Origin of the sequence: Pseudogracilibacillus auburnensis (assembly GCF_003201975.1) — a bacterium.
Lineage (GTDB): Bacteria > Bacillota > Bacilli > Bacillales > Amphibacillaceae > Pseudogracilibacillus > Pseudogracilibacillus auburnensis.
Genome location: NZ_QJJQ01000004.1, coordinates 57,672 through 115,342, shown reverse-complemented (window position 1 = coordinate 115,342; position 57,671 = coordinate 57,672). Strand labels below are relative to the sequence as shown.

The window sequence follows — 57,671 nt, the reverse complement described above, 5'->3', positions numbered from 1 at the left end:
AAGTCGATTTATTTTCATGTTTAGGAATTCCTTGATATCTTTTCCAACGTCTTAGTTGTGAATCGACCCGCGCTTTTAATTCTGCTAAACTAAATGGTTTCGCCACATAATCATCTGCCCCAATGTCTAATCCTTCGACTTTATCCTCATCTTTTTTTCGTGCACTGATGATAATCAGTGGAACATCACTATTCCAACGTATATTTTTACAAAGTGTAAATCCGTCCATTTCGGGAAGCATTAGGTCAACTAATACAAGATCATACTGTCCTTCTTGGAAGTCTTCCCAACCTTCGAGTCCTGTCGTTGCCCAAGTAACTTTATAACCTTCATGAACGAACATATCGCGGACGACGCGAGCAATTTCTGGGTCATCTTCCACAAGTAGTAAGCGCGTTTGCATGATTCATTCCTCCTGTATTCCTACTATAACATAAGCAGGCCTGATCAAATTTAATTTTACAAATACTTTATTTTTAGAATTAGAGACTTTAATGAGGGTGACTAATACTTTCGTGGCAACGGTTTATGATTATGATAGTCCATAAGCTGTAAGTTCAGATCATAAGTAGAACACTCTATAAACAGATCATATGATATGAGTTCACAAGTATAGTATAATGTAGAAAATTGCACCATGTTAATCCCAAAAAATAGAAAACAAAAATATATATTTCAAATGAAAAAGGAGTTGTTTTCATGGAATCGATGACATTGTTTAAATATTCACGTACATCATCTCTAATTTTACTTTCTAAATTAGATGAAAGCTTATGGGATATTCAACCCGAACATTGGCCAAATAATATTCGTTGGCTTGCAGGTCACGTGTATGCCGAAGCGGAAGGATTTATGCATGATGCCGACCATGATTATGAGATAACTCGACCTGATTGGATGCCACTTTTTCTGGATGGATCCCGCCCGTCTGAATGGGAAGGGGATGTGCCTTCAAAAGAGGAAATACTTGAAGCATTACGAGAACAAGAAGGGAGAATTGAAACCTTCTTTTCTGAAAAACTTCATCATAAAGCTTCAAAGGTTCGCGATCTTAATGGGATGAAGCTTGAAACGGTAGACTCCGCTTTACAATTTATTACATGGCATGAAGGCATTCATTTAGGAGATATTAAATCGTTACGACTGGCAACGAAATGAAGAATCCCCCTTCTCTACTTTTAGGGGGATTTTGAGGTTTGAAAAATACTACATATCGAAATTTACTACATATCGATGGATTTCCGTGTTATAAAATGCTTCTGAATATTCAACAAGCTTTTCATTTAAATCAAAAGAAAATCTAAAACGTTGTAATAATGGTCTTTGGTCAATTGATAGCTTTTCTGCAATTTTTTCATCTGGGATACCTACACCAAATTCATCTTTAAATCGATGAAACCTTACTCCTTGTTGATACATAATCTCATATAACGAATTTTGTAAATATTCTGGGTCGCTTGGTAATGAAATATGTTGCGGAATATAATGCTTAAAATGGATATAAGGTTTTTGATTAAATTTATAAAGACGTTCTATACAATAGCATTTTGAATGGAAATGAGATTCTAAAACATGATGTGTTTTAGAATCTACAACAAATAAATCAATAAATTCTTTACTAAGATCATGTCCTTCTTCCAATAAGTATTCGGAAAAACGTTGCCCTTTTGATAATTTAGAAATAGCATTATTATCAAGCACTGTTGTACCTATCCCACTACGTTTTTCTACATAACCTTGTTGAGATAATTGTTCTACTGCTTTACGAACTGTAATGATACTTACACCAAATTCTTCTTTTAACTCTGGTTCTGAAGGAATCAGTGTATTTTTAGGGTATTGTCCACTAATTATTCGCTCTTTTAATATTTCTTCTAATTGTAAATAAAGTGGCCCTTTTTTTAGAGTCAATTTCATATTCTATCTACCTTTCTATATTTGCTCTATTTTCCTTATTTAATAGAGACCACACTTCTTTAGTAGAACAAATTGGAACATCACCGTAAGTAGTATGTGCAAGAACGCCAGACGCAGTAGCAAACTCAATAGTATCATTAACAGAAAAATGATTCATTATACCATGAATAATACCACTTGCAAATCCATCTCCAGCACCTATGCGATCAAGTATATGATGATGATAACTTCGGGAATAAATAAAAGATGAAGGGGAACATGAATACATAAACCCTTGGATGACCTGTGCTCCTTCTGCTTTATTCTCCCTAATTGTACCTGCAATCGTTTCAATTTGATATTTTTCAGCAACTTTCGGCAATAAACTTTCAAGTTGCTTTTTTTGTTCTTTTTCCGTCGTTTCTATTTCTAACAAATATAGTGCATCTTTTTCTGTCATAAAACATATATCTGTCCATTGTAACATCTCTTCATAGTACTGCTTTGCAAATTCCTTCTGATGTTCCCATAACTTTGGGCGATAATTACAATCAAAAATTATTGTTATTCCTAATTGTTTTGCTCGTTTGGCAATTTGTAGGGCAATACTTCTTATTTGCTCTGATATCGCTAATGTTATCCCACAAAAATGAATCACTTTTGTATCTTTAAAAACTGTTTCCAAATTATAATCTGTCATGGCAGAAGTACAAAAGCTGCTTTCCTTCCTGTTTGAATAGGTAACTTGAGTAGGTCTTACACTAAACCCTTTCTCAAGAAAATACATTCCTAAATACTCCCCACCTTGAATAATATCTTCTGTTGAAATTCCTAACGATCTTATATAGGAAATTGCTGCATGACCAAGGCTATTGTAAGGTAATTTTGTAATAAGTGATGTTTGGTGCCCATATTTACTTAATGCACTTAACACATTAACCCCTGTTCCTGAATAGGAAACATTTAATGTATGCGATTGTTCCAATTTTAAGCTATTTGGAACTTCTAATCTCATCATCACTTCCCCAAATGCTTTTATTTTTTTATCCATCTTATTTCCCTACTTTTTTCATCATGTCATATAATTTTTTTACATCTTCTATATCTGTTTTTCCTGTAGAAGGATTAATTATAGAAGAGTAAACGTGTGGAATAACTCGGTTAACTCCTGCCTCTAATGCTATCGTTACAATTTCCTCAAAGTTTTGTAAATTTATACTGCCTGTAGGTTCTAAAGGAAAGTTTTCTTTTGCACAAATGCTTGCAACTCTTTTATAGGCTTCCTTTGTTTTTAGGCCTTTCATAGGAAAAAATTTAACAGAATTTCCACCCATTTCACGAATAAAAGTAATGGCAGATGTAAGGTGCACATTTACTGGTGGTCTTGTGGAAGATAATGGGCCTGTCGCAATATTAACATAACCTAGTTCATTTGTAGGGTTAACGAGACAATTAATAATTGCTGATTCGTTTTTCACACTTGCTCTAGTATATCCTATCGCAGAAAACACTTGATTTACATGTTCTACTTCCAATGATTTACATATGTGTGCAACCATTTCCCATTGATTTGGGTCTCCTGATCCTAATCCGACAGAAATTGCTCCATCTACTTCCTTTTTGTATTTGGCCATTTCATAAACTGCTTGATCTACTGTTTTATAGTCTGAAGACAATAAACCAATTAATACGTGTCCTTCTGTAACCTCATAAATTTCTCTTGCATTATTAATATCTTTTGCCAATACATTTAAACATATCTTATTATTATAGAAACGAGAATGCAACATTTTTTTTAACCACCTAGTATTTGTTTTATACTATATATGATCATTTCAACATCTTGATGAGATAATGATCGCGGATCAATTTCAAAGTATCCAACATTTAAGAAGTAATTACGCGTATAAATAGCTGTATCTCCTTCTTGCAATATCTTTGTTAACTTTTGTGCATGATATTTTGTTTTCTTTTCATCAACATGAATTTGCGCACGAAAGATATTACGTCCTGATTCATCTTGATGAATCTTGACTTGAAGACCTGAAATTTTTTCTAACTCAAAAAAATGATCTAACAAAGTTATTTGCTGTTGTTTAGACAATTGTTCATGCTTATATATTTCTAGTGCTTTTAACAACCCAAAAATTCCTTCTTTGCCTATTTTCATTGCCCTTCCAATTCCTTGATAATGCTGTTGTACATACTTTATATATTGCCTGTCCCCTGCGATAATTCCTGATGTAGGTCCTTCTATCGCCTTTGATCCACTTATAATTAGTAAATTAGCCAAATTAGTATATTTATAAAATGTTTCTTCTGCAGCAATATCAAGAATAAGCGGTAGTTGTTTCTCCTGTGCTAGTTTGCTTACCTCCTGTAATGAAGGCATATTTTTTTGAACACAATGGTGTGACTGGATAAAAATAATTCCCACTGTCTGCTCTGTGACCGCTAGTTCTAATTGCTGTAATGTACAACCATTTGCATAACCTACTTCTTTTACATATCCCCCACCTAGATGGATCATTGTACTAACTGGGGCTCCATAATCGATCATATGTCCTTTCATGATAATTATTTCTTTATGTATGGGATCTGAATGTAAATGTTCTACTAAATAAGCATCATCTTTAGTCACCAATCCAGCAACAGCAAGTGCAATAGCTGAGGATGCTGAATTGGTAACGAGAGCTGATTCTGTATTTAAATATTGAGCAACAATTTTTCCCGATTCTTTATACAGTTCATCCATTTCGTAATAGTGTTGTGCGCCTTCTCTCATCGCTTCTATTACATCATTTGAAAATGTTGAAACTCCTAAAATACTCATCTTACCACTTGCATTAATTACTCGTTTTAACTTCATCTGATTTACATTCATAATAGTTTCCACCTATCATTACCGCATGAGGTTTAATCTGATTTTTAACGACTAGCTCATTTCCAAAAGAATCTTTCAACATCTTTTCTTGCTTTTCAATTGAAAAAAATGTTAAATCTGCAACAGCCCCTTTTTGAATCACTCCAATCTCATGATTATTCATTATCTTTGCCGGGATAGTTGTCACTGAATCTATCACTTTTTCTAATGAATACCCTAAGCTCAAAAATTTGGATAAAGTTGTCGCCATATTATAAACTGGTCCATTTATTCGATTCTTTTCATAAATATCTGTACTAATACTATGAAAAGGTATATTTTTTTCTCGCGCTTTTATAGCGATTGGATAAGAAAAGCTCGAAGTCCCATGACCAATATCAAGATAAACTCCACGTTCAATTGCCGCACGTAAGGCATTGTTCGTTTCCTTATCACTAAAAATATGATTATTTGGTTTTTCGTTAAAGCAATGGGTAATAATATCACCTCTATCTAAATATTGAATGATATCTAACAATTTTGGAGGTGAACTACCGATATGAACCATTAAAGGTTTATTACATCTTTTTGAAAATTGTTTTGCAATTTCTAATGCCTTAGTATCGTTATTCCCTATTACACTTGCACTCATTCTTACTTTTAGACCTATAATCATTTCAGGGTATTTTTCAATCGCTTTTTCAATTGCCTCAAGAGAAAGCAGTGACAAATCTTCTAACTCATTTCTTATCTTTAAACCTACAGAAGATACATTTATAAATGAAAAAACACGTGTTTTACTTTTTTGTGACACTTCATTAAATTCATCGATATCATTTGCACCACAACTTCCAGCATCAACCACTGTCGTTACACCTGTTTTATAGCCAATCTCATCTGGATGAGCACAATATGGTTCAAATTTAGGAAATGAATGGGTATGTAAATCAATCCAACCGGGAGAAACGTAAACATCTTCTGGTAATGAGATAACCTTTCCTTCACCAAAATATTGATTGGTTACTTCGATTACTTTGCTATCTTTTACTACAATGTTGACTTTACTTCCCGTCGTTAACATTGCATTTTCTATAATCTGTATCATGCCCCATGCTCCTTTAGTACCGCTATGTCGTATTATGTATTTTTTAAACTTCATTCATTTCATACTTATCAAACGTTTTTGAAGCACCCCACATGATAAAATATGCTGACATACTACCACCAAAAAAGAACAAGATTGCTGGTATAGTCATAAATGTGATATATAATATTGTTAGAAGTCCAATCATCATAAACAGTGTTAAAATTGGATGGACAATACCAATGATGAATGGCCATTTCAAATAATCCGTTAACTTTAAATTAAAATGAACAAAAATCGGAAAGAAATAGGTTAGGGCAATAGTATATAAAATAAAAATCGTAATCACTCCAAAGCTAACAATAAAATAAAGTAAACTCTCTTGTAATCGTAATATTTGGAATTCTATTATTAAGAAGTATCCAAATAAAAAAAACATCATCCCTAAACCATTTGCTTTCAAAAATTCTTTCCGATAAGAATCCCAAAACGTCTTAAAAATTGCACTATCTTCTTCACCTAACACCCATTTTCTAACTACTGCAAACATTGCTGCCGTTGCAGGCATGAATCCAAAAATGATGAGACCTACTAAAGTAAAAAATACCCAAAGTATATTTAAGTAAGCTAACCTCATTGTCCAAATACAAAATGTATAGTATCCAGCAATAAACCCATGCATCACATTTCCTCCTGATCTTCGTCAAAAATTATTCTTTAACCGAACCAATTAATACTCCTTTTACAAAAAAGCGTTGTAAAAATGGATAAACGATTAATAGCGGTAAAGCTGACACGATGATCACAGCATATTTTACAAGTGAAGCTGTTTTGACCTGATCGGCGAATGATTGAGCCGATCCAGCAGCAGATGCCGCACTATCTGCACTTACCTCATTTACAATCAGTATTTGCCGTAGAATTAGTTGCAATGGAAATAATTTCTCATCCGAGAGATAAATGAGTGCATTAAAATACTGATTCCATAAGGCAACAGCATGAAACAATGCCATTACTGCAATAATCGGTAAAGATAATGGAAGGACTATTTTTATAAATAAATAAAAATCACTAGCCCCGTCAATTTTAGATGCTTCAACTAGCTGATCGGGAATTGTTTGCTGAAAAAAAGACCTTGCAACCAATATAGACCAAGCTCCTATAACACCTGGAATAACAATTGCCCACATTGTATTGACCATTCCTAATCCCTTCACAACTAGATAAGTAGGGATTAATCCCCCATTAAAAAGCATTGTAAATAATACAAACCATAAAAAGAACTGTTTAGCGATTAACTCTTTCCTTGATAACGCATATGCACAAGGTAATAAAATAAATAAATGAATACACGTACCAATTAATGTATATACGATTGTGTTCCGATAACCAACCCAGATTGCTTTATTTTTAAACACACGTATAAAACCATCAAAGGTAATATCAACAGGCCATAACCACATTTTTCCTGTGTTTACAGCATGCGGATCACTGATGGATGCACTTATAACAAATATAAGCGGATAAATAATAATCAACGTGATCATCAATACAAATATAAAGTTAATTCTTTCAAAAGCTTGATCAGACAAACTAAAATTTCGCATTCATTCTCCTCCTTACCATAAACTATTCTCACTTACCTTTCTGGCAATTTGGTTAACGGTAATGAGTAAAACAATATTGATTGCTGATTCAAATAATCCAATTGCTGCAGCAAAACTATATCGTCCTTCTAATAGTCCTGTTTCATAAACAAATGTTTGAATAATGTCTGATGTTTCAGAGTTCAGTGTATTTTGCATTAACAAAACCTTCTCAAAGCCGATTTGCATAAAATTACCCATATTTAAGATAAATAAAATAATAATGGTCGGCATGATGCTTGGTAGATTTATACGTAATACTCTCTGTAACCTCGTTGCTCCATCTACTTTGGCAGCTTCGTGTAATTCCGGATTAACACCTGCAAGTGCTGCCAAATAAATAATGGTGCTCCAACCTAATGTTTGCCATTGACCTGACCATACGTATATATGTCTGAACCAGTCTGGGCTAGTCAAAAATGAGATCGATTCAAATCCCAAACCTCGTATTGCGTGGTTAACCAATCCAGTCACAGGGTCTAAAAATGCAACTAACATTCCTACAACAACTACTACAGATATAAAATGAGGTGCATAAGTTAGCGTTTGTGACCATTTTTTAAATGCTCCAGCCCTTAGCTCATTTAAAGATAAAGCAAAAATAATTGGTAGTGGAAATAATAATAAACCATAAGCATTTAAAATGATTGTATTTTTTAATAAACGCCAAAAATAATAAGAATTAAAAAAGCGATCAAAATGTTCAAATCCTACCCACGGACTGCCCGAAATTCCCAAGTTAGCAAAATAATCTTTAAATGCAATTTGAACACCATACATCGGAATGTAATGGAAAATAAAAAAGTATGTTAAAGCAGGTAAAAGGAATACATATAATTGCCAATTTCTTAACAGACTCTTTTTTATTGCATAAGTTCGGCTTTTTTTATTTAGACTTTTTTTCTCTTGTTGCAATTCCATTCGATTGCACGCCTCCTCTTACACTACTACTCAATTAAAAGATTTCTCTATTTAAATAAATAAACTAGTATCTACACTCAAAACATGATGAGTTCATGCGTAAAAGTAAACTAAAATTCGTAAAAAAAGGGGGAGGGGGATCCCCCTTTGTTCCGTCATCAATTTTCTTGATATCTTTCGAATGCTCCTTGATAAACTCCTAGCAACTCATCTAAACCACCCATTTGTTCAATTGTTTCAACATAGTTGTCCCACTCGGAAAGGTCAACATCTCCACTAATAAACTTATCTCGCATTTCTTCCACATACTTGTCTACATCCGCACCAGTGGATTCTAACACCTTATTTTCATCTTCCGTAAATGTAAATCTCGGCCAAATTTCTTCTGGTACAAATGCTTCAATTTTTTCTGCTGCTTCCATCGATTGTGGTGCAGTTTCTCCACCTTGGAAGAAATCAGCTTTAATAATCCCACTTATTGAACCTAACCAAGTTAACTGTTTTGCTAAAGCTTGTTCAAATGTCATATCTCCTTCTGGATTTAAGATATGATCCATATAGACACTTTCTCCGTCTTTTTCCTCATAGGATTCCCCTTCTACACCCATATAATAAAGTTTTGCGCCTTCATCACTATAAAAATAATCCATCCAACGTACAGCTGCTTCCGGGTTTTCATTTTCACTTGTAATAACAAAACTAGAAGTTTCCCAGATAGAAGAAGAAAGCTTATTATAATCTTTAAATCCTTCTGGCCCTTCCAAAGCAGCTACACTATTATATTGCGAGCCAACTTCTTCACCAAAAAGTTCAATCGGATCATAGAAAATCATGCTTGCATATAAGTTATCCGCTGCATTGGCTAAAAACTGCCCCCATTCAATCGAAAAGATATTTTGCTCAATTAAACTTTCGTCATATAACATGTGGATAAATTCTAATAATTGTTTATATTCGTCCGTAGTTGCATAGAATCGAACTTTACTAGGGTCGGCCGGATCCAAATCGATATTCGTATTCGACGGACCATGATTCATCACACCAAACGAACCAGATAACCACTGTACTAACTCGATAATATCTGTACCACCATATGGAATAGTTTTTCCGTCACCAGCCGGATCAAGCTCTTTTACCGCTTTTAAATACTCATAAAATTCTCCTGTTGTTTCTGGAATATCCATGTCTAATTCTTCTAACCAATCTTCATTTATCCAAGGTCTAGCACTTAACCGTAAGGATAAGAAATCTTCCTCTATTAATGATGGCATAGAATAAATATTTCCATCCGGGAACGTTATTGCTTTTCGGATACTTGGATCGTTCTCCATTAATTCCGTTAAATTTGGTGCATATTCATCAATTAAATCATTAAGGGGTAAAAAAGTACCTTGCCCACCATACTTTAATAAGTCTGCGTTCGTTAATTGTGATAAATAAAATGCATCTGGTAATTCTCCACTCCCAAGAGCTAAGTTTCTTTTTTCCTCAAGAGCATCAGGGTGATGTAAATTCCAATCTGCATTTATGTTTGTCAGATCTCGGTAATGATTCCAAATTAAAATATCATTCCAATCATTATCCTCATTTTGTGCAGGTTTATTTGCAAAAATAGTCATATCTATTTGCTCATCTACAATCGGCATTCCTGTCGTATTTACATTTACACCAGTCGATTCACTTTCTGACTTGTCTTTACTTGCACCTTCATTTCCACCACATGCAGCTAAGATTAAAAACACTACCATTAACAAAAGTAAGCTTTTTCTCCGTTTCACCTATAACCCTCCTTAATAAATTCAATGTTTTCAACGAAAAATTATTTTGATTAAGTCACTAACTATCTATCACCACCTTTATTTAAAGAATATTTAGAAATATCAATAAATCAAAAGAGTATCATACCACCTCTTCTTTATCAATATTGTAAAGAGACTTAGTCTATCAGAAAATTTGCCATTTGCTAAAACATGCCGATTGATAAGTTATTCCACGCTAACAAAGGCATGTTGCATTTATGTAAAGTAATTAACTTACTCATTTTATTACGCATGTCTAAGTTGCCCTTACCATGCACAATATTTATTGAGATGAGTAACCGTAGTCGCAATGTTTTCGATGGGACGAGATTTTATCGTAGTCCCAAAACCTGTTTGATGGGACAAGATTTTTTACAGTCCTAATATGCTTGTATCGGTGTCGTGATAGCACGTCACGTTCTTAGCCAGTAAACAATACCACTTATACTTTCTTGTCGTTCAAAAGAATACTGTAAATTCCATCTGTCTTGGTGACATTGATCTTTCCCATCTTCATAAAGATGGGAAAATCATTTGTCACGAAAAGATCAGAAATCAATACTAAAGATATGGCATCTGTAGTAAGCGTTTTCAGGTCATTTACTATCATACTATCATTTTAGGAATAAATCAACATTAACTTATAACATTATAATGTTATAAGCCAAAATAAAGATGAAAAACAATCGTTTCTCACTGTAAATGTGATATTTATTCTATTACTTCTAAACAAACTGGCTTGTTAACTTGGTAAGAGTGACCCGTTTTTTGTAACCTGCCATCTCCCAAAATCTTCATCACTACTAAACTGTTAGTATGTTCATTAGCAACTACAATATATTGCTCATTTGGTATAATCACAAAATTTCTCGGCCATTTACCATCTGTTTTAATCTGGTTAATCGTCGAAAGTGATCCATCTCTTAAAACCTTATAAGCTGTTAGCGAATGATGTCCTCGATTAGATACATATAAGTAATCTCCTACTACGGTTATATGAATATCAGCGCCATAATTATCTTCCTTAAATGTCTCTGGTAAAGTTGGTAACACTTGTAGTAAATGAATCCTTTTTAGATGTTCATCATATGCGTATGTTAAGACCGTTGAATTAAATTCATTTACAACGTAAAAAATCGACAGTGATGGATGAAACGTAATATGGCGTGGCCCAGAGCCTTTAGGTACTTCCTGATCACGAAGAAAAGTTAGTTTACCTGTTCTTTGATTAAATGTGTAAAAATATAATTTATTTAACCCTAAATCTGTCGCAACAAAATATGAAGTTTTCGGAATTTTTCTTATTGCATGAATCTTAGAAGGTAAAAATCCATCGTCGTGATAAAAATGATAGTCAACTTCTCTTCCAATTGCTCCACTTTTTTCTATTTTGTGAATGATGATACTTCCATTAGAATAATTTGCTGTAAATAAATATTCGTCAGTACAGTCTATCTCAAGATAGCATGGTCCACCTTTTGTTTTTTGTCTATTTAATTCATGAATCGTGCATAGATCTTTATTAATTTCGAAACTAACGACTTGACCATTTTGCACTTCACTTACTGTAAATAAGTGACTTTTTCGATGATTTATTGTTAGAAATGAAGGATTTTCAATTCCGTTACATGAATGAACCTTACTTAGTTGTCCTTTTTCAGCATCAAAATGTAACCAATGAATCGTCTCTTCTACTGCCTTTCCATAACAACCAACGAAAAGATTATATTTTCGATTACTCATTTTTCTTCTCCTTCATTAATAAATCGGTAAAACGTGAAAAAACACATTTGGTGATGCCATCCGATAGTAATAACTACACCAACCTAAACTAGTAGAATGTTCTATATTTGGTGAGTAATATAACCTTTCTTGTTCAAGTTCATCAATAAAATTTATTTCTTCGTTCAAATAATCGTTTATTCTACAAGAGGCGGTATCTAGTCGATTTATTAAACCACCATAACGAATATCAATTACTTCCCAACCAAATGGTTTATTCATTCTTAACCATTGATTCCGGTGCGCTTTTCTCAGATCATTTACTCGATTTATTATTTCTGGGATGATTACGTTAGCTATATTTTTTAACTCTTTACGATCCTTATTATCATAAGCCTCCTTTAGCTTCACACCAATACCTGCCTTTAAAGCTAGTACTCTACTCAATTTTTGAGGAACATCAAAGATATAATCTAGTTTATCCTTGTTATTTCGACTATGTTGAAATTCTTCCGCGAGGGATTGAAAATAACTATCCATATCTAGCCCCTCTATGTGTTTATCAAAAACTCCCAGCAAGATATCTTGCCATAATAAAAACTTTGAAGGATTTGTTTGTTCTAAATTGTCTGCCGCTACTCCTGGAGGTGTATCTAATTTATTAAACATTAAATATTTTTCTGCTGCTATTCCTGTACAGAAGGCAACTCTATCATATAATTTATCCTGATCTAATTTTTCTGCATAAGCATGTTCGGCATAATATTGCAAACCTAAAAGGGCTGTATAAGGATTGTTTTCAATACCATCATCTCCCCAAAGTGTAACAAAAACATCATCAACACCCGTTTGTTTACAAGCATTTAAAGCTGCTTCGCTCGCCTGTAATGATAATTGATAATTTGTTGCAAATGTATTCCATATCCACATTCCACCTGCAAATGCTGGTTTTTTGTTAAATGCTTTATGCTGTTCTATTATTTTTACATAATGGTCTGTGTCTGTTGAATTATATTGCCAATACATTAACTGTACTTGTTTAGGTGTTTGTTCAATAATATGATCTGGTATTTCAGTTGTTTTACTATATCTATCCCCCGTCTCAGAAGCTAACTTTAAGAACATATCACTCCACATCACTGCTTCTAAGCCAAGTTGATCTGTTATTTGTAAAACTCTATCCAAATGCACTGCCATTAGTTCAAAACGTGGTTTATACCCATTTTTGTTTAAAAATATGCCACGTCCCAACTCCTCTGCTTCGTCCATCCCTATATGAATGCGCTTACTTCTAAATGGTGTAGAAGCGGCATGAATCATTTTTTCAAGCAAGCTGTAGGTTGCTTCACTTTCTAACAGTAAAGCCCCTCTTGTATCTTTATACTGATAAGCTGCATCCCATTTCAAAAATTCTTCTAGATGTGCAAGCGTTTGGATACACGGAATTAGTTCAATTCCAAATTGGTGGGCGTAATCATCTAATTTTTTTAGTTCTTCCTCCGTATATCTTCCACGCATATACCCAAAGTACGGTTCGCCCTTTACTTCATATGTATCTTCCATATACAACATCGCTGAATCGAATCCCATCATAGCCAGGATACGAATCATTTCATAAAAACAATTTGGTTTCATGACAGCATTTCTTGAAAAATCAAACATAGGACCTACCGTTTTAAATTGAGCTGTTTCATCAAATGAAAACGTGGTTTCTCCTTTTTGAACTTTCTCTAAAAGCAGTCCGAATGCTCTAAAAAATTGATTTGTTTTTTGGTATATAATTTGCCCAGTACCATTATCAAAAGAAACAGTTAGACCATGGTGATCTTTATTCTGTTTACAAACCAATTCAATTTCTGCCGACTCTGAGATTTCAAAATTAAAATCTGTTTGCAATGCTTTTAAACCATTAAGCAAGCTTGGATAATCGTCAGCTAATTTAATTTTCAATATGAACACCTTCTTTTCTATTTTTTTGTTGTTCTCTCCAATCAAAGGGCGTGATGGAATGGAGCAGCGAAAAAATAATTGAAGATCAATTATTTTAATACATGATGTTACAATAGAATAAATATATCGTCAATCTTTTTATAAAAATTTTTATATAATATCTTAACTTTTGTACCAATAAAATGAGTTCAAACAGTTCGTTTGGTTAAGCTTGGGATGCTAATTATATCCTTGACAACCTTGTTATAATAAACCGTTTTTCAAAAGATTGGGAAGGGTTTGAATCATTGGCGCATGAATGCCATCTTTAGCCTGCTCCTCAATTTTTTGTTCTAAAAGTTTTAATCGTTGTTGAAATTCTTTTAGTTGCTGTAAATATTCTTGGTATGCAACTTGTGATGCAGACCGATCAAACTTCAAGCTATTCAGCTAATCCCAGTATTTTACCGTCCATTTTTTTGTGCCTTTCGGTGGTTTGATTTCGTTTCTAAGAAGAAACTTTGTTAATCTATGTTTGGCTCTTAATTCATCTTCTTTTACATCTTCTCGTGCTCGAACTAAATCTCGAAGCGCTTCATCATCTTCCGATGGTACATAGATAGGAGTTAATTCTCCAGCTCTATAAAGTGTTGCAAGTTTAATGGCATCACGTTTATCCGTTTTTACGCGTTCACCAGGCTTTTGTGGTATTAACGATGGCGCTATTACTTCACATTCAATATCTATACTCTTAAGGAATCGGTAGAGGCCATATCCAGTTGGCCCAGCTTCATAACAGACTTGAAGCTGTTCGGGGTCACCAAGTTTTCTCATTAGTTTTCTAATTTCCTTAATCTCATAGTTAATCATACCAATAAACCTTGGCTTAGAACGTCCCTCTTCCGCAACCGCTACTGCAATTTTTTCCTTTGATACGTCTAAACCGACGTATTTTGTGGTATTATTCATATTACTAGCTCCTTTCGTATTATAGCTCTGATTTGGGATTTAAATGTTGTATACACTATTCCCGAATTAACCTACGATATTACGATCAGGGGCTAGTTTCGTTCATGATAACTCCTGTGGGAGGATAGGCCTAAATAAGACCCTGCCCCGGCAAGGGGTATGCCGACGTTGGCCGCAAAGGCCGGTTTTAGTTGGCCCTCCTTTAATTTCGAGTGAGGAGGCTTATCAGCCGCCCACGGTAAAGGAGATACTGTGAAAGCAAGCGATAGTGCGGGTTGAACAGATGTCGCTCTTATGCCCTGTGGTGAAAGCGGAGTGCATTTCTGTAGCGATGGTATATTCACTATTTTAAAGTTACTGCACAGTTTATTTCAATTGCGTGATAATAGCAACAAACTTAACGGAGCAGGTGGAGTTTAGATGTAAACAGACTGTTTAGAGCAAAACAGTTAATCTCCAAAGTCAACTGGAGCACTGTATCTTCATCCCACTTTATTCTACGAAGGCTTTTTTGTTCATTTTACTCTACGAAAGTGGAGTAATATTTATTGAAAAACTACATTAAGGCATAATTGTGGTAAAATACTTGTAAATAACAGCAAATAAAGGCGGAATAAGACATGAATAAAAATCATTTATTTATTGGTCTTCGGGTTCTCATAGTGATTGTAGCATTTATTCTTGGGATATTTGCAATTTATTTTATCGGGAGATTAATGATACCGTTTATTATTGGTTTTTTTATTGCACTACTCATTAATCCTCTCGTTGATTTTTTTCAAGTGAAGACGAGAATGCCGCGTGGGTTTGCTGTGCTAACTTCGATTCTAGTTATACTTGGTGTTATATCGACAGCAATTACATTACTCGTAAATGAAATTATTCAAGGGTTCTCTTATTTATCGAGAGTTGTTCCCGAACATTATAAAAATTTCGCTGTTTATATGGAGAATTTATATAATGAGACGATTGCACCAATTTACACGAATTTACTTCATTTGTTTCGCGATCTTGATCAAAGTCAAAGAAGCACTGTTCTTGATAGCATGCAATTTATTGGAGAAAATCTGACGAATGCGTTTAGTTCGATAGTCCAAGCGCTCGGTAATGGGTTATATTTTATTATTACCAAGTTACCGAATTTCGCTACCATTTTAGTTATTTCCTTACTTGCAACATTTTTTATCAGTAAAGATTGGCACCGAATAGTGAAAGCCTTACATAAAAAAATACCGAAAAAAGTGCAATTCCGCATCAATCAAATTTATGAAGGGTTGCAAAAAGCCTTACTCGGTTTTTTAAAAGCGGAATTTAAGCTTACTTTTATCTCTGCGGTTATTGTTTTTATTGGCCTGCTAATCTTGAGAGTCGAGCATGCACTTTCGATTGCTCTCATTATTTGGATCGTCGATTTCCTGCCGTATCTTGGGGCTATCATTGTCTTTTTACCATGGGTCATTTATAGTTTTTCAACAGGTGAAGTTTTTCTAGGTACAGGCTTATCGATTTTATATGGTTTGATTGTTTTACAACGTCAATTAATAAAACCAAAAATATTATCATCTAGTATAGGGATAAGCCCTTTATTAACATTATTTACGATGTATGTCGGCTTTAAATTAATTGGTGTCATTGGGATTGTCCTTGGGCCATTAACATTTATTTTAATGAAAATTTTTCACGAAACAGGGATATTTAAAGATATATGGGCATTTATTGTCGGAAGTAACAGGAAAAATACTGGTGAAAAAGACTAAGAAGCCTTTCGTGTTATTTCGTTAGGATTTGACAACTTTTCTGATTTTAACTAATGAGGAATTGCCGGGCTAATAGCAAATCCAAAAGTTACAGGATGATTATGATGAGTGAGTGCTAGTTTTTGCATCAAACGATGGTAAAGCTCTTGGACATGAACTTGCCTACCTGTTAAAATCACCGGTACCAATGATCCGATTTGTTAAGGTAAACACGAATTTGTTCAACTGAAACGCACATTTCAACAAGGTTTTCTTTCGTTCAAAGTCTATCTTGTTCCAAAAGTTTGATGAACTTCCTTCATTCCATATGACATTTGTCATATAAAAATAATGACATATGAGTATTTTGAAAGATCGTGCCTTCTATTAAGATAAAAGTAGTCATTATATTAGGAGGCACTTATGTCTAAAGAAAAAACCGTCCAATTACACAAAAGTGTAGCACCATTTACTCATGCAAATAATCGAAAAAGCATCATTCAAATAATAAATACGATTCCACCAGTATTTCTTTGCTGGTTCTTTGCTTTCCAAAGTTTATCTATTTCCATTTGGTTGGCATTCGTATTTTCCTTACTTGCTTCAGGGTTTGTCGTTCGAACGTTTATCATTTTTCATGATTGCACACATGGTTCGTTTTTCCACCATAAAAAAACGAATGATTTTCTTGGTACATTGACAGGGGTAATTACATTATTTCCTTATGAAAAGTGGAAAAGAGAACATGCTATACACCATGCTTCAAGCTCCAATTTAGATAAACGAGGCATTGGTGACATATGGGTGATGACGATTGATGAATATGTAAAAGCAACAAAATGGCAACGTCTTATGTATCGCTTGTATCGCAATCCATTTATCATGTTTGGACTTGGACCACTTTATTTAATTCTCGTTTCAAATCGAATGAATCGGAAAAATGTTCGAAAAAAGGAACGAAATAATACGTATTTAACAAATGTTCTCATTATCTTATTTTATGGTTTGATCTTTTTTATCGTAGGCTGGAAAGCATTTTTAATCGTGCAAGGAGTGACACTTTATGTTGCTGCTGCACTTGGCATTTGGTTATTTTATATACAACATACATTTGAAGACTCCTATTTTGAGGAAGAATCAGAATGGAATTATGTTAAAGCAGCTGTCGAAGGGAGTTCCTATTATGAATTACCACGTGTCTTGCAATGGTTAACTGGAAATATCGGCTATCATCATGTACATCATTTAGCGCCACGTGTTCCCAATTATCATTTAGAGGAAGCACATGAAACAACTCCTCCACTTCAATATGCTACTAAGATTACGCTTATCACTAGTTTGGATTCTTTACGTTATCGGCTTTACAATCCAATGACAAAATCATTTGTTACGTTTAGAGAAGCGAATCAGTATATACAAGGGACAAAAAGAGAAACGTTAACTAAACTGAGTTCTCAAAGTAAATAAGGGAGAAACAGTCATTTATGATGGCTGTTTTTCTTTTTGAAAAATTGATACAATATTTGTAAGAAGGACGGTGAATGTCATTTGCAACGTTGGTACAGTATTTTCCCAAAAAGTCCATGGCTAAGTATTTATACATGGGTTATATTTTGTTTGTTGCCGTTCTTTTTTATTTTTAGATCGTCTTCCCTTATTGAAATTGCGATCGGCATTGCATTGTTACTATTATTTTTCATCTGTTACATCTTCTCTTTTAAAGCTAAAAGTGGCATCGTGTATATGTGGCTTAGTTTTGAAATGGTCATTAATATTATTATGTCCCTATTGTTTGGATTTGTTTATTTTGCATTATTTACTGCTTTTTTTATCGGAAACATTAGAAATACAACAGGCTTCTTCATTATGTATGGACTCCATATCGCAACAATATTAGGTGCTATCATTGCGGGATTTTTCATCAAAATTGATCTATTTTTACCGCAAATACATTTTATCTTAATTTGTCTAATTGGAACAGTTTTACTTCCATTTAATTTATACAACCGGAATAAACGTGAAAACTTAGAAGGTCAACTCGAAATGGCTAAAGAGCGAATATCTGAACTCGTTGTTTTTGAAGAACGACAACGAATTGCTCGTGATTTACACGATACACTTGGGCAAAAACTTTCATTAATCGGTCTGAAAACAGATCTCGTTGGAAAATTAATTTCACGTGATCCTGATCGTGCTGAAAAAGAATTACATGATATTAGAAAAACAGCAAGCTCTGCATTGAAAGAAGTACGCGAACTAGTGTCAGATATGCGATCAAAAAAATTAGCAACAGAATTAATTCGTGTAAAACAAATTTTAAAGGCAGCAAATATTGATTTATCGATTAACGGTGATCCTCGATTTACTTCCATACCGCCAATTACGGAGAATGTGTTAAGTATGTGTATGAAAGAGGCTGTCACTAATGTTGTAAAACATAGTTATGGGAGTAGTTGTGAACTTACTTTTGAACAACTTTCAGACGCATTCAATATCGTGGTAAAAGATGATGGAATCGGTATTCCAGGTTCCGGAAAAAACTTACCTGGTAGTGGTCTGGATGGGATAAGAGAAAGGCTCGAATTTGTCAATGGGCATTTAGGAATTGAAGCTAATAATGGTACTACGTTAACCATTAGTGTTCCAGCAGTTATTAAACAAATAAGTCGAGGTGATAAGTCTTGATTCAGATTGTTATTGCAGAAGACCAAGGAATGATGCTTGGCGCCTTAGGTTCTTTATTAAATATGGAGGATGATTTTGAAGTAATAGGAATGGCTCAAAATGGGGAAGAAGCCGTTGATCTTGTTCAAGAACTGAATCCTGATATTTGTATTATGGATATTGAGATGCCCTTAAAAACTGGACTAGATGCAGCCGAAGAATTAAAAGGAAGTCCATGTAAAATTATTATCTTAACCACTTTTGCACGAACTGGCTATTTTGAACGTGCTCGGAAAGCCGGAGTTCGGGGTTATTTATTAAAAGACAGTCCGATCGAGGAACTAGCGGATGCAATACGAATCGTAATGGAAGGACGTCGAATTTTTGCTCCCGAACTTGTTGATATCATGTACGGAGATGACGATATAACAGAAAATCCATTAACAGAGCGTGAAAGCGAGGTACTTCGCCTCGTCTCCAAGGGAAAAACGACGAAGGAAATAGCTGGTGAATTATTTTTATCACATGGAACAGTTAGGAATTACATTTCTACTATTTTAGATAAACTAAATGTAAGTAATCGAATTGAGGCCATTTCACGATTCAAAGAAAAAGGTTGGTTTAAATAAATGAGGTATTTCGGATTATCGTGTGGAAAGATGAAAAATGTCGAGGGTATGTGCTTGATTTAACAAATGGAATATGCAAAGTCACCTCCATGCGAATCACGTTGACAATGGCTTGAAAAACAAGTAAATGTTTGCACACTGGAACTTTACGCAGTGAGGGTGAAATTTCAGCACTTTTTTAGAGTTTTACGCACTTTTTGTTATTTTTACGCACTTGCTAGCACTTTTTACGCAGTTTTATAAATTTTTCCGCACTTTATTAAATAGTTCAGCAATCACTATCGATTTTTACGCACCTTCGGAAATGTTTGCGTACTGACATTGAAGTTTTACATATTTCGAAAATGAATATCCCCACATGGAAGATTGAATGAAAACCGTCATTCATTTTATAAGAAACTTCGTATGAATTTCGAAAATAGATTTGCATAACGTTAGATAGTAGTTGACTTTTATGACCTCTATTAGCACTTCCTAGGACTGTGCATTCGCTCGAAGACTTTGCGCCTATGATAACTCGCCATAATAAACATTGTGCGTCTTGGGAGGAAGGGCATCGATGAGTGTTAGCAAATATATTCCATTTGCGTGATGAGAAGGCAAAAGTTCCACACTATTTCCCGATTACTCAATAAACAAAAACAGACATGATTACACGTAAAAACCATGTCTGCTTATGTTTTACATCATTAAAAGATAGGCAAGGAGCGTCCCGAGAGAGCCAAAAAACAGCGTAAAAATAATATTATCAAATGTAATTCGATACGGATTTTGTTCTGTATGAAAAGACGTAATCGTAATTAACAGTCCATAAGTACTGACAGCAAAAGTAGACACAGAACTCGTTATTAAAATGATTGCTAAACTAATAGGATCAATAATTTCCATGAGTGGCCCGATTAATCCTGTCAAAATTCCAATGGAAGCGATCGAATGAACACCGAATAAACTCATCATTAAAATAAATAATTGAATCATAAACATTAATAAAAGCGGTGTCTCGGAAAATTTTAAAATAAACTCATGAATATACGTCGAAGCATCTGAAGCGGTTATTGCACTACTAAATAGGGCAAGAGATACGAATAACACGATGAAATTATGCATCGCATTTGTACTATTCTTCCACGCATGCCAACCGACGACTGTAAATCGATGAAGTCGTTTAATAGCAATTGCCCACAAAAAAGTGAACGGGACGATTAATAACGTAATCGTCATAATAAAATCAAGTTGCTCAATATTGCCTGCTAAAACGATGATAGTTAAAAATAAAATTAATGCACTTAACAAACCGATTGTTTTTTTAATATCATGCCGGCTAAAGCTTTGCCTACTTCCGACCTCATCATATGAATGTTTTTTAAACTTTAATCTCCCTATCAAATTATCTATCAAAAATACGATCGTTACGATCATTAACAACCATGGCAAAACGTGAATATATTTTACTCCAGTAACAAACACGCCAACTGCAACGAGTATTTCTAACGGGCTCCATAATAATGCCATCGTATAACTTCGAACAGATGCCATATTAATAAATTGATTGCGTAGCCGCTTCGGAAGTGATTTCAGATTAGTTTTAATGATACTCTGTGAAATAGTAATTGCCGGTAAATTCAAAAAGGTTGCCAATGAAAATGTCGATATGGAGCTCCTATTATACATCGTTCCTAAATCTTTCGTATTCATCTTCATCATTTTACTTAACAAATAATCATAACGCCCACTTCTTACGACACTATTCATCCATGGAAGCATCATGAATAATGTTAATAACGGAAAATTGTTTTTTAAAATGAAGATAATCTCTATGATCGGCGTTTTCGTTGTTGAATAAAGAGTGATACCTATTAGGACGAATGCAATTCCTAACGTTTTGAAAATTGGCGTTGCCCTTACAAAAGCGAATAGGAACATTACTATTGCGCATATCGATAGAACGATATGTAAAAAGGACCGTTCCAAAAAGAAATTAATCAAATGAATAATGAAAACAGACCCATAAAAAATATAAATATGATTGTAAAATGATGAACTTTTCATTCCCCACCCCAAAATACATACAATGATAACTTATTCATTTTATCATACGGGGTCGTGTAATTTAATAAAAGTGCCTAGACAATTAAATCTATTAATCCCACTTCTTCATTCTCTGAATCACTTTTTTATTAAATAAAGAGATGAACGTCTCTTTTCCTTCTGATGTTTTTTGTTTATGCCATTCATTGTAACTTGCTACAACAATTAGGATAGTTCCTGCAATAAGTAAGTATGCCCACCAAGGCATTGAACCCCATAATGGTCGTGTCTGTAATAATACATTTAATAGCAATACTCCTACCCCAATAAGGAAAAATGCTTTTAACTTGAACATCATTCCGCATAACAATGATACAAGTGCAAGCGTTCCTAAAATTAAAGCATCATATATCGTTCCACTTTGATATGCGTCTTGAACGAGAATAAGCGACGTAACAAGTAATACTCCCCATTGAATATAATTTACAATCATCCTCTGTTGCTTAGAGGCAAATCTTTTTAATAAAATGGTAAGTCCAACCCAAGGCAATACATATAATTCAACCCTGATTAGCTCTGATACCTGTATATCGTTTAATACTGTGTAATATGGTTCCAACAAATAAACGACGGCAAAAAATATGACCCATTTCGGTGGAATAAATGGAATTCGTTTCCGTTGTAATAAAACACCTAAAGAAATAAGCAAACCTGGAAATGCATTTTCCCATAGTGTGTCTCCTGCAAAAACATATAAAGAAAGTAAGGCAAAAAATCCAAATATCGTGTACCAATCGATAATAGGTAATTTGTTTTTAACAGCTGGATATAAACTTGGATATAAGATATAGCCAGTAATGAATAATAAGATTGCAAAAATGAAGATAAATATATACTCCATTTCAGGATATGAAAAAGTAAATTTGACGATTGCAATAAAAGCGAAAGTTATAGGGACACATGTAAATAGATCCCAGCTTATTAGACGCATAAATGCCAAAAGTAAAACAGCGTAAAGTATTGTCATCCCAAATGCTTGAAAGTTAAATGGATCTACTAAAATGAAGATGAAAAGACCAATCATCGAAAACGGAATAACATAAAAGCTAATCCTTTTTCTCCAAACAGAGGCAACCCAAAATGAAGTAGCAGTTAAAGCAATACTTGTAATGAGCCAAGCATAATGAGCATATCCGTTCCAATCAATCAAATAGAAAAGATATGTTAAAGTAAGCCAGAAAGAAGTGGAGCAAGCATATAAAAATGTTTTCACCTTCCATTCTCTTGTTACCTTAAACAGACTATATCCATAAATGATTGTTACTAAAAGGGCAGCCCCAAAAATCATTTCCTCATAAACCAACATCGATGAAAATAATGCCATTGGTAAATAAATATGACCGACCCACCAAAATGCTTTTGCTAATACTCTGTCATATGTTTTTATGCCGCTTCCTATAATTAGCAATAATAGGGCACCAACAGGTAATTGCAATGAATGAAACAGCTCTGAAGTAATAGTTACATTCCCATGAATGGCATATAAAGCTGTTAAATAAAAGACGAGCGTTACACTACTGACGATGTATGGTGTAAATATAAATGTTGTTTTTCTATACAACAAATAAGCCATCACAATTCCACCAAAAAAGATGGTCGCTCGTACAGTTGGATTAAAATCATAGTGTAAAAGATGGAATGTAGCGAACATGCCAAATAAATAAAAACCTTGTGAAACGAAAAATGCAGGCCGATACAATCGCTGTTTTTTAAAATAACGCCATCCCCCACTTGCAACTAAGACGACCAAACTTGCTATAATGAATCCGACTGGTTCTGATGCCACAAGACTATGATAAAAAAATTGCTTTTCTTGTATCTCCATATAAAACATTGTAATAGCAAACCCTAGAGTAATAGGATGAATCCACATAGCAGATTGACTCTTTGTGATGATAACTCTTTTTTCAAACCGGATCATCAATAAAGCAGTCAAACTAATGAACAATAACATCATACCACCTTGCCACCAATGATTGATGATCCATTCTAGAAAAAAACAAAGGATCATGATCAAAGCTGCAATATCACGTGAACTACTTTTAATTGATTGAAAAAAAGGAACATTTAATAGACAGCCGAACACCACATATAAGGAAAATGCAGCAAAGAACATTGGTAAAACAAGTGAATCATACCCAAAAATGGTCTGCCCAATTCTGATTATTTCAAGCAATGCCATACTAAAAAATATCGGACCTAAATAATGAATAAATATTTTCTTCGTCTTATTAGCTAAATAGATGAAATTTATCGCAATCAATACGTAAGCAATGCAAAGAACGATAGAAGGTTGATCAGCACGAACCCAAAAACCTTGTATTGTGATAAATAAAAATGCACATCCTGAAACAAATGCACTCGTATAATTAAATATTTTCGCTAGGTTATGTTTGTCTTCTCCGAATTTGGGAATAGCTAAAAAGATAAATCCAAGCAGCGCATAAGCGATAGGTCCAACTTCACTCATAGATGAAAATTCAATCATTTGGTATGCCCCGTAAACGAGCATGACGGTAAAAACAAAATGATAATGTTTATTCTTTGTTACATAAATCATCGCTAAATAGATAAAAGCGGTTAAAATTAAGTTGAAACCATGTACAAATTCATTACTATAAAATACGAGTAATAAAAGCGTCGATAAAATAACATTTGCTTGAAGAAAAAGGAGCAATTCTTTCGTGAAAAAGTTGAAACGACTTCGATCATTCATAGGTTTATAGATTAGTATTAAGGCACTATTATACATCATCATACTTAAATAAAACCCATCAATTGGAAGGTCGAACCACGCCAATAAAAATCCTACCAAAAAAGTCATTATTACATATGTAAACCAAACAAATAGACGTGCTTGTAATTTAATTGCTAGCATCAAATAAATTGGCAATATGATCAAACTTCCTAATGCACCAAGAAGAAAACGTCCTTCCCCATCAAAAGATAAATAAGACCCTAGTTGCCCAAAAAAACCGATCGATAAAATAATAATTGGTAAAAATAAACTGCCAAGAACATGGAATGAGAATGCAGTTTTCTTAATTTTCAACATCCGTTCTGTAAAAATAGCTAATCCAAAAAACATGATGGAAACAAATGCAATCATCCCGGTTTTCATCCAATTTGATAGAATATCCCATGTACTTGTTGCCAAAAATGTACCTGCGATTAATAGAAAAATAACCCCAATACTTAATGACCATGTTATATTTCGTTCCCGTATTTCTTGTGCTGATAATTTCTTCTTTTGTGGTGTCACTTTCTTTTGCTCATGTTTTACTTGAGATGAGGACGTAACAGTATGAGTAATTTTTTCACTTTCAACTACACGATGTAAATCATCATAATAACGTTTATGGGCACGCAAAACATAGTGATAAACGTTTTCTTGAATATATTTTTTCTTATAAAGTGTATCTAATTCTTCCTTCATTATTTGCTTTCTTTTTTCATCAGGCATTTTCCCCAACGGTTACACCTCTTTGTTCCAATCTTAATTGGAATTTTTTGAACACTCCCCGCTTAACTACCTTACGACCAGTTTGAAGTGGGAGTCTTCAGCCCTAAGAAAACGATAAAAGTCTCATCCCACTCTTACTATAATTTTACAACATTTCATTGCTATTTTTTTGTAAAATTATAGCTAAAGCATTCGCTTAATGGAATGAATGACTTTCATTTGATGAAAATGTTCAAATCTTATAAAATTTTCTTTCTGCATAAGCAAACTAATAGCTTGTAAGTTTTATTAAAATTGGGCGCTATATATTTTATATCTGAAAATTCCGCATTAATTTGAAACGAAACAAAAAAACACCTAAACTGCCTAGTTTTATTCTAGGCAGAAAATAGAATACGCCATGGAGAACAAAAATACTGAATCACTATAGTATCCAAATTAAATTAGGATTAAAAAATCCTATTGGTTTGACCATCCGAGTACATAGCATTTTTTCCTGTTCTCTTCCGACTCGGAAACCAACTAAAGTTTCAATAGGGAAGAACAAAGTACGTGGAAATCGAGAAATTCACAGGATGGCTCTCTTCAACTTAATCACCCGATAGTTTAGGTATATTTTTATTGTCTCCGTATTATAGCATCACTATATGCAAATCTCTAACTTTCGCAATGAGTTATTTATCATTTTATAAAGCAAATCTACGGTTGAATAACTTATTAATTGCTGATCTGACATTTGCTCTAGAAATACCTACATCACTTAAAACCATTGCATAATAAAGCCACTCTAAAACTATCAAATCCATTATTACATATGAATCAAATTCTTCATCAATATTTCCATGTGCAATATTATTCCTCTGCGTTTGTATTCTTGCAGAAATATCCGAGTATTTTACTTCAGTCACACCATTCAAATTATATAATTGCCTAATAAACAAATTTAGTTCATTACTAAATTCATTCAACGCCCAATTAATTTTATCTGATAATGTCATATTGCTTCTCAACAATAAATTTCTATAGCTTTTAAAATACTTCTTTTTCTTACCAGTATTTTCTTCTATTTTCTCTTCTAAAAACGCTAGAATTTCTTGCCTTTGATCCTTGTATTTATCTTCACTTACCCTACTTAATTCTTTATAAGTGAACCGAAATTGCCACTCAAACCCCGCTGTTATCATAATAACACGAGAAGGCGTTATTATGTTTTGATCCAATGAGGTCTCTGGAATATGTGTTATATATATATCGTTTTCAGCTAACTTTTCAAATAGTTGGCCTAAATGTTCTTCTAAAAGAGGAAAATCAATTAAACGTTCTTGCAATACTTTTTTCTCTTCAGTATGATGTGATTGTAAGTCTTTAATATATAACCTCCCAACCTTCCGATATTTACCTTCTTCATTTTTCTTTTTTAGAATTAAATGTTTGAAATTAATATTTTTCCTGTATGTAATAAATTTCAAAAAGCTGTAAGTTACATTCGCTAATCTCTCAACTAATTCAAATTCATTAGTAGGTTTGAAATAGAGGTTCAATTCTGTTTGCAATTTGATGGGCATCGTAGATACATGTGAATAGGTTCTTGATATGTTTAAGCTACCTTGTATAGTTTGACCTTCAATGTTAAATTCAAATTGTTTTTCAGTATTTTCAAATGATTCCATTTTCAACTCTGATTGTCCAGTATCTGGAGAATGCATAAATGAATATGATTGTTTTATATTGTGAAACCAATTTAGTTCATCTGCATGAATTTGTATTCCATCATACGATGTCTCTTCCTGTTCAAAAATTATATATGAATATAACGAAGCACTGTGTGTTTTGGCACCTGTTTTAATAATATCTGTAACATTAAAATGTATTTCTTTCCCGTTATCAAAGTCATTTCCTATTAATAGATTTGGTACATTACTATTTTTAGAATTGTCTGGATTAAATAGATAGTCTATATCATCAATGAAAATTTTATCTCTATTTTCAATTTCTTCAATTTCGAGAGTAAAACTTTTTAACTTAAAGACACAGTTTTTATCTTCATATTTCAATAATCCCGTTATCAATTCTAAAACCTCCTTAAAGCCTATTTTAACAAGTATAAAAGTTCCTCTAGTTTCTGAACAAGAATTAAATAGAATTCTTTCATTAACCCACCCTATAGTACAATAACTTCTATATAAAATAGCGTTAATCCTTCTTGAATAATGTACCCGTTAGCTTCAAAAGGATTTTCAATCAAAATAGTTCTAAACATAATCCCGTATAATCTTATTAGGTATGTGGATGTCTTTTATGTATATATGTAAGTCTATTTCTAATATCTATATAACGGTTAAAAGCTCTTTCTCTTTCATTTTTCACATTTTCTATATCTTTATCCAAAGCACCTCCTACCACTTCAATTGCATCTTTTACCTTTGAATTTGTTTTATTACGATAAGTTACCCCACTTAAAACTTGCGAACAACTACTTAAATAGTGGTAACGTTCTTTTGTTTTCTCATGCTCTATTGTTGCTTGAAATTCTGGACCTAGCTCTAAAGTTGGAAAGTTATCGCTAGTTATGTGATTATTTTCTCTAACTAGTAGAATACGAAAATCCTTAATACTAACAACTTTGTAGTCTTTATTTATCAAATTTTGCTTTTTTAGATGTGCGGTAATCTGGATTCCTTGCTCTGTCTCTTCAGGAACAAGCTCTAAAAAATCGTTAAGTATTAACGGTTCCTTTTTTAAGACGTGGTAATTCCCTCTTGCTCTTAGATCATAATTGAAGTTAGATAGTTGGTCGTGCCTTACTAAGTCGATGTAAACATGACCATACGAATGTACTTCTTCACTTAGATTCAACATCATTGTGCTAAACAAAAAAACGTAATCATTAGAAAGTAAACTAGGAATATTCGAGTTCAAATAATTTGGTATGACATCACCTACATAAACAACATCATATTTTTCTCGCCCGTTTATCCCTAAAGGAAACCTACTCATCTCTCCTCTTTCATACATACAAATTAATCCTCACCTTCCTACTTTATAAATTTTTATAATATTGTTACATTAATCCATGGAACATTATATTTCCGTATATATTCCCTTTAAGTTTTTTGTTGCTCCAACCTACTCCGTTAGTTTAAGAACACTGTTTCACAATTTCTTTATCATCGTTAATTTTACCATAAATTCCAAAAATTATTTTCTAATCTTTTCCCTATTTTCTAGCTCACTAATGTAACAACTTTCCTAGATTGATTGAGAGTGTGTCTTGTTAACTGATTCTCTAAACATTAATAAGATTTTATTTTCGCATGTTGTTTGTTCTTTTTACCTTTTCCATTCCATAATATGGATGAAATATTATGGAAAAAGTATTGAATTGATATTGAAAAGATCATGAACGAATATTGCGGATAGATTGAGCCACTAATGTGTAGTTTTGAACTAGTCATTACGGAGAAAAGAGCCACCTTTTGCGGACTGAAGAGCCAGTACAATAGATAGAGAATAGCCTCTTGTATAATAAAGTTGCATGCAAATAAGCATGACACTATTATGGTAATGTAAAAAGTTCTATGAAAGAAGCTAAAAATAAGCTTTTTGAATTTCGGTGGCACGGAAACGACGGTAAGTTGTAAAATGAAATGCCGTAGTGGTAAATAAAAGGACTCATGGTAAACCGTGTGTAATGTTAATTACCACAAAAAACATATACGGAGGAATACCCATAAGTCTATTACAGTCAAACCCAAAACCGAGAAAGAATAAACACATAACCGAAAGAGAACGTTATGATATTGAAAAACTATCAGAAATGGGTTTAAAGCCTGCAGCTATTGCTAAACAGTTAGATAGGCATAAACTTACAATTGAAAGGGAAATTGCGAGAGGAACAGTTAAACAGCTTAATAGTGACTTGAGCAAAAGATATGATTATTGTGCCGATGCCTCCTAACGTATTTATCAACTAAATGCAACGAATAAAGGTCCTGATTTGAAAATCAGTAATGATCATAAACTCGCGTAGCATATTTAGAAAAAATAGTAAAAGACAAATATTCTCCTGCTGCTGCCATTAGTGAAATTCATGCGCAGGAATTGGATTTTGAGACGACCATTTGCACCAAAACATTATACAATTATATTGACCAAGAAGTGTTTTTACCCCTCACAAATAAAGACCTTCCCGTAAAGAAAAACAAAAAGAAAGGGAGTTATAATAAGTTAAAATTACTCACAAAAATCTCAAAAGAACAAGCATTGAGAAACGACCCGAAGAGGCTGAATACAGAAACGTTTATGGACATTTGGAAATCGATTGCATGATAGGAAAACGCAAAGGAAGTGGAGCAGCTCTGCTGGTGTTAAGTAAACGAAAATCACTTGAGGAAATCATTTATAAGATGCCAAATAAACCCGGAAATCTGTCAGCGATGCAGTTGATGATCTAGAGAGAAAATATGGTATAAAACCTTTCCAAAAACATTCAAAACCATTACGGTTGACAACGGCAGTGAATTCTTAGACTTTGAAGGTTTAGAACAATCCATCCATTCAACAGAAGAGCCACGAACGAACGTTTACTATGCACATCCTTTTAGTTCATGGGAACGCGGAACAAATGAAAACCCAAATAAATAAATTAGACGATTCATCCCAAAAGGTGCCGATATAAACGATTTTGGTGACAAGGAAATAACGGATATTGAAAACTGGATGAACGCCTATCCACGAGGCATATTCGGCTATAAAACTGCTAAGGATATCGCAAAAGAATGCAAGCAAATCGCAACTGAAACAGAACAACAAAAAGCACAATAAAAACAAGTAAACAAATATAATAAAACAGATAATTCGCAATATAAGGAATTACCATAAACTAAGACGGCATTTAAACTTGCACTTTTCAGTTGATTTAATATTTAAAATAATATATTAACATTATAAGGTATATATGGTATAATTTAAATATTACTTTAAGAGAGGGTGCTTATGAGAGATGCGATTTAAAAAGGTAAATATCTTTATAGTAGGTTTATTGATGGTATCAAGTGTATTTGCTTTTGATTCAGTCCAAGCCCAAACTCAGGTTCAGGAACAAGAAGTGACTAGTATTTCACCAACTCATTGTAGGACATTTTATGATATGGCTAGAAAAACTAATCTACCCACAGTGGTAGGAGTATATGGGAACTTTTTTGCAGGAACCTCCACTTATTTTGCATACAATTTTGCAATAAGTAATTCATTTTCTTCATTTTATGCAGGTGTATGTAAATGAACTATTTTATGAGAATAACAATTTATTAAAGTATGGTCAAAAATCATGTAAAACTTAGAATTTTTATTTAGAGTGTTTGACAATTTAAAGAATTAATAACCTTGATTGGTTATATAATTCAGAGGTCTATTACATCATGGCATCTGTTAAATTCATAGAAACTATGATAAGAAGATTGATATTAGATATGAATAATCTATGTTGAATTCTCTTCTTAATGATATTTCCATTTTAGCTTTGATTCCATGACTTCATAACGATTACAAGAATAAAATTAGACAGATATAGTATAGCGTGTAAAGAGCTAGGGTTTCTATGAATCCTGGCTCTTTTTTTTAACAAAAGCTTACCTATTAAACTTTAAAATTAGAAGGTGTGATTGAAAAAATGGATATAATTGAAAACGAATTAAAAAACAGAATACTATTTCCATAGTATCCTGCTTCTTTTAAAAAGCTTTCTATATGCCATTCGTTTTTAATTAAAACCAGCCAAGCATCCATGGTGCTGCATACAAAATCATGAACATAACCCCATAGTTCACACCATTTCTAAATAAAATTCCAGATACAAATGCAATTAAAAATGTACCAAAAATATTAATCCATCCCGCATCCATAAAGGCAAGCATAACAACTAAACCAGCAAAAAGTCCAATTAACGCCTCATGTGGAATGTATTTAAAAACAAATGCACAAATTTCACTTGCAAATTTAATCGTTATATAAAAGGTGATGAGTAATGCAATGACCGCACCTATAATGGTAGCTAGCATTATTTCACTCATGGATAAAATATGATGAATATTATGTTCGGGTGTAAACACTGGTGGTGCATTAAATAGCCCTGCCGCTGGACCAATAGCCATCGGCGATAAAGGTAGTCCAATGGCGATTAAAGGGATTAATGTACCCGAAATGTAAGAGGCATTCGTTAATCCATCCATTGTCGAAATTGCTCGTGACGCTCGTTTTACAGGATCTTTTATATGTCTCGTTAAAAACTCCCCCAGAAACACTGTCATCCCTACTGGTGAAAGAAAGAATGTTACGGATCCAATTAAACTTCCAAGTGCAGACGTAGCGCTTTCTTTTTTTGTTAAAATATTGAATGGATTTGGAATCCCTTTTACTTTGTCTGATTTTTTAACTGAAATCTCTTTTTTGCCTAAGAAAGGGATTTTTTTACGCGCATCTTTATTTAATAAGTCAAAAAGTGTTACAACGATCGGTCCAATCGTAATTCCTAAAAAGAAGGATACAAAAACGGTTGTTTCAGGTGGGACAATTTCTAACCCCCAGTATAAATGTCGTAAACCTTGAATTAAAATAGCAAAAGGGACGATAATTAACAGGGACAAAATTTTATTATTAGTCATTAATGCTAAAAAAACTGCTCCTAAGAAAAAGATGAGTCCAGCATGCTTACTGATGACATCCGCATATGGCAAAATAGCGTTGGCGATTAAAAAACTTGCAGGTATCGACACGAGTGTTCCTATCACCGATCCTGAGGCCATTTTTTTAATACTAACATCGGGAAGGCCATGTTTTTTCAATACCATGGCGTGTTCGACCATTGGAGCCGCCATTACTCCACCCGGAATTCCCGCAACAGCAACAGGAATAGAGTCTGTTAACTTTTTCGCAACAATAGCTGAAATAAAAAAGGCTAAAATAACATATGGTGATACCCCAGATAAGGCAAGAGCAATCGTAACTGGTGCTAAAACAGCTGTTTCATCTGTTCCAGGTGCAATTCCAATTAATGTATACAAAACTGCTCCACCTATCCCCGCGAGAATCATTTGTAAAATAATCATTGCATCCAATACTATTCTTCCTCCTCTAAATAAGTGATTTTACGCTTCGGTTTTATTAACACACTACTAATAATAAAGCCGATGACTCCACCACATAATCCGAAGATAAGTGGTTGTGGAGCTTCACCAGGAGCCAGAATATAACCCCCTAGTGATAATCCAATACATAGTAACATAGCTATTAGTAAATCTTTTATTTTTACATTATCTTCCCATACTTCAACAAATTCTTTCTCTTGTTTATCCAAATTCTCACCCCCCTGAAAGCGGATTCATTTTTATTGATATCAACTATCTATTATACAATATTTTTTAAAAACCATTTTACTAATTTTGCTGTGATTCAACAATTTCTTTCATGGTATCAAAGTTAAATGTCTCTTTTTCAGCTGCTTGTTGTATCACTTTATCTACTTGCTCCATTTTTGCACCAGCCATAAGCGCCATATTTCGAGCATGAAGTTTCATATGCCCTTTTTGAATGCCATCTGTAGCTAAAGCACGTAATGCGGCAAAATTTTGGGCTAACCCTGTTGCTGCAATAATTCCAGCCAATTGTTCGGCACTTTTTATCTTCATTAATTTTAATGCTAATTTTGCTACTGGGTGTGTTTGTGTTGCACCACCAACAATACCGACAACTAGTGGAAGTTCAATTGTACCGATTATATGACCGTCATCGCCAAGCTCCCAGTGACTTAATGAACGATAAACACCTGAACTTGCCGCATACGCGTGAGCCCCTGCTTCAATTGCTCTCGTATCGTTCCCAGTAGCAAGCGCTACGGCTGAAATTCCGTTCATAATTCCCTTATTATGTGTCGCTGCACGATATGGATCGATCATTGCTAGTTTATATGCACTTAAAAATCGTTCCACTTCATCTTTCTTATTATTAAATAGGTTTTCAAAAGTCGCTCGTGCACGAACAATTCTTTTATCGGCTAAATTTGATAAAATTCGTAAGACAACTTCAGCTTTTGATATTTCTTCAATAAGTGGGGCTACCGCTTCTAGCATCGTATTGACAGCATTAGCTCCCATCGCATCCCGTGTATCAACTAATACATGAACGACCACCATTTTGTTTTTTTCAAGTACGAACACTTCTATATCTTTTGCTCCACCACCAAGTGCAACGAGTGTTTGATCTTGTTCATTACAAAGTTGAATGATATCCTCTTTTTTTTCATATATTTTAGCAAGTGTATGATAAGGATTTTTCACGTTAATAATTTGAATTTGTCCTCTCATGATGGAACCTGTCGTTGAAGTCGTAAACCCTCCAGTTTGGTAAGTTAATTTCGCAGCATTGCTCGCAGCTGCCACAACAGATGCCTCTTCTGTTGCCATCGGAATAAAGACATCTTCTCCATTTACTTTGAAATTAACAGCAATCCCTAATGGAATGGGAAAAGTTCCAATTACATTTTCAATCATCTGATCCGCTTGCTGAACGGAAAGTCCTTTATCTAGTAAAGTAGTTTTTTCTTCATCCGATAAATCTACCGTTTCCGAAATTTTGTCTAACCTTTCTAAGGGTGTTAAATGATAAAACCCTGAAATTCTTGATGTCAAAAGAAAAACCTCCTGCATAATTTTCTGAATAGTATATATTCAACTGTGTTGAATTATATTATACAATGTTGAATGAGGTTGTCAAGAATACTTTTCAAAAATGCACTAGATTTACTCTTTGGGATGCAATTACTAGACTCATAATTGTAGGGTATATTTTATCATGCATTTTCTTCATTCCACTCCCGTTTTTCATCTCTAACCTAAAAAAACTTCTCCCCAAAATTGGTCAAGATGTTCCCGAGAACTTATCTTTATTTCAATACTCAAAAAATTCTCCACGATCCACGGTTGAATTACCGTATCTATGTTGACCGAGTCAATACGATGACTTTTCCCCTTGCAGCACCAGTTATTATTGGTGTAACCATTTAATTTAGATAAGAATAGAAAGTTTAGTTTTAACCCAATGGGCGTATACTTCAAATTTACCCTATGATCATGGCATTACCGTATTTTTGTGCGTCATTATTGTCTTATTTTGAACGAATCAAGAGATTGAGGAATATATGAATTATTTCAATAGCGAATGAAAGAAAAATTGGCTGGCTTAAGTCCAATACGATACCGAACTCAAACCAGCCAAACAGTTATATAATTTATACTCTAACTTTTCTTACCTCCAGTCAAATGTTTGGGGTCACCGCTCCTATACAGCCTTTTTTAATCCCATGAGTCAATTTCATAAATGTTAATTTCATGGATAAATCCGAACATTAGATATTGAAAAAACTTCATATTCGTGCATTATAACTTACACCTAAAGCTTTCACTCTAGGTGGACGACTCTTGGTCGGCTAATAGCGGTCACACCCTAACCCTTTAGCTAAATGCTCGTCCTACCGTAAAGATTTGTAACCAACGCCTCACACTAGCACGTCTTGGGCCTGCGTATTTACTCGCCCTATCGAGGGCCTTTTTCGACTGTGATTACTCGTCGCAATAAACATGGTGCGTTGCGGGAGGTAATCACTGGTAAGACTAGAGGGCTTTAGTTCAGGCGTTGGCTTAACGGACGCCCGCTAAAAAGCGACTACCTAAAGTGGAAACTAGTAACTAATCTTTGTTATTCGGATTTTTAACTGAAATATGGAGTAATGGAATTAATTCCCTTATATAATTATTGAGGAATAATTTCAATTAATTCAGAAACTACGTTACCATTTTCATCAACTGATCTAATATGCCCAATAGTCGGTGCAAAAAATAACGTCCAATTATCTGCTGTTTTTACTTCTACAACATGATTAAATTCACCAGCTTCTGTCGTCATTGTACCATCTATTTTTGTAATCGTGTTTACTTCACCCCAATTTTCAAATGTTTTTCCCTCTTCCAATGGATAAACAAGATCAACATAATATTCCGATTCAGGATAGCCTGTGTATAACCCTTCTTCATCTTCTTTTACCGCAAATTTATGCGTTTCGCCGTCAATTGTCGTCTCCCACAAATCCCAACTACCTTCTCCTTCATCCTCACCAACATATGTAGTTATCACCTGTAAAATTTGACCACCGTTTATCACTTCTTTTACATAATCATTTGTATTATCCATTAAATAAGAAGCTGAACTATTGTCAACGTCTTGTTCTTCAGCTTGTTCTGCCTGTACATCTTCGTCCCTAGGGTCTTCCTCTATATTGGATTCCGTTTCTTCATCTGTTTCGCTTTCTTGTTCCTGTTTATCTATAGGTTCTTCTTTATTATTTACCTCCTCAACTGTCCCTTCTTCTTCTTCCAAAGAATTTTTATTAGCTGAGCACCCGACAAGAAATAAGAAAATTAGCAATATACTTACAAAAAACTTTAGCCTCACAACTTTCATCCTTCCTCTTTTCATAAAAACAGTATATACACAATGGTAGCAAGTTCGCATTTGTTTCACAATAGGCTTTATTAGTTAATTTAGTAAGTAAAGGTAGGCATATTTCCACATCGGATTTCTAAAAGTTTTGGCATGGGAAATGGTTGCCATTTAAGAGTAGAGTAGAAAACTGATTTCAAAGGGATAGCTATTGCTATCTCTCTTACTTTCAGTTCCCCCTCATCAAACCGTACGTGAGGTTTTCCCTCATACGGCTTTCCGACGTTCTTCTTTCTTTGGCGTTACGGTGTCTAGCTAGCTAACTTCACTAATATATGATTAACTTCTTTCATTACATCCTTGAGATTTCCGTGTTTCTTACGATTGTTTCTCTTCTTGTTATAAAACAAAGTAAGTCGTTCGAGAACATACCAGTCAATGCGATTTAGCCATTTCTTCCCCTGCGGGGAAATTTGATAGTAGTTCTTGAAACCCTGTAATCTCCTATTTAAACCTTTCACCAAATCCTGAATATCCATATATAGTTTATTCCTTGGTTCAGTGTAGGCTTTGATTTTCGCACGCATTTTCTTCATTGCGTTTTTCTTGGGGATGTGAGCCATAACGTGTATGGTCTTTCCACCTTTTAAGCGTTTCGGGAATTTTCGATTATGGAATCCTAGAAAATCGAATCCATCTATATCATTCCAAAGATTTACCAATCTTGATTTATCCCGATTAATTGTAAGGTCAAGTTTGTTCATTATTGCTAGTATCACTTGAATGCTTTCTTTTGCTTGTTGTTTGGTTTTACACATAATGACGAAATCATCTGCGTATCGAATAAGTTCCCCTAGATGATTGAATTTCTTTTGCCATAATCTATCCATTGTATTCAAATAGACATTTGCTAATAGCGGAGAAATTACACCACCTTGCGGAGTTCCTGTTATAGGATTTCTTACTTTTCCTTCCTCCATAATGCCTGCTTCTAACCATTTTCGAATTAGTTTTAAGACCCGTCGGTCACTAATTCTTTGCTCTAATAACCTCATCAATTTTGTTTGATTGATATTATCAAAATATCCTTGGATATCGACGTCGACTACCCAAAAATGATTCCTACTGGCTTTCCTTATTTTCGCTATAGCTTGATGGGCATTACGTTTAGGACGGAAACCAAACGAACAATCTTGAAAGTCTGCTTCAAAGATGGGTTCAATAACCATCTTCGTTGCCATTTGTGCTACTCTATCCTTGATAGTGGGTATTCCTAATGGACGTTTCTTTCCATCTTCCTTCGGAATATATGTTCTTAGGACTGGACTAGGGTGATAATGTTTCTCTTTCAGTTCTAGGAAGAGTTCATTCATGAATTTCCTCTCACCATATTCCTCCACGATTTCTTCAATCGACTGTCCATCCACACCCCCACTGCCTTTCTTACGCTTAACACGTTGCCATGCCTCCCAAAGAATATCAGGGCGATAGATTTTGTCATATAAAGCGTGAAATCTGCGAGTTGGACTTTCCTTGGCACAAAGATATAACGTCTTCCAGAGTTCTTGAGCTTTTGCATTATTGGTGTAGTTAGCCATTTTCTTGGCATTCACTGACTCTTACCTCCTTCTGACATATGAACGAAGTAGGGTGTTGGCTTGTGCCGTCCTTCCCTAGATAGAAATGCTAACTTAAATATGTACAGAAGCGCTCGCGTAAATATGTACACTTCCGCTTAGATTCTTCATACTAATCTTGAGGTGATTAGTATGTATATAACGTTAGATGTTCAAACGGATTTTGAGATTAAAAGTCTTTCAGACTTACCAAAATTTAAAGAACTAATGGAGAATCTAAAAATGAAAATAAATAAAAGCCGATTAGCACGGGAGTTAGGCGTAGATCGCCGTACGATTGATAAGTATTTAAAAGGTTTCACACCAAAGAAAGTGAGAGAAAAGCCATCAAAATTGGATGCCTACTATGAAATCATCGCTGCCCTTCTATCAGAAGACTCAAAGCAGGTTTTCTATTACCGACGTGTACTGTGGCAATATTTAAAGGATAACCATGGGTTAAATTGCGGAGCTTCTACATTCAGAGCGTATATTGCTAGAACTCCTGAGTTCGCAGCTTATTTTAAAGGGGGTGTTCGTATTCCCACACCGAAAGGAACTGTTCGCTATGAAACAAAACCTGGAATTCAAGCACAATTTGATTGGAAAGAAAGCATCTTATTTGAAACGAGTGATGGCGAGAAAATCGAAGTGAATGTGGCGGTGCTGGTGTTATCGTATTCGCGGTTTCGGCTATTCCATTTAAGTTTAAAGAAATCGCAGGATATGGTATTTTCGTTCCTTACGGAAGCTTTTGAAAGGATTGGCGGTGTCCCACATGAAATTGTCACAGACAATATGAAAACGGTCATGGATGAGCCACGAACAGAGTATAGCTCAGGGAAAGTGAATAGGAAGTTCGTTACATTCGCAAAAGATTTTGGTTTCGAAGTACGTCCGTGTATCGCAGGACGCCCACGTACAAAAGGAAAAGTGGAGACACAAATGAAATTTTTAGATGAAATCCATGCCTATCAAGGTCAGTTGACCTTAGAAGAACTACATGTATTTATTGGGCGTTTAGCGAATCGATTAAATCAATCATTCCATCAAGGTACAGGAAAAATTCCTGTATTCGCCTTAGAAAAAGAAAAGAGCTCCCTTCTTCCATTACCAGTGGAAAAAATACGGAACTCTTATCGCGTCAAGCATCAGCTTGTGCAAGTCAATTCATCAAGTATGGTATCCTACAAAGCCAATCAGTATTCAGTTCCCGCTAAGTACATTGGCAAAAAAGTAGGGATACAAATACATGACGAGCAAATATGGGTTTATTATAACATGTTGTGTATTGCGCAACATCCATTAAGTCAAAATAAATTGAATTACCGTGAATCGGATTATCGGGAAAGCTTAGAAATTTCTGCACCTTCTTACCCCAATATTGATGAATTAGCGAAGAAAAACCTCGCTATCATTGGGGAGGTATATGAGAAATGAGTAAACAAACCAACTATCAACAGTTGATTCGGAATTTAGAGTACTTGAAATTAAAACAGATGGTTATGCATTTGGATGAAGTCATCGACTTCGGTATCAGCAATCAGCTTTCCTTTATTGAGACACTCATTAAGTTAACAAACTATGAAATTGATGTGCGTGAGCAGAACATGATTCATGCGATGGTGAAAGTTGGTGCTTTCCCACATCTGAAGGAGATTCGTGATTTTGACTTTTCTTTTCAGCCTTCTATTAATCAGCAACAGATTCAAGATTTTTTAACATTACGCTTTATTGAGGGAAATGAAAACATTGTATTTTTGGGTCCAAGTGGAGTCGGTAAGACTCACTTGGCCACAGCGATTGGGATCGGAGCTGCCAAGAAGAGAACGAGTACTTATTTTATAAAGAGCCATGAATTGATTCAAAATCTAAAAAAGGCTCGTCTAGAAAATCGCCTAGAGAGCCGTCTGAAGCATTATACAAAATATAAGTTACTTATCATTGATGAGATTGGTTATTTACCAATTGATTCGGAAGATGCGAAGCTCTTCTTCCAACTGATAGATATGCGTTATGAAAAGCGTAGTACAATCTTCACAACGAATGTGAATTTCAAGTCATGGGACGAAGTTTTTCAGGAACCAAAGTTGGCCAATGCGATATTAGACCGTATTTTGCATCACGCAACCGTAGTCACAATTATGGGCGATTCCTATCGTTTGAAGGACCATTTAACGAAAGAATCCGAGTGATTTTGTACATGATTAAACAAGCGAAATTGTACATGTTTTCGTTGACATTTATACCTAGACCAGGAAGTGACGAGGAGGGTATCCCCAGTTCCGTTAACTACTTTCCTAACATGTCGTTCCCTTTACCCCGTGAGATTCTTCGGTGCTGCTGTTCCAAGTTCTTCACACCTTCCATGGTCTTCGCCCATAATCTCAAGGCTCGACTTCTCCTTAGCCACCAGCAGGTGGATGCTTTTGACGAGACGGCAGGATTCACTTCATGTTACAACCTGTTAGTTTGCTCGCACTCTTCAAGAGAGTTACTTTGTCACAGGGCTTCAACCTTAGAATTTCTTCACCAGTTGCCTGTCAGCTACCGAGCGTCTTGGTACTTACTCGGATTGGACTTTCACCAACTAGCAATTAACGGCTTGCTGGGCACGCAAATAAAAAAGCCGCCTAAACAGCGACTCAAAGTAATAATTCGAAATTATGATCAGTAGCAATCATTGGCCTGCTTTTCACTTTTTGCTTTTTTCCATTACTGCAAAATAATTATCTTCATTATCCGCAAAATTGAACACGCTACCAGATGGCATATGAACCATTTCGCCCACTTTTATGCCTTTATTCAACAATTCATTTCGAAATTCTTCAAGGTTTTCCGAAAAAAACATGAGGGACGGAGTATCGAGATTCAATCCGGGTGACATGTTTGCAACAAATTCTTTATTATGTAAAATAATACTCGTTTCCGCTTCCTTTGTGGGGGCTATTTCGATCCACCTCATACCTTGATCATTCGTTTCTTCAGACTTAACAGTGAAGCCCATTATATTTTTCCAAAAGTCTACTGCCTGATCCTGGTTATGTACATATAACATTATTTGTCCGACTCTGTAAATCAACTTTATCCCACCCTTTTTCACATCATTTTTATTTGTTAGTATAATCATAAACATTTTTGACAATTCCGCAAGAGTTTTTTTAAGATAAGAGTTTGTACGTTCGATTCCTAAACTCCTAACACTATACTGTAGAACTTGCGTAACTCATTCGGAACGGAAAGGGATCATTGAGGAGTTCTGTATACCCATTTTGGGAGTTCGGTCCCAAATACGAAATTTTAGATCCCTAGCGCAGAATCTCTCACACCATTTCAATAGAGCCCAGATCAAAAAAGTGCTAAGATTACCTGTTACTTGTTCACTAGTTACCATTTTAACTCCTTTAAACTATTTAAATTTAAACTTTGCCGCCTTTTTATACGTCGCCGTTCTCCACAACCATTCAAATGGCCCAAAACGATAATGTTTCACCCACCAATTACTTATAATTAATTGGAAGAGGAAGATTCCTAACGAAACTAATAATCCACCAAATGGATGAACCTTTCCATATAAGCCAAAACCATAATGATAAAATAGTGTGGTTGCAATGACAGACTGCATCAAATAATTTGTAAAGGCTGTTCGTCCAACTGCCGCAAATGGCATCAATATTTTCTTCCCCCATGAAAGGTCAAGAAAAAGTACAACCGTTAGCAAATAGAACAACATTAAAAATGGAGCCCCAATAAGAATGAAAGCTTCATTTTCTGTCATACCGAACAAAATATTAGTCGGTAACCCTATCAATAAACTAATAAACCATACCTTTTTCAATAGAGATTTATGTTCACTTGGTTGATGTAAGATTTTTCTTTTCGCAAAGTAAGCACCTAACAGAAACATACTAAAATACGGAATGTTTGAAAAGAAATAGACGATTGGATTGAAAGAAGCCATTCCATTTATTGACATATAATAGATCCGGTCATGAATTCTTTGTTTTGCAATTTCTAAAAATGATCCTTCTCCATATGTTTGTATAGCCTGTTTTGCATTCTGTTCACTTTCTACTGCCAGCTCTGCTTGCCATTCTGCCATTTCTCCACTTTCCTGTATAGGTAAGAAGGAGGCGATCGTTAGTGGAAGGGCAAATAATACGTAAAGTACGATTGCCCAAATAAGTAATGTTTTAGGTTTGCGTTTTCTAAACAGCAATAATATGAATCCAAGTAATGCGTAATCGGTTAAAATATCGCCATCCCAAATAAAAAAAGCATGAATGATTCCAAACAGGAGCAAAACGAACAGTCTTCGTATGTAAATTGGCACAAATTTTTGTTCTTTTTCTTCTACTCGATCCATCATAACAATCATTCCAAAACCGAACAAAAACGAAAACATTGTTATAAATTTCATTTGAACAAAGATGTCTAATAACTTCACTGTGATGTGGTCTGCTGTTCCCCATCCTTCGGAAAAAAAGTTATCAGGACCAATCATATATAAATATAAATCAGGATAACTAAAGTGAGCCATATTCACAAGTAAGATACCCAAAATTGCTATCCCACGAGCTATATCAATATGTTGAAGTCGGTCTTTCTGTTGTATTGCATGTAACTTATTCATTATGTAACATTCCAACCTTTCCTTTTTCATCCATTATAATTAGAAATGCTCACTTTAGTGATCGAACTTTCTTTCATCAACCTTACAAAAACCTTACATTTTTTATTGTTTCAAATCGATCTACATATTTTCTTGAAAGTGGATGCTATTTTTGGGTTTCAGTACTGAGATTGCCATAATAAAAGAAGAGAGTAACATGATCAGTGCTAAAACAACAATGGTGATTCGTAAAGAAACAACATCTGCTATAATTCCAATCATCAAAATAAATAGTACTTGAATAGCACTTTGAACGAGCTGATAAATGCTCGTTACTCTTCCCATTACTTCAACCGGAACATTATTTTGGTAAAATGTCGTCATGCCAGCGTTCATATACACATTAAAAAAACCTAAAAGAATAAAGCCTACAACAATGGATTGGAATAACCAAGAAAAAGCATACATAACATAACCAAATGTCGTCATTATCATACCAATAGTAATCATCATGCGCAGTGTAAGTTGATGAGCAAATATGGACAATAAAATTGCACCGACAACAGAACCGATACCTGTAATGCTAATTAGTAAGCTATATTCAAATTCAGAAAGTCCAATCACTTGTTGGGTAAACACTACTTCTTGTGCATCCATCGCAAAAGAAAAAATCATGATGACAATATAACTAAAATAAATGATTGACACATATTGATTGTTCGCTATAAACCTTTTAACGACTGTAAAATCTTTCATTACTTGCGCAAGCGTTAGCTTCGGAATCTCTTTACGAATTTCTTCTTTTTCGGGAAGCAATAATAATAAAATGGCTGCAATGAAAAAGAAAATAGCATTAATCCATAACGTCACTTGCACAGATGTCAATAATATAAGTGACCCTCCAATTGCAGGTCCAATGATAAATGCTCCAGATGTCGCAAATGAACGAATGGAATTAAATCGTTTTCTCTTTTCTTTGGGAACTAATATGGTGACATATGTTATCGATGATGGAGAATAAAAAGCATTGGCAATACTCAAAATAATAAGCACTCCATAGATTAATACCATATTTGGAGCAAATGGAATAAATGCAATAAAAACGCCCCTTACTATGTATGTCACCATCATCACTTTTCTTTTGCTCCGATAGTCTATAAAACTACCTGTCCAAACTTTTGTAATAATATTTGTTAACGGGCCAATAACCCAAAGCCCCGCAACAGCAGCTGCTGAACCTGTAAGCTGATAGACATTAATGTTAATTGCAACCAAATAAATAAAATCACCAATATTTGATATTCCAAGGGACAACAATAAGAAACTTAAGTTTTTCCAGCCTGATCGTTTTTTCATTTTCGTCAACATATACCAACTCCAGATGATTAAGGCCGCTTTTCCCAAGGTTCTACTACACCAATCGTAAAAACTTCCTTTTTCTCTTGTATCGCTTCTATAACACCACTTGAAATCTCTTGATTTGTCAACCACCTTGAATAAGTTCCATCCAAAACGAATCCGAGACGAACTTGATAATATAAACAATTTTCAGGTACAGAAGACTTTTTCTTCAATGCTTCCAAATTAGTGGCACTACCTAAAACATGAAATAATTCATATTCATTTTGATATTTTGAAATCTCCGCTGTTATGATTGATAGGGCATCCTTTGCATAAGAATGGATCCAAGCAACCATTATATCAATGCTACCATTTTGTTGAATCGTTTCTTTGAGTCTATTTTGTAATTCGTTATTATTTGCGTAATCAACTAACAGTGGAGTTACATGGCGTTTTCGGCTTGCTTTTGTTAAAAGGTTTTCCATACGCTTAGGATTCCTTGCGATGACCGACACATGATAGCCATTTTCTAATAACCAGAGGGATACGTTTTGTAACATACCTGTACCACCAACAACTAGTGCATGTTTCATTCATTTTCTCCTTCTCATTTTATGTATTGATTCACTTCATCATTAAAAAAAGAAACCTTAAATAAGGTTCCATATAAATCATTATTCTTTTACTGCAATATGTATTTCTATCTCTCCATTTGGGGCATATTTTTCAAAATCGACCGTATAAACACGATGTAATGTACCTTCTTCTTCTAATTTCCAGATCTTACTCCATGCCTTCATTATTCCCTGTTCATCCTTATGGTCTACGGGAAAAACTTTGTAATTTTCACTAGGCGAAATAGCAATAACTGGTGTTTCATCTCCTAATATGCCGACACCTAACGAATAGTCTCCTTTATAGTCACTTTCATAATCATAATACACGCCATATATGTCGGATGTATGTTCAGTCAGTTCTTTAGATGCTTCTTGCCACATCGTTTTAATTTTGTCCATCACCTGTTCATCATCAAAATTATTCGTTCTAATTTGTTGAATCAACTGTAATTGCATCGTATATCTAGCTCCTTATTCCCATTTATAACCAATTATAACATAAGAACATGGCTGTATCACAAGGATTTTCCCTCTAAAGATCATTATAATTTGTGATAATATTTTAGTAAAAAAACAAGTATACTTCATTACATAAGGAGCTTTTATTATTTTCAACTTGTACATTTCCTTTATTCCATAGAAGAAGTTTTTACTTCCCTTTTGACGGAAAAATGGTGTACGACCAAGACCAGATGAAATCGACGACAAAAATGATTCCCCATAACATCCCAATAGCGTAAAGAGTCTCATTCGGATATGGAGAATTTTCATATGTGCCTGCTTCCATCCAGGAAAGATCCCTCGCATAGCCAACTAATTCTTCTATATTAGCTGTTCCTAATTTCCAGAAAATAAATTGCACGATGACAAATACAATTAGATGGGCGGTAGAAGTCCAACGATATTTTCTTGCCAAATATTTCGGATTTTTATTCTGTTCGATTATTTGATAGTCTTTATCAGTTAAAAGTTCTTCTCCGCGCCAGCCACCGATTTTCTTCCGCATCCAGCGATCTAGTTTTTTAAAGTCAGCGATTCCAAATGTACATGCATATAGTACAAAGATCGTAATGACAATTTGAAAGGTAGATATTTCTCCAGTCTCTTGGTAAAGCACTACTGCAAGGAGCGCCTCCAATACTAACAACATTAGAAAAGCACCTATAAATAGGAAGCTTAACTTTTTCTTATTCATCAAATATCGAACAATACCGAAAAGTAAAAGCGACACTACCGACAATACTTCTATAAAAATGAAAATTTCCCATTGAAACTTAAGTAAGAATTCCATCCATCATTCCCCTTTTTTAAGGTTGAATTTATAACTACTTTCATTCATTTAAAAGAACACTTTTGTATAGACACTAATCAAAGACATTTGCCTTTATTTTAATATTTGTCTCCCTAATTATTTTATATCATTCGTACTAATATTTACATATGGAATACCTGCTTCAATATGTTCTTTCATATGTTGCAGTATAAAAGAAGTTTTCTCGTTATTTATTACCTCACAAGTTAAATACTTTAGAAAATATACATATGAATAAATTTGTCGATACTGAACAAAAAACGGAACTTTTAATAGCCATTTCTCCTCTAATTCATTTTCCTTCCTATATCCTTTTAAAAAAGATGCTAGAAAAGTGATAGCAAATTCCTTTCTGTTTTCTGGATCTTTTACTCGTAAACTTTGAATAGCATGATAGAGTGATATGGCGATATCATTGGCAAACCAGTGATATACTCCATCCCCGAAATCAAATAAAACGAACTTACTATCATCTACATAAAAATTTTGTTGATGTAAATCGTGATGAATAAATCCATATGAGTGGGCATCCTTTGGAAGCTGTTCCATCTCACCTATATATTCATTCCATCGTAAAAGTACAGTGTTCCCTACTTCCTCAGGTGGATTAACCACTATTTCTTCTTTATTCCATTGTAATGGTTGAAACGTATCATCAGGGAGTTGAAAGTTTTTTGCAGCTTGATGCATTTGCCCCATCGTTTTACCCCAAAGGTAGAATAATTCATCATTCCATTCAGTTGGATTTGTATCATTCACTAATTTCCCATTTGCTTTTTCATAGGCGACAACATCGTATTTCGCTTCAGATTTACCCCAAACTGTTTCGATCAAATTCCCTTGGATGGAAGGGATAGGGGCAGTTACTGTTAAACCAAAATCTTGCAAATGGCGAATCCAATCTAATTCCACTTTAATAGAAGTGGACGAATATTTTGACGTGTCATAAAACTTTAAAATAAAAAATCCTTTCATTCCAATACATTCAAAAACATTATTGTCAAAGCCTCCGAGTAATTTGATCTTTGTTGGAACGATATGATATTTTTTTACTGCTTCTGCAACGATTGATTTATCCATCATTATCACCTCTTGGTTCAGTTCTTATTAAAATAACATATCAACTATGTTCATATTCTCTTTTTAACAATGAAAACATATATAGATCATCATACTTGCCTGCACCGAATTCATACTGTCTTAATAATCCTTCTTGGACGAACTGATATTTTTCGACAAGTTTTACCGAAGAAATATTTTCAGGTTCAATCAATGCTTCGATTCTGTTCAAATTCATCTTTTCAAACCCATATTGTATAATTGCTTCAAACACTTCACTCATGATGCCTTTATTCCAATAGGCTTTATGTAATTCGTATCCAATTTCAGCTCGTACGTTTGAGCTACTAATATTAAGAAAACCACAGCTACCTATAATAGTAGAATCATTTTTCATAGAAATACCCCATCTTATCCCGGTTTGATGATGAAAAATTTCATTGTACCATTCTATTTCTTTTCTTGTTTCTTCTATTGTTTTATGTGCATGTATCCCCATATATTTCCTTACCTCATCATCTGATAAATAAGCATGAACATCAGCTACATCTGAAAATTCGACTTTCCTTAATTGTAACCTCTTAGTATGAATACAAGGAAATGAAGTTGGGAAATAAAGTGAACTTTTCATCTTCTTTCACTCCTTTAAAATACAAAAATAAACTTACAAAGGTTGTAATTCAACTAGACTTACAACAACCACCTTAATCATACATCTTTACTAAATAATCGATAAACAAACGGTGCTTCGTCATTACAATGTTCGCGATCATTCTATCATTAAAATCAAATAAATAACGAGATTTTATATCTTCCATAGAACTATTTTTTCTGCGACTCTTTTTCATTTGGAGAAAACCCGTTTTCTAGTCATTACCCAATACTAGATAATAATAGTCTTCACAATAAAAGTTATCCCCCATTAAAGGACGGGGTATAGTTTCCTAAGCAATCAAAAAAGGCTATGTTCGCTTTTGCCATAGCCCAAGTTTTATTTTCCAAAAAGTAATTCATGATTCTATTCATTGTATAAATTCACTTACACTAATAGGTTATATATTATAAACCAACAGGGTAAGGATAAGTATATTTAACTTAAGTTAATCTTCCTGCTACTCAAGTAAATCCAGAAACTGTATCAACATATTTCACCCAAGATGATAAGGATTTACTATATCCTTTCCACTGGATGGTTTTGCAATTGTTACTCTCCCTGTAGGTTCAGATTTACTGGTTGGCGTATCCGGATGCCATGCCCCCACTTCATTAAAAAATGAAAATATCAAAAACCGTCTTTCTAGATTCCAAGGTGTAACGTTAAAGCTCATTAATTTAGGAAATACTTAATAACTAGAATAATAACCACTAGCAATATAAACATTCCCATTCCTTTCATGGTGAATCCAGTTACTGCATTTTTTTCTGGTATCCAAGAATTTGTTAACTGCTTTTCCCTTTCTATTTCCTTTTTCCTTTTAAATAAAATCCCCACCTTTTTATTAATATCCATATTTTAACACACATTTTTTCATAAGTACATTTAACTTTTTCAATACTCTGAAATTTATCTATTATACAATAAGGTACAAGGTTGAAAATAAGAGGAAGGGACTACCTCACGTCCCTTTCCCACCATCGTACGTACGGTTCACCCTTTTGAACATTAGTTTACACGTTTAAACCAACTTAATTTCTACTAAATAATCGATAAACACAAGGTATTAACAACAGCGTAATAAAGGTTGAAAATAACATCCCAGATATAATCACAATGGAAAGTGGTGCTTGATAATCGGCAGACATTCCAGTGGCTAGAGCTAGTGGAATCATACCACCAACCGTTGTGAAAGTCGTCATCAAAATAGGGCGAATGCGATTTTCTCCTGCTTGTATAAGGGAATCAACGACTGTCATTCCTGTCTTTCGTAGTTGATTTGTTCGATCGATAATTAATATGGCATTATTTAAGACAATCCCAACTAATATAATGAGTCCCAGACCGGACATAATATTTAATTCTGCTTGGGTAAAAAATAGTCCAAGAATCACCCCAACAATTGTAATTGGTATAATACTCATGACAATGAGCGGCTGCCCAAAATGATTAAATTGTACTGCCATCACGACATATACTAGAAATAAAGCAATACCGAAAACAACTAGTAGCTCATTCATAAATTCGTTTTGTTCCTCTAAATCCCCGCCCAGTGTAATAGTATAATCCGGATCAGTTTTAAAACGATCAATTACCTTATGAATATTATTATTGATCATTCCAAGATCTTTTTCTTCCACATCGGCCATGATAGAAACATATCTTTCTCCATTTTTATGGGATATTTGCTCAGGCATTTTTTCCTTCTCAAACGTTATAAAAGAGGATAGATTTTCCTCACCGTTTTTAGTTGGGATTTCCATTTGAAGTAATGCATCTTTTGTCATTTTTTCATTATCTTGATGAACATATAAACGTAACTCTTCCTCTTCCCACTCAACTGTTCCTATTGCTTCTTGCCATAAATATTGTTCGATATGTTGTTTGATTTGTAATTCAGATAGTTCAGCTTCTTTTATCTTTTCCTTATCCAATTGAATCGTTTCTGTTGTTGAAAAGTCATTTAATGTATTTGTTGCACGAACAATTCCGTCAACCGCTTCTATTTCTCCTTGCAATTCATTCGTCATTTTTTGTAAGTTAGAAAAGTCATCCCCACTTATATTCACTTGGACGGGATACCCACTGACTCCATCTAAAGCTCTCTCGACCGTCCGAATTGGTTCTGTTTTCTCTAATTCACGTAATGTTTTTACTATATCATTCGTAACGATATCTTGTTCTTTTGTTACTTCATTTCCTGTCGTCATCACAATGTTAGCAATTATTTTATCATCAAAATCAAGTAAATAATTAGATTTTACATCATCCATAGAACTTAATTTATCATTTACTTTTTCCGCGATCGTTTCTTTATCATTTGGAGAAACCCCGTTTTCTAAATCGATGATTATTTCAGTATAGCGATTAAAGATATCCGGCATCATATTCATTTGAATTTTAGGAATTAGTAAAAAAGATAATGAAAATACGAGTATAGATGCAACAATAACAAGTAAACTTCGACTCTTTTTCTTTATACACCATGATACAATGTTTTCATAGATAGATAAAAATATAAATTTTTTCTTGCTTTTTTGTTTCTTTAATTTCATAAATTCCTTTGCAAGCGTCGGTATTAATGTAAAAGCAATCAATACGGAGCTAATTAATGTAACTGCAACAACAACGGATAAAATGAGCATGAATTTGCCCGAATCTCCTCCAATAAAACCAATTGGTAGAAAAACAACAATGGTCGTAAGAACGGATGCAATAATGGCTGTAGCTACTTCCTTTGTTCCTTCAAGCACCGCTTCTAAATTGTTTAACCCTTGTTCTTTTTTACGATAGATTGATTCCAAAATAACGATGGAAGCATCAACCATCATCCCAATTCCGAGTCCAAGACCAATAAGTGTAAGTAAATTCATGCTGTAATCGAGTAAACCCATCATGATAATAGTTAATAAAATAGAGGTTGGAATCGATAAGCCGATGATAAATGTGGTCCTTACGTTTCTCAAAAAGAGTAATAAGACCACTAGAGCAATCACTCCACCTATCATAATATTTTTGGTCACATCATCCATCGAATCTTGAACAAAATCTGCATGAGCAATTACTTCGTTTACAGTAAATCCTTTTACGAATCCTTCCTTTTCAATATTTTGTAATTCATTCCTTACTGCTTCTGTCATAGCTGCTTGGGCTACATCTGATTTACGTGCAATTTGAATCATAATTACATCTTTTGTGCCATTCTTCCATGTATTAGATGAACTTGCGAGAGGATTAATCGCAATAGTAGCAATTTCACTTAACTTGATAACTCCATTTTCAGTCGGGATTTGTAACGATTCAAGTTCATCGATATTTTCAAAAGTGGTATCCCAATGTAAAGAAGGACTTTCTTTTTCGTCTGTTAATTCGCCTAAAAACCCTTCACTATTTATTTGCTGGATATACCCGACAACCTCATGGATCGTCAAATGATGATCCTTCATATTCGCTTCATTAAAATGGAGATCAACTTTATGTTCACTTGCTCCTGTGAACATGACTTCACGTACTTCAGGAAGTTCCTCTAAACGAGGTTGCAATATGTTTTTAGTGAAAGCTGTCATCTTATCAAGGTTCCCGTCTGATACATCTATAATAAATTCAAATGGGGTATTTACACCATTCTGAGACACGTGAAAATGATCAATTTCTGACATATTGTCTAATACCATAGTTGTTTTTGACTCAACATCTTTAAATATCTCATCTCCTTTTCCATTATCAAATGAAATCGCAAGGGAACTATGCCCAAGAGAAGTTGTAGACGAAATCTCTTTAATTCCTTCGAGTTCTTGTAACTTTTGTTCCAGTGGAATCGTAATTTTCCTTTCTACTTCATCCACATGTAAATTGCTTGCTTCGACTTGGATAGTGGCACTATCAAGTCCTACAGTTGGAGTTAATTCTTTCTCTAAATGAAAGAATGTATAAGTGCCCAAAATGATGATAAAAACCGTTAATAATATAACGAATACATGTCTTTGAACGATTAATTGTAGTAAACGCAATGATAAATCCCTCCTAATTTATTAAGGTGAACCTAAAAAAAGCAAAAAAATAAAAGGGTGAGAAACTTATTGAATTGAGATATTCCCTGAAGCTGTCGTCAATTCAATTAAATAAGTTCCATTTCCCGACTTACCTTCGATCACTTTGTCATTCTGTTTTGTCGTTTCAATTGGAATCGTAATGGTTTGCTTTCCACTTGCAGTTTTTGTCTTTAAGTCAATATCTGGTTCATTATTGTTAAGCGCAAGTTTGATATTCCCGCTTTTTGTTTTTACTGCCACATCACTATGAAATTCAGTAAATTCAAGTGCAACATCCCCACTATTTTCATTAATTTTAAGCTCGTTTATCTCCAAATTTTCAGATGTTATATTTCCAGAAGTTCCGCTTATGACTACTTGACCCACATAGTTTTTAGGAATAGATACCTCCAATTTTTTATTCAAATTTATTTTTGGCCCTATATGAAAGAGTTTTTTTCTCACACTTAACGTTACTTCATTGTCTTTATGTTCTATATCAATCTCCTTATTAGCATAAGTTGCTTCTAAATCGGACTGGTCTGTACTTTTTACATGTACATTATCACTACCATGTTGAAGATAGATTGTTTCTATTTCCTCTATCGGAACGTTATATACCGCTTCGTCTTTATTCCCATTACAGCCAACGAGAACAATCACGATAAAGAAAAAGCTTATTACATATTTTTTCAATTATTTCTCCTCATTTCTTAGAAAACTTAGCTTATCGTCAAGCTTGTTATAGTGAGAACTAAGGTTGCGCTTATGTAGTAAAAAAGTTTTGTACTTTCTGCTTAGAAAACTAGGCAGCATTCCTATGGCATGAATAGATACTAATCGTTACCCAAGATAAGAGAAAATGTATTCGTTAAAGAAAACACACCGACTGGCGCAAGACAGAAGTGATGTTGCACTTGTGCTTTGGAATGCAAGCCTTTATAGCGAATGCCTTAGTTGCGCTATGTAGTAAGAAAGGATTTATACTATCTTAAAAACTAAGAAAATATTAGTCATTATTCTCATTTTTTTGAAAAACATCCCATGCCTTTTCAAAAAAATCGAGTACTTCTTGTTCGATTGGGTAAAAACCTACTTCCTGCGATTTTTCTGGTGATTTTCGAATAGCCCATATTTTATCAAAAAAAGCATCATTATCGCCGAATGTTTCCAACGTTTTTTCATGCATACGCCGTATGATACGTTGTATTTCAGGAGCTGCTACTCCTTTATTCATATGTTGCTTCAATTGCCCAAGCAAAGCGACCCATTCCAATGAATCTGGATCATCCTGATTCATATTTGGGAGACGCTCGAGTAACTCTCTTTCATCTGAATGAAAATAACGTTTTCGGTATACGTTTCTTTTTTCCGAGTCTTGTTGATACAATTGGATCAGTTTTTGGATATAAATTAAGTCAATCGTTCCGTCAATCGTTAAACCGTTAATTAATCCTTTTAATGTACTTTCAATCTCCAGGATTTTTTCCTTTTCCTTCAAAGTATAATTTAATTGATTTTCAAGTCCTTGTACCCAATTCCAATTTACATCGGATAACATTTCTTTAATTTCTTTTAGATTAAATCCTAACGTTTTTAAGAACTGAATTTCTTGTAGTTTTTTCAACTCTTTTTCTCCATATAAACGGTGTCCACCTTCCGTTTTTCCAGCGGGTGGTAACAAATTAATTTCATCGTAATAGCGCAAAGTCCTTACTGAAATTCCGGTTTGTTTCGTTACTTCTTTAATCGATATCATTTTTCATCACCTACAAAAATTAGTATACAAGATTACGTAACGTCACTTTCAAGTGTTTTTATAAAATTATTTTCTTTTTTATTTAAGGGTAAAATGATAAAAAGGTACTTCCCTTTTACGAAAAGCACCCCCTTAAAAAAGGCTAGTTAGTTGCTCCTTGAACTTGGATCGTTGAATGAAGTAAACTATTCTCGTTTAAACATTTTGTTGCAGGAAGATTTCTAACTTCTGCATTTACAAGCCAACAAACGGCAACACATAGAATAATGACACCAGAAAAGGTAACAACGAGAGCACTTCCTATCCACGTACCTAAACTTCCGCCAAGTAAAGAACCAATCGGTGCTGCCATACCTGAAATACTTGTTGCTGCGGTAAAGATACGACCTATTAAATGTTTTGGGGATGTTTTTTGTAGCATCGTAAAAATTATCACATTTAATGCACCAGCGGGAATCCAGGCAATTGTGTAAACTAGTAATGTAAGCCATGCAGTCGGCATCATGACTGCAATTACCCAAAGGGATCCAGCAAATAAATAACCAAATGCATATAACTTTCCAAGTGGGAAACGCTCCAATCTTAATGCAGGAGCAATTACTGCGCCAGTCAAGCTCCCTAAAGCGCTAGCCATTAACAGAAAGCCAACATATTTCGTTCCACCAATCACCTCGCCGTACGCTGGGAATACCGCAATGGTTGCTGCACTCACAAGGTTCAAAATAATGGCACCGTAAAGTAATTTAGCGATAAAACTTTTAAACATAATCTCTATTCCTTCTTGCAGATCTTTCATATATTTTTTTACAGTTGTTCTCAACATGTTCTTATTAAATAATTCTTTCTCCTTAGCTATTGCTTCTTCCGAGTTTTTAGGCAAACGAATAAAGAAAAAAATGCATGCTCCTATTAAAAAAGCAATGGAATTTACTGCGTAAAGAGCAAATGGTCCGATTAGTACGAATAGGATGCCTGCTAAACCGTTGAAAGAAATATCTACACCTTGGTATGCAATGGTAAAAAGGGAATTTCCTTTCGTTAGCTCTTTTTCGGGTAAAATTTTAGGAAGTGAGGCGAGTTGTGCTGGATATATGACCACATTAAATACAGAAATAATGGGAGTTAGAATGAGTACGAGTATGACAGATAAAATGTCAAACATGAATGCAAGTGGAATGATTAGCAATAATCCTGATTGAATAAGTTGAGTTCTAACGAGTAAAGAACGAATTGGGATGCGATCAATAAGTGGTCCAGAGCTAAATTCGACAATACGAGGTAAGATGGATAAAAAACCAGCCAACCCGGTATAAAAAGTTGATCCCCCTAGTTGGTATATTAATAACATCGCGGCAACACCATATAGACTGTCACCTATATTTGTCACAATCCTACCAAAAAACATTAAGCTAAAGTTTCGGTGTTTAAAAATGTTCATTTACTATCACTCACTTTTTAATGTTATTTTTCTTTATATCCTCGGTCTTCTCTTTTCTTGAAACTAACGTAAAGTCTATGACGAACTCCTCTTGATCGATATAGTCAGCAGACGATGATTTGATCACCCATTTCTTGAGCAATTCACTTACTTCTTCTAATAGTTGCTCTTTGTCATTTTCTTTTAATTGCAATGCAGCGTTTATACTCGATTTAAAGGAGGCAGGAAAATTCGGACTTAATTCGGGATAGACGGGTTCGTTACTTTCAAAAGAACTTGCATTTGCTTCATAATACTTTTCAATGACACCACCCACTCTTTTTTCTTCCACTAAATCAATTAACTTTCCTTTATGCAATTTTTGAATATGGTAATGGACATTTCCGGGTGTTTCACCAATCTGTGTTGCAACTTGTTTAGCGGTCTTTGGTTTTTCAAGTAGGACCCCGATAATTTTTACCCTTAACGTATTTCCTAGTAATTTTGACTGTTCTACTGAAATAGGTAATGGTTTCTTTCTTTTTTCTGTCATTTTTCTTCTCCTTTTTTTAAAATCAATCTAATTAGTTAGTTCAATCTGTAAATATAGATCATTAATATTTATTATATTACCATTTATTTCATTTGTAAACACCTAATTATTTTTCAACATAAAAAGCACCCATTAGAGGATGCTTTGTTTTAACGTTATTTCCTATTCATTCTTTATCTTTTTCTATCGCTTCCTGAAATAATCGTTCATTTCCTTCAGCTAGTAATGAGGCAGTTATTTGCCAGTTTGCTGTACTTAATTGATTCATTTCTTCTTCCGTTAATTTTTTCGTATAGCCATAAGGAATTATTTTTCCATTGATTCCTATCCGTGCTGCATGTTCAGCGACTTCACTTGTTACTTTTTCAAAATGACTCCCTTTTAAAGCTTGTTGAAAAAAATCTTTCGCTTCTTCACTTTTAAAAACGAGAATAAATTTATCTTGCAAAAAATTCGTTTGATGGCGAATATAAAATTGTAGTTCATTCATTTACGTTGCACCTCCGAATGTATTATATCAAAACGTCTCAATTTTATATAAAGATTATTGTTCGAGAATTAATTTATCTATAGTTACTATGCTTCTAACTGTTTCACTTAGAAATAAAAAAATAGACCAGCTTCATTCACTGATCTACCTTAATCACAGGATCATTTTTGGAAGCATCTACAACTAGTATAATACCCGTAATTAGATGTAGGAGCCATCCAAGGAGAGGGATCCATGCTAAACAAGAAGTAACAATACCCAATATATTCCCGACCGTAGAAGTATTTGAGCTTGAAGCAATAACCAATGAAGCAATATGTAATCCTAACATGCCAATAAGTGGAAGATAATAATTCCCTATTATAATTGAAGCTCCTAAGAGTGGTATCGCTAAAAAAAGTTCCAATCCACCTGAAATCCATTTTAAAATTCGTGATGAAGACACTTATCTTTCCCCCTTTATTAATTTAGCTTCCCTGCTATTTTACAACATTTATAGAAGAGGTAATTATTGCTAATATATCCCAAACATTGATGCTAAGCAACTAATAGGATAACTTTCTTAAAAAATTAGTTATGATCACATAAAGTCCCTATTTAATTCTTATTTTCTTAAATTTTCAAAGGGGAATCGCTTTTTTTGAGCAGCAAAAATACTTATTATTTTGTTGTTTTGCATGAAAGTATGTTAAGACCCTTCATATTAGTTTGTGTGATATGAATAACCTGATCGAAAAACATCTTAGCACTTGATCTTTTTTAAATTATATGGTTACATTTAAGTAATCACTTAAATACTTAAATAGATAGGCAGGTGGTGATCCTTGCTCAACAACAACGTATATAAAGCTTTGTCTGATGAAAATCGTAGAAAGATATTAGACATTCTTCTTGATGGAGATCTGACTGCCGGGGAAATCGCTGAGCATTTTAAGATGAGTAAGGCTGGTATTTCTCAGCACCTTACCGTGCTTAAAAATGCCAAGCTCGTCTATGCAGAAAAACGTGGTCAATACGTCATTTACTCTCTCAATACGACAGTATTTCAAGACGTTTTAAAATGGCTACTCAGATTTAATAAGGAGGAATCATAATGCAATTATTTTTTATGTGGTTATTATTCATTATTGCTATTCTGTCAGGGGTCTTTTACTATGCGGCTACAGCGGACTTCATTACTGCATTTCTACACCCGTTTTCGATGCTTCTCATTATCGCTAACGCTATCATTCTTCCGCGTCTGCAAAGCCTGAAACCCTATTTTAAGCGTTACAAAAATGGTATCTTTACCATCTTTATTACGCTTCTGTTGATTGTTCTTGTCGTTCACGTTGCAGTAATCGCCTATGAATCTGGATACAATTTCGATTTGCTCATTATCGTGCCACTTTGCGTTGGTACCACTTTAATTGTCACCGGTAACACGTTGCAACGTTTCAAATTGCCAGATATTTCAGCTACCAATCGCATCTGGAATCAATGCATCCGTCCATTTTCAAGGATCCTCGTCATCTGCGGCGCCGTTATGTTACTCACTATATTCTTTCCGGAGATGATGACAATCTTCTTCATCATACTCGGTACCATGATCATATCACTAATGATTAGCTTTTCCAAAGGGGTGAAAGCTTTATGAAAAGGATAAAGAAAGTAGCTATCGTTTCCGTTTCTTTTTTACTGTTACTATGTACTTTGCTTATTATCATTGGTACATTATACGAAAAGTACACACTTAAAAATATCGTGCAAGACTATCCACCATCAGGCGAACGATTTGATATTGGTGGTCGTTTCCTTCATGCCAACATACAAGGTGAAAAGTCTGATAAAACACCTACTGTCGTTATAGAAGCTGGAACTGGTAGTTGGTCAGAGGATTGGCAAATTGTTCAGAAACAGTTAGCCAAAGACACACAAATCGTCACCTATGATCGAGCTGGATACGGTTGGAGTGACCCCTCTTCAGAGCCGTTAAGTTCAGAACAACTCACCTCCGACTTGCATACGCTTCTCGGAGAGGCAGGTGTCGATACTCCGATTATTCTCGTTGCACACTCATCTGGAGGAATTTATTCTCGTATGTATATGGAACGCTATCCTAAAGATGTCATAGGGCTTATCCTAGTCGATGCCCGACACGAGGGTTTCTCCAAGCAATATCCAGAATATACGGAGGCCATGCTTGAAACCGAAACGCAAGGGTCGAATAGCTTTCTTGCACGCATTGGGGCACTTCGGTTATTAAATAACATATTTGCCCCTGATCACCTTCCTGAACAGTTTGACATCGATGTCTATATGAATGTTTT

At 34.4% G+C, this 57,671-nt stretch carries 51 protein-coding genes (2 of these 51 cut by a window edge); 12 read left to right on the top strand and 39 right to left on the bottom strand.

Going from position 1 to position 57,671, the window contains the following annotated elements:
• A protein-coding gene (locus DFR56_RS07280; protein ID WP_110394785.1) for a response regulator transcription factor crosses the window boundary here: on the bottom strand, positions 1 to 403 show its 5' portion. The gene continues 299 nt to the left of window position 1, outside the view; only the first 403 of its 702 coding nucleotides appear in the window; it begins with the start codon at positions 401 to 403; its stop codon lies off the left edge, out of view.
• Between the two features lie 296 nt (positions 404 to 699).
• Here DFR56_RS07280 and DFR56_RS07275 point away from each other — a divergent pair, with 296 nt between their 5' ends.
• Entirely contained in the window at positions 700 to 1,158 is a 459-nt protein-coding gene (locus DFR56_RS07275) for a DinB family protein (RefSeq protein ID WP_110394784.1), read from the top strand.
• Between the two features lie 48 nt (positions 1,159 to 1,206).
• Here the strand turns inward: DFR56_RS07275 and DFR56_RS07270 are convergent, their stop codons facing one another.
• From DFR56_RS07270 to DFR56_RS07215, 13 genes are all read right to left on the bottom strand, one after another.
• The gene (locus DFR56_RS07270) at positions 1,207 to 1,917 is read right to left on the bottom strand and encodes a GntR family transcriptional regulator (RefSeq protein WP_110394783.1); all 711 of its coding nucleotides are present in this window, start codon (positions 1,915 to 1,917) and stop codon (positions 1,207 to 1,209) included.
• Between the two features lie 7 nt (positions 1,918 to 1,924).
• A complete protein-coding gene (locus DFR56_RS07265) occupies positions 1,925 to 2,947 on the bottom strand; it encodes a sugar kinase (RefSeq protein ID WP_110394782.1) in 1,023 nt (340 codons plus the stop codon).
• 1 nt (position 2,948) lies between these two features.
• A complete protein-coding gene (dagF, locus tag DFR56_RS07260; protein WP_110394781.1) occupies positions 2,949 to 3,686 on the bottom strand; it encodes a 2-dehydro-3-deoxy-phosphogluconate aldolase in 738 nt (245 codons plus the stop codon).
• A 5-nt stretch (positions 3,687 to 3,691) separates the two neighbouring features.
• Positions 3,692 to 4,780 carry a DgaE family pyridoxal phosphate-dependent ammonia lyase gene (locus DFR56_RS07255; protein WP_110394780.1) on the bottom strand — a complete coding sequence of 363 codons (1,089 nt, stop codon included), beginning with the start codon at positions 4,778 to 4,780 and terminating at the stop codon, positions 3,692 to 3,694.
• Positions 4,743 to 5,864 (bottom strand): amidohydrolase/deacetylase family metallohydrolase, encoded by a 1,122-nt coding sequence (locus DFR56_RS07250; protein ID WP_110394779.1) that lies wholly within the window; start codon positions 5,862 to 5,864, stop codon positions 4,743 to 4,745. Before DFR56_RS07250 ends, DFR56_RS07255 begins: the two co-directional genes overlap by 38 nt.
• Positions 5,865 to 5,907: 43 nt before the next feature.
• Complete coding sequence (locus DFR56_RS07245) at positions 5,908 to 6,525, bottom strand: YesL family protein (RefSeq protein ID WP_110394778.1); 618 nt, start codon at positions 6,523 to 6,525, stop codon at positions 5,908 to 5,910.
• A gap of 28 nt (positions 6,526 to 6,553) precedes the next feature.
• Positions 6,554 to 7,450, bottom strand: coding sequence for a carbohydrate ABC transporter permease (locus tag DFR56_RS07240; RefSeq protein ID WP_110394777.1), 897 nt, complete (start codon positions 7,448 to 7,450; stop codon positions 6,554 to 6,556).
• A 12-nt stretch (positions 7,451 to 7,462) separates the two neighbouring features.
• Complete coding sequence (locus tag DFR56_RS07235; RefSeq protein ID WP_110394776.1) at positions 7,463 to 8,410, bottom strand: ABC transporter permease; 948 nt, start codon at positions 8,408 to 8,410, stop codon at positions 7,463 to 7,465.
• Positions 8,411 to 8,568: 158 nt separating this feature from the next.
• Positions 8,569 to 10,188 carry an extracellular solute-binding protein gene (locus DFR56_RS07230; protein ID WP_244916452.1) on the bottom strand — a complete coding sequence of 540 codons (1,620 nt, stop codon included), beginning with the start codon at positions 10,186 to 10,188 and terminating at the stop codon, positions 8,569 to 8,571.
• 732 nt (positions 10,189 to 10,920) lie between these two features.
• Entirely contained in the window at positions 10,921 to 11,952 is a 1,032-nt protein-coding gene (locus DFR56_RS07225; RefSeq protein ID WP_110394775.1) for a lactonase family protein, read from the bottom strand.
• A gap of 15 nt (positions 11,953 to 11,967) precedes the next feature.
• Positions 11,968 to 13,881 (bottom strand): beta-N-acetylhexosaminidase, encoded by a 1,914-nt coding sequence (locus tag DFR56_RS07220; RefSeq protein WP_110394774.1) that lies wholly within the window; start codon positions 13,879 to 13,881, stop codon positions 11,968 to 11,970.
• A gap of 243 nt (positions 13,882 to 14,124) precedes the next feature.
• Positions 14,125 to 14,301, bottom strand: coding sequence for a hypothetical protein (locus DFR56_RS23445; RefSeq protein ID WP_244916450.1), 177 nt, complete (start codon positions 14,299 to 14,301; stop codon positions 14,125 to 14,127).
• 9 nt (positions 14,302 to 14,310) lie between these two features.
• Positions 14,311 to 14,829, bottom strand: coding sequence for an IS110 family transposase (locus tag DFR56_RS07215; RefSeq protein WP_244916449.1), 519 nt, complete (start codon positions 14,827 to 14,829; stop codon positions 14,311 to 14,313).
• Between the two features lie 620 nt (positions 14,830 to 15,449).
• Between DFR56_RS07215 and ytvI the strand changes: the two genes are divergently transcribed.
• The 4 genes from ytvI (at position 15,450) to DFR56_RS07195 (ending at position 19,858) form a co-directional block, all read left to right on the top strand.
• Positions 15,450 to 16,586, top strand: a complete 1,137-nt coding sequence (gene ytvI / locus DFR56_RS07210; RefSeq protein ID WP_110394773.1) for a sporulation integral membrane protein YtvI — start codon at positions 15,450 to 15,452, stop codon at positions 16,584 to 16,586.
• A 402-nt stretch (positions 16,587 to 16,988) separates the two neighbouring features.
• Positions 16,989 to 18,032: a Delta(5) desaturase DesA gene (gene desA, locus DFR56_RS07205; RefSeq protein ID WP_110394772.1), complete on the top strand. Its 1,044-nt coding sequence runs from the start codon at positions 16,989 to 16,991 to the stop codon at positions 18,030 to 18,032.
• An 81-nt stretch (positions 18,033 to 18,113) separates the two neighbouring features.
• On the top strand, positions 18,114 to 19,250 hold the full coding sequence (locus DFR56_RS07200; RefSeq protein ID WP_110394771.1) for a sensor histidine kinase: 1,137 nt from the start codon (positions 18,114 to 18,116) through the stop codon (positions 19,248 to 19,250).
• Positions 19,247 to 19,858: a response regulator transcription factor gene (locus tag DFR56_RS07195; RefSeq protein ID WP_110394770.1), complete on the top strand. Its 612-nt coding sequence runs from the start codon at positions 19,247 to 19,249 to the stop codon at positions 19,856 to 19,858. The genes DFR56_RS07200 and DFR56_RS07195 overlap by 4 nt, the downstream gene beginning before the upstream one ends.
• Before the next feature lie 681 nt (positions 19,859 to 20,539).
• On the opposite strand, the gene DFR56_RS07190 is transcribed toward DFR56_RS07195, so the two are convergent.
• The 4 genes from DFR56_RS07190 to DFR56_RS07175 form a co-directional block, all read right to left on the bottom strand.
• Positions 20,540 to 21,907, bottom strand: a complete 1,368-nt coding sequence (locus tag DFR56_RS07190) for a hypothetical protein (protein WP_110394769.1) — start codon at positions 21,905 to 21,907, stop codon at positions 20,540 to 20,542.
• A gap of 91 nt (positions 21,908 to 21,998) precedes the next feature.
• Positions 21,999 to 25,409, bottom strand: coding sequence for an SCO7613 C-terminal domain-containing membrane protein (locus DFR56_RS07185; RefSeq protein WP_377725641.1), 3,411 nt, complete (start codon positions 25,407 to 25,409; stop codon positions 21,999 to 22,001).
• Between the two features lie 686 nt (positions 25,410 to 26,095).
• Positions 26,096 to 27,478 carry a HEPN domain-containing protein gene (locus DFR56_RS07180; protein WP_110394767.1) on the bottom strand — a complete coding sequence of 461 codons (1,383 nt, stop codon included), beginning with the start codon at positions 27,476 to 27,478 and terminating at the stop codon, positions 26,096 to 26,098.
• 208 nt (positions 27,479 to 27,686) lie between these two features.
• Positions 27,687 to 28,424: a hypothetical protein gene (locus DFR56_RS07175; protein ID WP_110394766.1), complete on the bottom strand. Its 738-nt coding sequence runs from the start codon at positions 28,422 to 28,424 to the stop codon at positions 27,687 to 27,689.
• A gap of 676 nt (positions 28,425 to 29,100) precedes the next feature.
• Here DFR56_RS07175 and DFR56_RS23955 point away from each other — a divergent pair.
• Both DFR56_RS23955 and DFR56_RS07165 read left to right on the top strand, forming a co-directional pair.
• Positions 29,101 to 29,367, top strand: coding sequence for a helix-turn-helix domain-containing protein (locus tag DFR56_RS23955; RefSeq protein WP_377723263.1), 267 nt, complete (start codon positions 29,101 to 29,103; stop codon positions 29,365 to 29,367).
• A gap of 1,044 nt (positions 29,368 to 30,411) precedes the next feature.
• Positions 30,412 to 30,693: a hypothetical protein gene (locus DFR56_RS07165; RefSeq protein ID WP_110394765.1), complete on the top strand. Its 282-nt coding sequence runs from the start codon at positions 30,412 to 30,414 to the stop codon at positions 30,691 to 30,693.
• 481 nt (positions 30,694 to 31,174) lie between these two features.
• On the opposite strand, the gene DFR56_RS07160 is transcribed toward DFR56_RS07165, so the two are convergent.
• From DFR56_RS07160 to ltrA, 5 genes are all read right to left on the bottom strand, one after another.
• Complete coding sequence (locus tag DFR56_RS07160) at positions 31,175 to 32,524, bottom strand: tripartite tricarboxylate transporter permease (protein WP_110394764.1); 1,350 nt, start codon at positions 32,522 to 32,524, stop codon at positions 31,175 to 31,177.
• Between the two features lie 2 nt (positions 32,525 to 32,526).
• The gene (locus DFR56_RS07155; protein WP_110394763.1) at positions 32,527 to 32,763 is read right to left on the bottom strand and encodes a hypothetical protein; all 237 of its coding nucleotides are present in this window, start codon (positions 32,761 to 32,763) and stop codon (positions 32,527 to 32,529) included.
• A gap of 79 nt (positions 32,764 to 32,842) precedes the next feature.
• Entirely contained in the window at positions 32,843 to 34,093 is a 1,251-nt protein-coding gene (locus DFR56_RS07150) for a hydroxymethylglutaryl-CoA reductase, degradative (protein WP_110394762.1), read from the bottom strand.
• 1,120 nt (positions 34,094 to 35,213) lie between these two features.
• Positions 35,214 to 35,912 (bottom strand): hypothetical protein, encoded by a 699-nt coding sequence (locus DFR56_RS07145; RefSeq protein WP_146214261.1) that lies wholly within the window; start codon positions 35,910 to 35,912, stop codon positions 35,214 to 35,216.
• A gap of 299 nt (positions 35,913 to 36,211) precedes the next feature.
• Positions 36,212 to 37,513: a group II intron reverse transcriptase/maturase gene (ltrA, locus tag DFR56_RS07140; protein WP_110394760.1), complete on the bottom strand. Its 1,302-nt coding sequence runs from the start codon at positions 37,511 to 37,513 to the stop codon at positions 36,212 to 36,214.
• Positions 37,514 to 37,669: 156 nt separating this feature from the next.
• Between ltrA and istA the strand changes: the two genes are divergently transcribed.
• Together istA and istB are read left to right on the top strand one after the other, a co-directional pair.
• Positions 37,670 to 38,956: an IS21 family transposase gene (istA, locus tag DFR56_RS07135; RefSeq protein WP_110394759.1), complete on the top strand. Its 1,287-nt coding sequence runs from the start codon at positions 37,670 to 37,672 to the stop codon at positions 38,954 to 38,956.
• The gene (istB, locus tag DFR56_RS07130) at positions 38,953 to 39,711 is read left to right on the top strand and encodes an IS21-like element helper ATPase IstB (protein ID WP_110394758.1); all 759 of its coding nucleotides are present in this window, start codon (positions 38,953 to 38,955) and stop codon (positions 39,709 to 39,711) included. Before istA ends, istB begins: the two co-directional genes overlap by 4 nt.
• Positions 39,712 to 40,211: 500 nt before the next feature.
• Here the strand turns inward: istB and DFR56_RS07125 are convergent, their stop codons facing one another.
• The 16 genes from DFR56_RS07125 to DFR56_RS07050 all read right to left on the bottom strand — a co-directional run bounded on the left by DFR56_RS07125 (position 40,212) and on the right by DFR56_RS07050 (position 55,807).
• Entirely contained in the window at positions 40,212 to 40,598 is a 387-nt protein-coding gene (locus tag DFR56_RS07125) for a VOC family protein (RefSeq protein WP_110394952.1), read from the bottom strand.
• Positions 40,599 to 40,925: 327 nt separating this feature from the next.
• On the bottom strand, positions 40,926 to 42,149 hold the full coding sequence (locus DFR56_RS07120; RefSeq protein ID WP_110394757.1) for a DUF418 domain-containing protein: 1,224 nt from the start codon (positions 42,147 to 42,149) through the stop codon (positions 40,926 to 40,928).
• A 120-nt stretch (positions 42,150 to 42,269) separates the two neighbouring features.
• Complete coding sequence (locus tag DFR56_RS07115; RefSeq protein ID WP_244916448.1) at positions 42,270 to 43,496, bottom strand: MFS transporter; 1,227 nt, start codon at positions 43,494 to 43,496, stop codon at positions 42,270 to 42,272.
• 17 nt (positions 43,497 to 43,513) lie between these two features.
• Entirely contained in the window at positions 43,514 to 44,062 is a 549-nt protein-coding gene (locus DFR56_RS07110; RefSeq protein ID WP_110394756.1) for a short-chain dehydrogenase, read from the bottom strand.
• Positions 44,063 to 44,143: 81 nt separating this feature from the next.
• Positions 44,144 to 44,542 carry a GyrI-like domain-containing protein gene (locus DFR56_RS07105; protein ID WP_110394755.1) on the bottom strand — a complete coding sequence of 133 codons (399 nt, stop codon included), beginning with the start codon at positions 44,540 to 44,542 and terminating at the stop codon, positions 44,144 to 44,146.
• A 193-nt stretch (positions 44,543 to 44,735) separates the two neighbouring features.
• Entirely contained in the window at positions 44,736 to 45,377 is a 642-nt protein-coding gene (locus tag DFR56_RS07100) for a hypothetical protein (protein ID WP_110394754.1), read from the bottom strand.
• Positions 45,378 to 45,494: 117 nt separating this feature from the next.
• Positions 45,495 to 46,478, bottom strand: a complete 984-nt coding sequence (locus tag DFR56_RS07095) for a phosphotransferase enzyme family protein (RefSeq protein WP_158525536.1) — start codon at positions 46,476 to 46,478, stop codon at positions 45,495 to 45,497.
• Between the two features lie 40 nt (positions 46,479 to 46,518).
• The gene (locus DFR56_RS07090; protein ID WP_110394752.1) at positions 46,519 to 47,088 is read right to left on the bottom strand and encodes a GNAT family N-acetyltransferase; all 570 of its coding nucleotides are present in this window, start codon (positions 47,086 to 47,088) and stop codon (positions 46,519 to 46,521) included.
• Positions 47,089 to 47,161: 73 nt separating this feature from the next.
• A complete protein-coding gene (locus DFR56_RS23295; RefSeq protein WP_211320614.1) occupies positions 47,162 to 47,305 on the bottom strand; it encodes a hypothetical protein in 144 nt (47 codons plus the stop codon).
• Between the two features lie 838 nt (positions 47,306 to 48,143).
• On the bottom strand, positions 48,144 to 51,122 hold the full coding sequence (locus DFR56_RS07080) for an efflux RND transporter permease subunit (protein WP_158525534.1): 2,979 nt from the start codon (positions 51,120 to 51,122) through the stop codon (positions 48,144 to 48,146).
• Positions 51,123 to 51,188: 66 nt separating this feature from the next.
• On the bottom strand, positions 51,189 to 51,839 hold the full coding sequence (locus DFR56_RS07075; protein WP_110394749.1) for a DUF4097 family beta strand repeat-containing protein: 651 nt from the start codon (positions 51,837 to 51,839) through the stop codon (positions 51,189 to 51,191).
• 313 nt (positions 51,840 to 52,152) lie between these two features.
• Positions 52,153 to 52,902 carry a MerR family transcriptional regulator gene (locus DFR56_RS07070; protein WP_110394748.1) on the bottom strand — a complete coding sequence of 250 codons (750 nt, stop codon included), beginning with the start codon at positions 52,900 to 52,902 and terminating at the stop codon, positions 52,153 to 52,155.
• Between the two features lie 142 nt (positions 52,903 to 53,044).
• Positions 53,045 to 54,340: an MFS transporter gene (locus tag DFR56_RS07065; RefSeq protein ID WP_110394747.1), complete on the bottom strand. Its 1,296-nt coding sequence runs from the start codon at positions 54,338 to 54,340 to the stop codon at positions 53,045 to 53,047.
• Between the two features lie 10 nt (positions 54,341 to 54,350).
• Positions 54,351 to 54,872: an ArsR/SmtB family transcription factor gene (locus tag DFR56_RS07060; RefSeq protein ID WP_110394746.1), complete on the bottom strand. Its 522-nt coding sequence runs from the start codon at positions 54,870 to 54,872 to the stop codon at positions 54,351 to 54,353.
• Positions 54,873 to 55,038: 166 nt separating this feature from the next.
• On the bottom strand, positions 55,039 to 55,362 hold the full coding sequence (locus tag DFR56_RS07055) for a hypothetical protein (RefSeq protein WP_110394745.1): 324 nt from the start codon (positions 55,360 to 55,362) through the stop codon (positions 55,039 to 55,041).
• A gap of 136 nt (positions 55,363 to 55,498) precedes the next feature.
• A complete protein-coding gene (locus DFR56_RS07050) occupies positions 55,499 to 55,807 on the bottom strand; it encodes a hypothetical protein (protein WP_110394744.1) in 309 nt (102 codons plus the stop codon).
• Positions 55,808 to 56,186: 379 nt separating this feature from the next.
• Between DFR56_RS07050 and DFR56_RS07045 the strand changes: the two genes are divergently transcribed.
• The 3 genes in view from DFR56_RS07045 to DFR56_RS07035 are tightly spaced (each overlapping or abutting the next) and all read left to right on the top strand, a layout consistent with a single transcriptional unit that may run on beyond the window.
• Positions 56,187 to 56,456: an autorepressor SdpR family transcription factor gene (locus tag DFR56_RS07045; RefSeq protein ID WP_110394743.1), complete on the top strand. Its 270-nt coding sequence runs from the start codon at positions 56,187 to 56,189 to the stop codon at positions 56,454 to 56,456.
• A complete protein-coding gene (locus DFR56_RS07040) occupies positions 56,456 to 56,998 on the top strand; it encodes an SdpI family protein (protein ID WP_110394742.1) in 543 nt (180 codons plus the stop codon). Before DFR56_RS07045 ends, DFR56_RS07040 begins: the two co-directional genes overlap by 1 nt.
• A protein-coding gene (locus tag DFR56_RS07035; RefSeq protein WP_110394741.1) for an alpha/beta fold hydrolase crosses the window boundary here: on the top strand, positions 56,995 to 57,671 show its 5' portion. Its footprint extends 328 nt past the window's final position; only the first 677 of its 1,005 coding nucleotides appear in the window; its start codon is at positions 56,995 to 56,997; its stop codon lies off the right edge, out of view. Before DFR56_RS07040 ends, DFR56_RS07035 begins: the two co-directional genes overlap by 4 nt.

Coding starts and splice junctions, on each gene's coding strand:
- DFR56_RS07250 (WP_110394779.1), bottom strand. CDS start 5,864: ATGATACAGATTATAGAAAATGCAATGTTAACGACGGGAAGTAAAGTC.
- DFR56_RS07275 (WP_110394784.1), top strand. CDS start 700: ATGGAATCGATGACATTGTTTAAATATTCACGTACATCATCTCTAATT.
- DFR56_RS07190 (WP_110394769.1), bottom strand. CDS start 21,907: ATGAAAAGTTCATCATTTTACAATCATATTTATATTTTTTATGGGTCT.
- desA (WP_110394772.1), top strand. CDS start 16,989: ATGTCTAAAGAAAAAACCGTCCAATTACACAAAAGTGTAGCACCATTT.
- DFR56_RS07235 (WP_110394776.1), bottom strand. CDS start 8,410: ATGGAATTGCAACAAGAGAAAAAAAGTCTAAATAAAAAAAGCCGAACT.
- DFR56_RS07225 (WP_110394775.1), bottom strand. CDS start 11,952: ATGAGTAATCGAAAATATAATCTTTTCGTTGGTTGTTATGGAAAGGCA.
- DFR56_RS07265 (WP_110394782.1), bottom strand. CDS start 2,947: ATGGATAAAAAAATAAAAGCATTTGGGGAAGTGATGATGAGATTAGAA.
- DFR56_RS07095 (WP_158525536.1), bottom strand. CDS start 46,478: ATGGATAAATCAATCGTTGCAGAAGCAGTAAAAAAATATCATATCGTT.
- DFR56_RS23295 (WP_211320614.1), bottom strand. CDS start 47,305: ATGAAAAAGAGTCGCAGAAAAAATAGTTCTATGGAAGATATAAAATCT.
- istB (WP_110394758.1), top strand. CDS start 38,953: ATGAGTAAACAAACCAACTATCAACAGTTGATTCGGAATTTAGAGTAC.
- DFR56_RS07070 (WP_110394748.1), bottom strand. CDS start 52,902: ATGATATCGATTAAAGAAGTAACGAAACAAACCGGAATTTCAGTAAGG.
- DFR56_RS23955 (WP_377723263.1), top strand. CDS start 29,101: ATGTTAATTACCACAAAAAACATATACGGAGGAATACCCATAAGTCTA.
- DFR56_RS07090 (WP_110394752.1), bottom strand. CDS start 47,088: ATGAAAAGTTCACTTTATTTCCCAACTTCATTTCCTTGTATTCATACT.
- ytvI (WP_110394773.1), top strand. CDS start 15,450: ATGAATAAAAATCATTTATTTATTGGTCTTCGGGTTCTCATAGTGATT.
- DFR56_RS07245 (WP_110394778.1), bottom strand. CDS start 6,525: ATGCATGGGTTTATTGCTGGATACTATACATTTTGTATTTGGACAATG.
- DFR56_RS07040 (WP_110394742.1), top strand. CDS start 56,456: ATGCAATTATTTTTTATGTGGTTATTATTCATTATTGCTATTCTGTCA.
- DFR56_RS07060 (WP_110394746.1), bottom strand. CDS start 54,872: ATGACAGAAAAAAGAAAGAAACCATTACCTATTTCAGTAGAACAGTCA.
- DFR56_RS07115 (WP_244916448.1), bottom strand. CDS start 43,496: ATGTTGACGAAAATGAAAAAACGATCAGGCTGGAAAAACTTAAGTTTC.
- DFR56_RS07055 (WP_110394745.1), bottom strand. CDS start 55,362: ATGAATGAACTACAATTTTATATTCGCCATCAAACGAATTTTTTGCAA.
- dagF (WP_110394781.1), bottom strand. CDS start 3,686: ATGTTGCATTCTCGTTTCTATAATAATAAGATATGTTTAAATGTATTG.
- DFR56_RS07255 (WP_110394780.1), bottom strand. CDS start 4,780: ATGAATGTAAATCAGATGAAGTTAAAACGAGTAATTAATGCAAGTGGT.
- DFR56_RS07105 (WP_110394755.1), bottom strand. CDS start 44,542: ATGCAATTACAGTTGATTCAACAAATTAGAACGAATAATTTTGATGAT.
- DFR56_RS07215 (WP_244916449.1), bottom strand. CDS start 14,829: ATGAATAATACCACAAAATACGTCGGTTTAGACGTATCAAAGGAAAAA.
- DFR56_RS07240 (WP_110394777.1), bottom strand. CDS start 7,450: ATGCGAAATTTTAGTTTGTCTGATCAAGCTTTTGAAAGAATTAACTTT.
- DFR56_RS07100 (WP_110394754.1), bottom strand. CDS start 45,377: ATGGAATTCTTACTTAAGTTTCAATGGGAAATTTTCATTTTTATAGAA.
- DFR56_RS07175 (WP_110394766.1), bottom strand. CDS start 28,424: ATGTATGAAAGAGGAGAGATGAGTAGGTTTCCTTTAGGGATAAACGGG.
- DFR56_RS07270 (WP_110394783.1), bottom strand. CDS start 1,917: ATGAAATTGACTCTAAAAAAAGGGCCACTTTATTTACAATTAGAAGAA.
- DFR56_RS07185 (WP_377725641.1), bottom strand. CDS start 25,409: ATGCCTGATGAAAAAAGAAAGCAAATAATGAAGGAAGAATTAGATACA.
- DFR56_RS07065 (WP_110394747.1), bottom strand. CDS start 54,340: ATGAACATTTTTAAACACCGAAACTTTAGCTTAATGTTTTTTGGTAGG.
- istA (WP_110394759.1), top strand. CDS start 37,670: ATGTATATAACGTTAGATGTTCAAACGGATTTTGAGATTAAAAGTCTT.
- DFR56_RS07120 (WP_110394757.1), bottom strand. CDS start 42,149: ATGAATAAGTTACATGCAATACAACAGAAAGACCGACTTCAACATATT.
- DFR56_RS07110 (WP_110394756.1), bottom strand. CDS start 44,062: ATGAAACATGCACTAGTTGTTGGTGGTACAGGTATGTTACAAAACGTA.
- DFR56_RS07165 (WP_110394765.1), top strand. CDS start 30,412: ATGCGATTTAAAAAGGTAAATATCTTTATAGTAGGTTTATTGATGGTA.